The organism is Curtobacterium sp. VKM Ac-1395 (assembly GCF_015350975.1).
Lineage (GTDB): Bacteria > Actinomycetota > Actinomycetes > Actinomycetales > Microbacteriaceae > Curtobacterium.
This window is the reverse complement of sequence record NZ_JADKRX010000004.1, coordinates 55,418-110,642: the sequence shown is the minus strand read 5'-3', so window position 1 is coordinate 110,642 and position 55,225 is coordinate 55,418. Positions and strand designations below refer to the sequence as shown.

The following is a 55,225-nucleotide window of genomic DNA, read 5'->3' as shown; positions in this document are numbered from 1 at the left end:
CCGCGCCGCCGTGGTGCTGACGGACTCGGCGCTGCGGAACGGGGCCACACTGACGGACCTCCGGTGGGCACTCGACACCCATCCGAGTGCACGCGGACGTCGAGTCGCTGAGCTCGTGTTCGACCTGGCCGACGGACGATCTGGGTCCGTGGCGGAGTCGTTCGCTCGGGTCGTCTTCCGCGAGCTCGGCCTGCCGGAGCCGGTCCTGCAGCAGGAGTTCGTCGTGGACGGTCGGCGGATCATCGTCGACTTCTGGTTCCCGGAACAGGGCGTGGTGGTCGAGGTCGACGGCCGGGCGAAGTACACACAGGCGCGGTACCTCGCCGGGCGGTCACCGACCGAGGTCTTCCTCGACGAGAAACGGCGGCAGGAGGCCCTGCTCACGGTGCCCGACGTCCGCCGGGTCGTCCGGACCGAGTGGCGGGACCTCCACGAGCCCGCGTCCCTCGTCCACCGTCTTCGCGCTGCCGGTCTCCCGTGCGCGGTCCGCCCCGGCCCGAGCGCGATCCTGGCTGCGGCCTGAGCCGACACGGCCTAGCGTGGCGGCATGGCAGTCACCGAGATCTGGCTCGTCCGCCACGGGGAGTCCACCGCGAACGTCGCAGCCGGTCGAGCGGAGGCCGCCGGCGCGGACGTCATCGAGGTCGACCACCGTGACGCCGACGTGCCGCTGAGCCCGCTCGGCGAGGAACAGTCGCGGGCCCTCGGGTCCGAACTCGCCGAACGTGGCGTCGACGACGTGCCCGTCGCGCTGTGGGTCTCGCCCTACCGCCGGGCACAGCAGACGATCGGCATCGCGCTCGAGGCCGGCGGCCTGGCGGAACCGACGAAGCGGGTCGACGAACGGCTGCGTGACCGGGAGCTCGGCGTGCTCGACCGCCTCACCCGCACCGGTGCCCAGAACCTGCACCCCGACGAGGAACAGCGTCGCCAGTGGCTGGGGAAGTACTACCATCGGCCGGCCGGCGGGGAGTCCTGGGTCGACGTCATGCTCCGGCTGCGCTCCGTGCTCTCCGACGTCGACCGCATCGACGGAGCCGAGCGGCTCGTGGTCGCTGCACACGACGCCGTCGTCATGCTCGTCGTCGCGGTCTGCCTCGACCTCGACGAGACCGCCCTCATGGACTTCGCGGCGACACACACGGTCGCCAACGCCTCGCTGACCCGACTCCGCCGTGACGCTGTCGGTGGTCCGTGGACGCTCGAGGAGTTCTCGGGCACCGGGCACCTCGAGGAGGACCCGGCGGCAGAGGTCACCGAGCACGAAGGACGGAAGGACGACGTCCATGTCTGATCCCACCCCGGTCACCCCGAACCTGCTCCGCGAGTGGTCGCTGCCCGACACCGGCGGCAGCAAGTACGGCCGCGGCCAGGTGCTCGTCATCGGCGGCGCCGCGAAGACCCCCGGCGCCGCGATGCTCTCCGCCACCGCGGCCCTGCGCGTCGGCGGTGGACGACTGACGCTCGCCGTGGCCCGCAGCGTCGCCCTGCACGTCGCCGTCGCGTTGCCGGAGTCGGGCGTCCAACCACTCGACGAGGACGAGGACGGCCACGTCGCCGTCGGCGCGATCCAGAGCTTGACGGACGACCTCGGCAGCGCGGACGCCGTGCTCGTCGGACCCGGCCTGGACGAGCCCGAGGGCAGCCGCGACCTCGTGGCCGGACTCGCCGCCGCCGTCGGGGACGAGACCGTCGTCGTGCTCGACGCCTTCGCGCTCGGGGTCGCGTCCGACCTCGTCGACGAGCTCGCACCGCTCCGCGGGCGTCTGGTGATGACGCCCAACTCGGGAGAGGCCGAGCGCCTCCTCGGGCACGACACCTCCGACGACCACACCGACGCGGCCGAGATCGCCGAACGCTACGGTGCCGTCGTGTCGCTCGGCGGGGTCGTCGCCGCGCCGGACGGCCGCGCGTGGGCGAAGGGCACCGGGGCCGGCGGACTCGGGACCAGCGGGAGCGGCGACGTCCTCTCCGGCGCCATCACCGGGTTGCTCGCCCGCGGTGCCGACGTCGCACAGGCCACCGTGTGGGCAACTCAGGTGCACGCTGCCGCCGGCGACCGCCTCGCCGTGCAGGTCGGACCCATGGGGTACCTGGCGAGCGAGCTGCTGAACGAGATCCCGCGCGTCCTGGTCGAGTTCGGCGCCTGACCCTCGGGCCCCTCGGTCCTCGACCCGCGGCGCGACGACGGGCGCGCGTTCCTTCCCACGACGTCCGCGATGGGAAGTCCTTCCGTGCGGAGGCGGTCGGAACGAACGACCTCCTCCGCGCGGAACCACTCGCTCCGCGCGAAAGGACCCGCGAAGGCGAGGGGGCGAGGGGGCGAGGGAACGAGGGGGCCAGGACCCGCGCTCCCTACCCCCGGAGCGACTCCACTGCCTTCGCCACCCGGCGCGCACGGGTCTCCGGGGCCTTCGCCTGCGTCACCGGGTCGACCAGCGCGCGCTGCCGCGAGGCCGACAGCGTGTCGAACGCCGCACGGACCCCGGCCTCGGCGAACGCCGCCGACAGGTCCTCGGGCACGTCGACCGACCGCGGCAGGGTGTCGAGCGTGAGGGTCACCACGACGGAGTCCCCGGCGGCGACGCCTGACCCCTCGCGGTGTTCGGCGGACAGGGGCACCAGGAACTGCTCGTTCATCACGCCGACCGTCGAGCGGTAGGTGTAGCCCCCGTCCAGCGTGACCACCACGGCGGGGCGTTTCCCCGACCCCAGCGCCTCGATGACGTCGGACGGCACGGGGAGTCCTGTCGCCGTCTTCCGCGCCTGCAGGACCGTCGTCGTGAACTGCATCCGAGCCTCCAGGCTGGTCCGAGCGCTGCCAGCGCTGCCCGCGCCGGCATGAAGAAGTGGACAGAACCGTACAACCGCACGCGCTGTTCCGCCACCGTTCACCGTCGGAGCAGCCGCCGGAAACCGACCGCGCCCACGATCGTCGACGAACCCGATCCCTCGGGCTCACCCCTGAGCACCCGAAAGGCACCACCGTGCAGTACAAGCGCACCATGGCCGGCCTCGCGCTGGCCGCAGCGGCCGTCGTCACCCTCGCCGGCTGCTCCGCCACGAGTTCCGCATCGACCGGCGGCGCCGGCAGCACGAGTGACACCGACTGGAAGACCGCCACGAGCGCCGAGAGCGCCGGCGGCATGGACGCCCTCGTGAAGGCCGCGAAGGCCGAGGGCAAGCTCAACGTCATCGCCCTCCCGCCGACCTGGGCCAACTACGGCAAGATCATCGACGGCTTCCAGAAGCAGTACGGCATCACGGTCTCCTCGGCCAACCCGAACGGCTCGAGCGCCGACGAGGTCGCCGCGGTGAAGTCGCAGCAGGGCCAGGACACCGCCCCCGACGTTCTCGACCTCGGCAACGCGGTGCTGCAGCAGAACCTCGGTCTGCTGACGGACTACAAGGTGGCGAACTGGGACGACATCCCGACCACGCTGAAGGACGAGAAGGGCGCCTGGACCCGTGACTACACGGGCCTGATGTCGATCGGCTACGACTCGAGCAAGATCACGACGGCGCCGAAGGACCTGGACGACCTGCTCGACCCGCAGTACAAGGGCAAGGTCTCGATCGCGGGCGACCCGACCCAGGCGAACCAGGCCGCGAGCGCGGTCTACCTCGCGGCGCTGGAGAACGGTGGCTCGGCCGACGACGTCACGAAGGGCGTCGACTACTTCGGCAAGCTCAAGTCCGCCGGCAACTGGCAGAACGTGCTGCCGACGCAGGCGACGGTCGCCTCGGGTGAGACGCCCGTCGTCGTGCAGTGGTCGTACAACAACCTCGCCTGGGGCCCGGCTGCCGGTGCCAGCGGGAACAAGAACTGGAAGACGGTCGTGCCGAAGGGCGACGCGCTCGGCTCGTACTACGCGCAGGCCATCAACAAGGACGCCCCGCACCCCGCCGCGGCCCGCCTGTGGCAGGAGTACATCGCCAGCCCGACGGCGCAGAACCTGTACCTGCAGGCCGGTGCGTTCCCCGCCACGCTCGCCGCGATGGAGAAGTCCGGCAAGGTCGACCAGGACGCCCTCGACGCTGCCGGCGGCGCCCCGAAGGACTACGTCGAGCTGAGCGACGACCAGGTGACCGCGGCCGCGAAGGTCCTCGCTGCCAAGTGGTCCGCCACGATGGGGTCCTGACCAGCATGACCACCGCATCGGCACCGGCTGCGCCGCCGGCCCCCGCGTCCACCGGTGCCGATGCGCCCCGCCGCGACACCGGCACGAGCACCCCTACCAGCCCCCGGGGTGCCGTCGGACCCCGTCGTCGTCGGCCCGGCCTCGCCTGGCTCGGCCTCGCCCCGTTCGGCGTCTACGTCGTCCTGTTCCTCGCCGTCCCCGCCCTCATCGCGGTCGGCAGCGGGTTCTTCGACGTAGCCGGACGTCCGACCCTGGCGAACCTCGCCGCGTTCACCGACCCGAGCATCCTCCGCGCCTTCGGGGCATCGGGTGCGCTCTCCGCGGTCTCCGCGGTCATCGGCGCCGTGGTCGGCGCGGTCGTCTGCTGGGCGCTCTCCGCGCTCCGGCCCGACGGCCTGGTCCGGTCGATGATCGACTCGGTCGCCAGCGTTCTCGCACAGTTCGGCGGGGTGATGCTCGCGTTCGCGTTCATCGCCACGATCGGCGCGCAGGGCCTCGTCACGACCTGGCTCATCACGACGTTCCACTGGGACGTCAACGCGAACGGGGCCTTCCTCTACACGGTCCCCGGGCTCGTGATCCCGTACCTCTACTTCCAGGTGCCGCTCATGGTCCTCACCTTCATGCCGGCGTTCGAGGGCGTGAAGACCCAGTGGGGCGAGGCCGCCGCCACCCTCGGTGCCTCCCGGGCCACCTACTGGCGCCGGATCGCGCTCCCCGTGCTCGCCCCGGCGTTCTGGGGATCGCTGCTCCTGCTGTTCGCGAACGGGTTCTCGTCGTTCGCCACGGCCGCGGCGCTCATCTCGCAGGGCGGCATCGTCCCGTTGACGATCCGGCAGCAGCTCACCAGCGAGACGATCATCGGACTGCAGAACGTCGCCGGGGTGCTCGCCCTCGGCATGGTCGTCGTGATGGCCGTCGTGATGAGTGCCTACGCGCTCCTGCAGCGCCGGGCCGCCAGGTGGCAGCGATGAGCGCCGCTGCTCCCTCCGCGCCGGTGGCCGGGTCGACACGGCCAGGAGGCCCGGCTCGCCTCCGCCGCTTCGGCGCCGCCCCGTCACGGGTCACCGCCACGGTCGTCCTGGTGCTCGTCGGCCTCGTCTTCGCGGTGCCGCTCCTGGCCCTGGTGCAGTTCACGTTCCGGCAGGGCACCGACGGCAGCCTGACGGGCGCGCACTACGCCGCGCTCGCCGACCCGGTCAACCGTGCGACGTACCAGCCGGTGTTCGACGGACTCGGGGCGTCGCTCGTCATCGCCGTGATCACCGTGGCGATCATCCTGCTGGTGCTCCTGCCCGCGCAGCTCATCACCGCATTGCGGTACCCACGGCTCCGTCGGCTGCTCGAGTTCGTCTGCATCGTGCCGATCACCGTCCCCGCGGTGGTGCTCGTCGTCGGGTTCGTGCCCGTCTACCAGGTGGTCTCGCGGATCGCCGGGTCGGGCGCGTGGACCCTGGCCTTCGCGATCGGCATCGTCTCACTGCCCTTCGCCTTCCGCCCGATCGCCGCCGCGATCACCGCGACCGACCTGACGACGCTGTCCGAGGCAGCCAGGTCGCTCGGCGCCTCGTGGTGGACCGTCACGTGGCGCGTGCTCCTGCCGAACCTCCGCCGTGGCGTCCTCGCCGCCTGCTTCCTCGCGATCACCGTCGTCCTCGGCGAGTACACCCTCGCCTCCTTCCTCTCCCGCACCACCTTCCAGACCGCACTCGTGCTCGTGCAGCAGACCGACCCCTACGTGGCCGCGATCTTCTCGCTCGGTGCACTGCTGTTCGGCTTCGTGCTGCTCGTCGCCATCGGCCGGATCGGACGGCGCCGCACGCGTGCCGGACGCTCCCGCACCAAGGAGTCCGCATGACCGTCACCGCCCCGGCCGCCCCCGCGTCGCTCGTCGCGACCGGCGCCGCCGTCGAACTGCAGGCCGTCGAGAAGCGCTACGGCACGCACCGTGCCCTCGCCGGACTGTCGCTCCGGGTCGAACCGGGGGAGTTCCTCTCGCTCCTCGGCCCGTCCGGCTGCGGCAAGACCACCGCGCTCCGGGCGCTCGCCGGGCTCGAGGCCGTCGACGCCGGCGCCATCCGCATCGACGGCGTGGACGTCGCGAGCGTCCCCGCGAACAAGCGCGACATGGGGATGGTGTTCCAGCAGTACTCGCTGTTCCCGCACATGACCGTGCGGCAGAACGTGGCGTTCGGCCTCGAGATGCGCAAGGTGCCGTCGTCCGAGCGGCGGTCCCGGGTCGTCGACGCGCTCGACATGGTGCACCTCGCCGACTTCGCCGACCGCTTCCCGCACCAGCTCTCGGGCGGCCAGCAGCAGCGCGTGGCCCTCGCACGTGCCCTCGTCACCCGTCCCCGTGTGCTGCTCCTCGACGAGCCGCTCTCGGCGCTCGACGCGAAGGTGCGGGTGTCCCTCCGCGAGGAGATCCGTCGCATCCAGTCCGACCTCGGCATCACGACCGTCTTCGTCACCCACGACCAGGAGGAGGCGCTCGCCGTCTCCGACCGCATCGCCGTGATGAACGCGGGCGACGTGGAGCAGATCGGCACGCCCGAGGAGCTGTACCGCTCCCCGTCGTCGGCGTTCACGGCGGACTTCGTCGGGCAGTCGAACCGGATGCGCGGCGACCTGCGCGGCGGTGACGTCTTCGTGTACGGGTTCCGCGTGCCGGCCCTCGCCACCCGGGTGGCCGACGGCCCCGTGCTCGCCATCGTCCGACCGGAGGACATCGCCTTCGCGCTCGAGGGCGTCACCGGCACCGTCGTCTCGTCGAGCTTCCTCGGCTCGATCCGGCGCACGACCGTCCGCCTCGACGACGACACCGTCGTCACCGTCCAGCACGAGGTCGGCGACCGCCGGACCGCCGGCCAGGCGGTCGCGGTGCGCCTGCTCGGCGCGCCGGTCGCGGTCGCCCCGCTCGCGTAGCCCAGCGGCCGGCCCGCCGGCCCGCCGGCCCGCCGGGCCGACGGGGCGAGTCTCGGTCTGGTGGACAGATCGCGCGGTCTCGAAGGCGCGCGACGTCCGCCCAGCCGAGTCTCGCCGGACAGGAGGCCCGTGGCGGGGCCGCCACGAGCCTCCCGGCCGGCAGGCGGTGCGGTCAGCGCTGGAAACGCGCCTGCTGTTCGTCGGCCAGACCGGCGTCGACGCGCCGTCGCATGTCCGCTGACATCGGGGGCAGGTCGGTGACGGGAGCCCAGAACGCCTCGGTGTTCTCCCCGTCGGCGGGGGCTGGGTGCCCGGACACCCAGCGGCACGCGAAGACCAGGTCGAGGTACTGCGCCCGGTCGCCGTTCGGGTAGGTCATCTCCGGCAGCGCCTGCACCCAGACCAGGCGTTCGGCCACAGCGACGACGTCGGCTTCCTCGAGCACCTCGCGTTCCGCGGCGACGGCCGGTTCCTCGCCCGGGTCGACGATCCCGGTCACCGGGGTCAGCGCGCCGGTGTCCGCGCGGCGGACGACCAGGAGCTCGCGGGCGTCGCCCTCACCGCGGGTCACGACGGCGGTGACCCCGGTCAGCCAGAGCAGGTCCGTGCCGATCTTCTCGCGGAGGGACAGGACGAAGTCGGGCGTGGGCATGCGGCCACGGTACCCAGGCGTGGTTACGCTCAGGGCATGGCACGCGGCGACAGGGCGCTCGAGGTGCGGTCCGACCACGGTGTCTGGGCCGCGGGGTGGCGACTCGCGGTCGCCGGGGTCGCGCGTGCGGTGACGCCGCGGCGGCGACGTGTGCTGTTCGTGTCGCTCGGCCTCGTCGCCCTCGGGCTCGTCGTGGCGGTCGTCGTCGGGCTCGTGCGCGGGATGACCTCGCCGGTCGTCTCGGTCGTGGTGCTCGTCGGGACCGCGGCGCTCGTGGCGTACCTGGTCGTGGCCGTCGAGCTCGTGCTGTGGACGATGGCTGATCGTCGACGCGTGGCGCCGTCCGAGGTCGACCCGGAGCAGCTGGCCCGTGTCCACCAGACGATCGCCGCCGGGAACGCCGCATCGGTCGATCCCGCGGACCGCCGAGCGCTGGTACGGTTCGCCCGCGTCCAGCAGACCGCTCTGCCGGCGACCGTGCTCGTGCACGCGCTCGGGGTCAGCGTGGGGGTGCTGCTCGGTGCGCTCGAGGCCGTCGCCGGGTCGGCCGGCATCGTCGTCCTGGTGCTCGCGGTGCTCATCGTGGCCGTGTCCGCGTGGTCGCTCCGCGGGGCGCTGCGGGCGCTCGGGTCCACGCCGGAGCTGGTGGCGCTCGACGCGTCCTGAGTCGGTGTCCCGACCTGGTCCCGTGTTGCGCAACACACTGCCGCGGACTGGTCATGACCAGTAGGGTGTGATCCGTGGAGATCATCATCCTGCCCACGCCGGCGGAGGTCGGTCGCGTCGCCGCGGCCAAGATCGCGTCGGTCGTCGCCGAGAAGCCGTCCGCCGTCGTCGGACTCGCCACGGGGTCGAGTCCCCAGGGCATCTACGCCGACCTGCAGCGCCGTGTCGCCGCCGGGGAGGTCTCGTTCGCCCAGGCGCGCGGGTTCGCCCTCGACGAGTACGTCGGCATCCCCCTCGAGCACCCCGAGTCGTACGCGAGCGTCATCGCTCGCGACGTCGTCGGTCCGCTCGGCTTCGACCCGTCGCGGGTCCGCGTGCCCGACGGCCGCGCCGACGACATCGAGTTCGCCGCCAAGGAGTACGACGGTGCGATCCGGGCTGCCGGCGGCATCGACGTGCAGATCCTCGGCATCGGCGCGAACGGCCACATCGGGTTCAACGAGCCGACGTCCTCGTTCGCCTCGCGCACCCGCATCAAGACCCTCGCGCCCTCGACGCGCGAGGCCAACGCCCGCTTCTTCGACTCGCTCGACCAGGTCCCGACGCACTGCATGACGCAGGGCCTCGGCACGATCCTCGAGGCCCGCCAGCTCGTCCTCGTTGCCCAGGGCTCGTCGAAGGCCGACGCCGTGGCCGCCGCGGTCGAGGGGCCCCTGTCGTCCTTCGTGCCCGGGTCGGCGCTGCAGCTGCACGAGCACGCGACCGTCGTCGTCGACGAGGAAGCGGCCGCCGGGCTGCGGCTCGCCGACTACTACCGCTACACGTACGCGAACAAGCCGTCCTGGCAGCGGTTCGAGTAGGGGCCGCCGTCAGCGGGCGCTCGCCAGGCGCGCCAGGCCCTCGCGCAGCGTGTCCTCGGAGCAGCCGAAGTTGAGCCGCGCGTGCCCCACGCCCTGCCGCCCGAAGTCCCGCCCGTTCGACAGCGCCACCTTGGCCTGGTCCACGAGTCGCAGGGCGGGGTCGTCGCCCCACGGCAGCGCGCGCAGGTCGAGCCACGCCAGGTACGACGCCTGCGGCTGCCGGTAGCCCACCCCGGGCAGCACCTCGCCGAGCTCCTCCGCCAGGATCCGTCGGTTCGCGGCGAGCTCGGCCAGCAGCGACGCCAGCCACGGCCCGCCCTCGCTGAACGCGGCGACGCTCGCGGTGTACCCGAGGATCCCGGTGCGCTCGACGACCTCGCCCGGCATCCCGTCGAACCAGCCACGAGCCCGGTCTGACGCGCCGACCATCAGCGCGCACTTGGTGCCCGCCAGGTTCCACGCCTTGCTCGCACTCGTCAGGGCGACGCCGATCGCCGCGGCTTCGGGGCAGGAGTCGAGGAACGGCGTGAACGTGGCGTCGGCGTGGACCAACGGTGCGTGGATCTCGTCGGAGACCACCACGGCGTCCCACTCCGCGGCCAGCCGGGCCAGTGCGGCGAGCGACTCGCGGTCGTGCACGAGCCCGAGCGGGTTGTGCGGGTTGCACAGCAGGACGGTCCTGGCGCCGTCGGCGAACGCCTGCGCGACACCGTCGAGGTCGATCCGCCACCCGGCCGTCGTGTCGAACGGGTCGGCCGGGCCAGCGGGCGCGACGAGCGGCACCTCGGTCGCGGTGCCGCCGGCCTCGGACACGTACTCCCAGAACGGCGCGTACACGGGCGGCATGACGACGACCTGGCCGCCGGGCTCGATGACCCGGCGCAGCGTCTCCACGGCGGCGACCGAGACGTCCGTGGTCGTGCGGACCAGGTCGGGGTCGACGTGCCAGCCCCACCGGCCGGACGCGAACGCGGTGAAGGCCTCGGGGAGCGCCCGACCGTGCCCGACGTACCCGGTGTCGCCCGCGCTGACGGCGGCGGCGAGGGCGTCCCGCACGGGCTCGGCGAGCATGCTGTCCATCTCCGCGACGAACATGGGCAGCACGTCCGGCGGGAAGGCCGTGTACTTCTCGCTGGTGCGGGTGCGGCGTGCATCGAAGAGGGAGACCATGACGCTCATGCGCCTCATCCTCGCAGGGGTCGGAGCCCAGCGAGCAGGATCTCGACGTACCGGTCCGGATCGTCGACCTGGACCCCGCCGGCCGTCGCCGCCTGACGCATCCCACAGACGAGTCGACGGAGGTCGTCGGGCCGCACGTCGGACCGCACGACACCGGCTGCAGCGCCCCGCTCCAGGAGGGCGCCGATCGAGTCGACGAGGTCCCCGGCCAGCGCGGCCGTGTCGGCGCACGAGAACGTCCCGCCCGTCAGCAGGTCGCCGAGCGCCGGGTCGCCCACGAGTCCCCGGAAGGCCTCGGTGACCACGCCGCGGACCGCCGCTTCGACCTCGGGCACCGCGACCGCGTCCCGGACCCGGTCGAGCATGGCCTCGAACGCGTCGATCGCGAGTGCCTCGAGCAGGTGCTGCTGTGTGGGGAAGTGCCGGTAGGCGGTGCCCACCCCCACGCCGGCCTCCCGCGCGACCGTGTTCAGCTGGGCGGGTTCGCCCCGGTCGAGGTGCTCGCGCGCCACGGTGAGCAGCGCTGCACGGTTGCGCAGGGCGTCGGAGCGGAGGGAGTCCGGGCGGGCGAGGTCGACCATACGGACAGTGTATCCGCTTGTGCTACCGTTCCGGATGAATCATCCGATTCGCCTCGACATGCCAAGACAGGAGCACCGATGCCGTCCTTCACATGGGAACCCGACCAGATGCCCGATCAGCACGAACGGACCGTGGTGGTCACCGGGGCCACCGGCGGCCTCGGGCTCGCCGTCGCCACCCGGCTCGCCGCAGCCGGGGCGCACGTCGTCGCCGGCGTCCGCGACCTCGAGAAGGCAGCACGCGTCCTGCCCGCCGGCCTGGAGGCCTGGATCGTCGACACCGCGTCCGTCGCCTCCGTCAGGGCCTTCGCCCGGCGCCTCGCCGAGGACGGCCTCGTGGTGCACGCCCTGGTCAACAACGCGGGGATCAGTGCGCCACGGTTCGCGCTCGGCGTGGACGGTGTCGAACGGACCTGGGCCACCAACGTCGTCGGCCCGGCAGTCCTGGCCGAGGAGATGCTCCCCGTGCTCGGCGGACCGTCCCCGCGGATCGTCCTGGTCGGCTCCAACCTCTCGCAGCGCACCGCCCGCGTGCCGGACCTCGAGGCGATCGACGACCCTCGCGCCCACCGCCAGTTCGCCGCGTACACCGCCTCGAAGACCGCGGCGGCAGCCATCGCGGTCGACCTCGGCGAGCGCCTCCGTGCGTCCGGGTCGGCGGTCCGGTCGGTGATCGCGCACCCGGGCATCGCCGCGACGGGCATGAACGGCCAGGCGGAGACCCTGGTCGCGACGCTCGCGGGGTCGATCGCCCGGCTCGCCGCCCGCACGGTGGAGGACGGTGCCCGTGCCGTCCTCTGGGCAGCGACCGCAGCGGACGTCGAGGAAGGCGTCTTCGTCGGGCCCGCGCTCCGCCGCTCGGACCGTCGTCTGCACGTCGTACAGGTCCGTGGGGCCGCTGCCGACCCGGTGTTCCGAGCCCGGGTCCGCGCCTTCGTGGACCGGACGGCCGAGCACGCCGGTCGCTGACGACGACCGCGCCGACGACGACGACCGCGCCGCTGATGACGACCGCCGCTGACGACGACCGCGGACGGGAACCCGACGTGAACTCCGCGCGACCGATCGGTGACCCGGTGCACGGCCCCCGACCGAGGGGGCTAGCGTCGCGGACGTGACTCGTTCTCGCGTGCAACGCCGCCCGCTCCTCCGTCCGGTCCCGCTCGCCGCGGCGGCCACGATCGCCGCACTGCTCGGCACGGGGGTGGTCGCGGCCCCGGCCACGGCGGCCACCGCGACCGGCACATCGGCGGTGACCACGGCCTCCCGGCCGGTCACCGACCCCGCCGCGTCCGTCGACCCGTTCATCGGGACCAGCCACGACGGCAACACCTGGCCGGGTGCGACCGCGCCGTTCGGGATGATGCAGTGGAGCCCGACCGGCACCGCCGGCGACCAGACCTCGACCCCCGTCGCGAACGGCTACTCGTACGACGTCAACCGGCTCCGTGGCCTGAGCCTGACGCACCTCAACGGCGCCGGCTGTGCACCCGGCGCCGCCGGCGACGTGCCGATCATGCCGGTCACGACGGCCGTGACGACCTCGCCGTCCGCCGACACCACCGACGCGGTGTACGCCGCGGGCTACTCCCACGACCAGGAGTCCGCGAGCCCCGGCCGCTACGGCGTCCAGCTCGACAACGGCGTCCGGACGGACCTCGCGGTCACGACTCGCGCCGGCATCGGCGAGTTCGCCTTCCCCGCCGGGAAGGCCGCCAACCTGCTCTTCCGCACCTCGAACTCGATCAACGGCAGCGAGGACGCCACCACCAGCGTCGACCCCCGCACCCGCACCGTCAGCGGCAGCGTCCTCACCGGCGGCTTCTGCAGCCGCCGCGCCAACGGCGGCGGCGCGACGAACCCCGACCGCCGCAGCTACTACCGTCTGTTCTTCACCGCAACCTTCGACCGGGCGTTCTCGAGCACCGGCACCTGGAAGGACGACACGGTCCAGCCGGGAGGCACGCGCGTCTCCGGTGGGGAGGGCTACCTGACCGGGGCCGACCGTGCCGGACGCGGCTCCGGCGCATGGGTCGGGTTCGACGCGCGTCGCGGTGCGACGGTGCACGCCCGCATCGGCATCTCGTACGTCAGTGCCGCGGGCGCCGTCGCGAACCGCGACGGCGAGGTGCGGAAGCACGCGACGGTGGACAGCGTGGCGGCGGCGACCCGAGCCTCCTGGAACCGTGAACTGTCGCGCATCCGCGTCGGTGGTGGCACGGCGGACCGGACCACGCAGCTGTACACGTCCGTCTACCACGCGCTCATGCAGCCGAACACGCTGAACGACCGCGACGGACGGTACCTCGGGCCGGACATGCGAGTGCACCGCATCGACCGCGGGCACCGCGCCGTCTACGGCACCTACTCCGGGTGGGACCAGTACCGGGCGCAGATCCAGCTGCTGGCGCTGCTGCGGCCGGACGTCGCCGGGGACATGGCCCAGTCGATGCTGCGGTTCGCCCAGCAGAACGGTGGCGTCTGGGACCGGTGGCTGCACCTCGGAGCGCCGACCCACGTGATGACCGGTGACCCCTCCGCGGCGACGCTCGCCACCTGGTACGCCATGGGGGTCCGGAACTTCGACGTCCGTGCGGCGTACCAGTCGCTGCGGCACCAGGCCACGGTGCAGAACGCCGACGCCCTCAGCGACATCGGGTGCCCGGGGCAGTGCCTCGCGCAGCGACCCGGGCTCGACCAGTACCTGCAGCGCCAGTACGCGGCGAACGACGACTGCCACTGCTGGGGCGGGGCCGCCGAGACCCTCGAGGACTCGATCTCCGACAGCGCCCTCGGGTACTGGGCCTCCTCGCTGGGGCTGCGGTCCGACGCGCGGATGTTCTCCGCTCGCGGCGACTACTGGGAGAACACGTTCAACCCGGCCGTCGGGTACCAGGCCGCGCGCCAGGCAGACGGGTCGTGGACGCCGGACTGGGCGCCCTCGACCGGTGTCGGCTTCGCCCAGGGCACCAGCGCGCAGTACACGTGGCTCGTGCCCCAGGACGTCCAGGGGCTGTCGTCCGCCCTGGGCGGTGACGCCGCGGCCGTCGCCCGACTCGACACGTTCTTCCACGACGCGTCCGGTGCGTTCGCGGTGACCGGTGGCGACGCGACGAAGTTCGACCCGACCAACGAGCCCGACATCCACACGCCGTGGATGTACAACGCGCTCGGACAGCCGTGGAAGACGCAGGAGACCGTGCGCCAGGTCGTCGACGACGCGTACGGCACCGGCCCGGGCGGTCTGCCCGGCAACGACGACCTCGGCACGATGAGCGCCTGGTACGTCTTCGCCTCGATCGGCCTGTACCCGCAGACGCCGGGGCGGGCCGAGATGCTCATCGGGAGCCCGACGTTCAGCACGGTCGACATCCGGCGGGCGAGCGGGCAGCGGATCGTCATCCGGTCCTCGGGCACGGACCCCTACGTGCAGGGCGCACGGCTGGGAGGACGGACGCTGACGCAGTCGTGGGTGCCGTCCTCGTTCGTCAACCGCGGCGGGCTGCTCTCGCTCCGGGTCGGCGCGACGCCGGACACGACCTGGGCCACGGCTCCGGAGGACCGGCCGCAGGACCGCTGAGACGCGGGCACGACGACGGCGGGTGGCCCCTCGGGCTGCCCGTCGTCGTCGTCGGCGCTGTGGCCGGTCGCGGTTGCGTCCGCGTCCGCGTCCGCGGGACGCTCAGCCGAGCTGGGCGTAGAGCCGCTCGGGCTCCGCTGCGAGCGAGGCCTTCACCATCGCGCTCCACTCGTCGGCGACGACCTCGGCCGCACCGCGCGCGACGCCGTCGAGCGACGCCCGGGCGATGTCCGCCGGGTCCGCCTTCGGGCCGTCGTAGTCGGCCATCATCTCGGTGTCGGCCGCGCCGAGGTGCAGCCCCTGCACGCTGATGCCCCGGCCGGCCAGCTCCAGTCGGACCGCGTTCGTCATGTTCCACGCGGCGGCCTTCGCGGCGGCGTACCCGCCGTGGCCCGGCGCTGCGAACCACGACAGCGCCGACAGGACGTTCACGATCGCCCCGCCGCCGTTGCCCTCGATGACCGGGGCGAACGCGCGGATCATCGACAGCGTCCCCCAGTGGTTGGTGTCCATCACCCGGTGGGCCTCCTCCAGTGATCCGCTGACCAGCGAGCCCTCCGCCGTGATGCCCGCGTTGTTGACCAGGAGCGTGACGTCCGGCGCGGCGAGGGCCACCGCGTCGACCGAGGACTGGTCCGTGATGTCGAGCGGGAGCACCTCCACGCCGTCGATCTGCACGCTCTCCGGGCGGCGTGCGGTGGCGTAGACCTTCGTGGCGCCGCGTGCCAGCAGCTCCTCGGCGAAGCGGCGGCCGATGCCCCGGTTCGAGCCGGTGACGAGTGCGACGGATCCTGCGATCTCCATGGTGTTCCCTTCCGTGCCCGGGCGACTCCCGACGGCAGCGGACGTACGCTAAGACCTCACGTCGGTGTCAGGGGCAACCCGGATCGGAGAAGTCGTGCGCATCGGGGACCTGGCCGCGCGAGCCAAGGTGAGCGTCCGCTCGCTCCGCTACTACGAAGAGCAGGGGCTGCTCACGGCCGACCGCTCCGTGAACGGGCAGCGTCTCTACCGCGAGGCTGCCGTGGAGCGGGTGCAGCTCGTGCAGCAGCTCTACGCCGCCGGCCTCGCGAGTCGCACCATCGCGCAGCTGCTGCCGAGCGTCGATGCTGGTCACGCCACCCCGGAGGACTTCGCGATCCTCGCGTCCGAGCGGGAGCGGATCACCGCGCAGGTGGCGGAGCTCGAAGCCGCGCGGGAACGACTCGACGAGGTCATCCGCATCTCCGAGCACCCGACGCCCGAGTTCTGTCCGGGCCTGCGCCACGCCGACTTCCCGGTCGCCCAGGCCAGCTAGGCGGTGGACCCCGTGCTCGTCCAGGTCTGCGGGTTGCCCGGCTCCGGCAAGTCGACGTTGTCCTCGGCGCTCGCCGACGCGCTCTCCGCGCCGAGCCTGCGGGTGGACGCCATCGAGGCCGCGATGTGGAAGTACGGCATCCCCCGGTCACAGTCGGGAATCGCGGCCTACTCGGTCATGCACGCGCTCGCCGTCCCCGACCTCCGCCGCGGGTTGTCGGTCGTCGCCGACGCGGTGTCGGGCGTCGAGGCTGCCCGGGCCGGGTGGGTGTCGACGGCCGCGTCTGCCGGTGTGGCGCTCCGCGTGGTCGAGGTCGTGTGCCCGGACCTCGTGGAGCACCGACGACGGGTGGAGGAGCGGGAGAACGACCTGCCCGGGTTCGTGCTGCCGACGTGGGACGAGGTCGAGCGGGTCCGCGCGGAGTACGAGCCGCGGACGGACGACCGGCTCGTGGTCGACAGCACCCGGCCGCTCGAGGAGACAGTCCGTCAGGCGCTGGACTTCGTGCGCGGCGGCGCCTGAGCGGTCAGCCTCGACGCCAACCCGCTCGGTGGGCGATGACGATGGCGCCGGCACGGTCACGGGCGCCGAGCTTCGCGAGGATCGCCGAGACGTGGGACTTCACGGTGCGCTCAGCGGTGTCGAGGGCGGCAGCGACCTCGGCGTTGCTGGCACCGTCGCACACGAGGTCGAGGACGTCGCGTTCGCGCGGTGTGAGTGACGCGAGGGCACGGGCGCTGTCGGCAGAGACCTGCGGCTGCGCGACCGCACGCGCGACGACCCGGGGGAGCACCCGCGGGTCGATCCAGGTGCCGCCGCCGGCGACCACGCGGACTGCGTCGACCAGGGCCTCGGCGGCGCTGTCCTTGAGCACGAAGCCGTTCGCACCGGCGTCCAGCGTCGGCCACAGGACGTCGTCGTCGTCGAAGGTCGTCAGCGCGAGCACGGGTGGTCCCTCGGCCAGATCCCGGATGCGTCGGGTGGCCTCGACGCCGTCGACGCCGGGCATGCGGATGTCGGTGAGGACGAGGTCCGGCACCGACATGGTCACGGCTCGCACGAGCGCGTGACCGTCGGCGCACTCCTCGACGATCTCCAGGTCGGGCTCGGAACGCAGCACGAGCGCCAGCCCGGAGCGGATCATCGCCTGGTCGTCGGCGAGGACGATGCGGATGGTCACGAGGACACCGCCGCGGGGCGAGGAGCGTCGATCGGGAGTCGGCACTCGACCACCCAGCGGTCGCCGACAGGGCCGCTCTCGATCCCGCCACCCGCACCTTCGACCTGCTCGCGGAGGCCGGGGAGCCCGTACCCGCCGGTGCTGGGCGCCTGAGGCGTGCGCGGGCGGTCGTTGGTCACGCGGCCGACGACCACGTCGCGGTCACGCTGGACGACGACGTCGATCGCGCTGCCCGGTGACCGGTACCGAGCGGCGTTTGCCAGGGCCTCCTGGACCACGCGGGCCAGGGTGCTCCTCGCGATGATCGGGAGGGTGTCGAGGTCGGTCCGGAGGTCGAGGTCGATCGGGACGCCGGCGACCCGGTAGGTCTCGACGAGGTGGTCGAGGCTCTGGGGCTGCAGGGCGTCATCGCCGTCGGTCCGGAGCAGTCCGACGACCTCACGGACACCGTCGAGGCTCTCGCGGCAGACGAGCTCCGCCTGGGACAGCGCCGCCTCAGCAGCGTCGCCGTCGGTGCGGAGGATCCGCCGCGCACCGCCGATCTGCAGCACCACGACCGTGAGCGAGTGCGCCACCAGGTCGTGCACGTCGCGAGCGAGACGGGTGCGTTCCTCCTGCGCCCGTGCCACGGCCAGCCGCGCGTCTGCAGCACGGAGGTCCGCGGCGAGCGACCGCGTGTGTGCCAGCAGCACACCGACGACGATCGCGAGGAGGTTGCCGATCGCGAAGTACACGCCACCCACGTTGAAGGACCACCCCGCCAGCACCGGGACGAACGGTGCGACGACGCCGACCACGGCCGTGGCGGCGATGCGCCTCCTGCTGGACCGACGGCCGACGAGCTGCGACAGCGCCGAGGTCACGAGGAACATCGCGGCGTTGAGGTCCACGACGACGGTCGCAGCGACGACCGGTGCGATCGCGAGGACTGCGAACAGCCACTCGGGCAACGGCCGCCGTGCCTGCTCCGCGGCCCACGGCAGGAGTGCGACCATGATCAGGGCGACCGCGAGGGGCGCCCCCCACGACGTGATCACGGCGGCTGCGGCACCGAGCACGACCGGGACGGCCCACAGCCGCTCGAGCTGCCGAGGTCGCTCGGGACGTGCTTCGCTCATCGTCGTCCTCTCCGTGGTGAACGCTAGCAACCGGCAGCCCGCCACCACACCGGTCGTGCGGACGTGCAGCGGGGTGTCCCACAGGACGATGTCGTCGCGCCCGGAAGGACGATGTGCCGACGAGGACACCGCTCGACCATGGGTCCATGACCTCGATCACCAGTCGGCTCCAGGGCCGCATCGACGCACGGCCGCCACGTACTCCCGACCGGGCGGCGTCGGCGCCTGCCAGGACGGTGCTCGGGGTCGCGACCGCAGTCAGCGCCGTGACGCTCCTGGCGAGCATGGTCGCCCTCGCACTCGACGCGCAGGAGATCGGCGGCGAGCCCGCCTGGGTGAAGCCGACGAAGTTCGCGATCGCGATCACGCTCTACCTGCTCACGCTCCGCTGGATGCTCCGTGCCGTCCACGGACACCGGCGGACCCTGACCGTCCTCGCGTCGGTCGTCGTGCTCGCCCTCGCGGTGGAGGTGGTCTGGATCGACGTGCAGGTCGTGCGGGGCACCACCAGCCACTTCAACACCGGCGCACCGTTCGACGCCGCTGCCTACGCCTCCGGTGGGGTGAGCGTCTCTGCGGTCTTCATCGCGACGATCGTCATCGCCGTCCTCGCTCTCCGGACCCGTGGTCTGGACCTCGGCGTCGCTGCCGGGATCCGCTGGGGGCTCGGGCTCTGCGTGGTCGGCATGGTCGAGGCGGTCCCCATGCTCGGCAACGGATTCACCTCGACCACCACCGGCGCACACACGGTCGGAGCGCCGGACGGCGGCGCGGGCATGCCCTTCACCGACTGGAGCCTGCACCACGGGGACCTGCGGATCGCACACTTCGTCGGGCTGCACATGATCCAGGCGCTCCCGGTGCTGGCCTGGGTGCTCCTCCGGTTCACTCGTCTCGACGAGCGCACCCGGCGTGATCTGCTCCGCGTCGCGGGCGGTGCTGCCGTCGCACTCGTGGGGCTGCTGTGGTGGCAGGCCGAGCGGGGACAGGCGCTCCTCGAGCCCGACGCGGTGACGGTCGCCGCAGCGACGGCGCTCGTCACTGCGCTCGGGGTCGGGGCCGCCGTCGTGCTCCGCCGGACTAGCGTGCGCTGACACGTGGCCCGGACCACCTGCGTCAGATCAGGTCGCGCGGACCGCGGAGCTGCCCCCACCCGAAGTCGCTCTCGGAGATGAAGTCCTGCAGGTCGCTCTGGACGCCGCGGACGAGCGTGACCGGATCGTCGTCGGCGTCCAGGCCGCGGGACCATCCGCGCTCCCCGAGGATCTGCCACCGCACGACCGCACGGTGCGAGCGGACGGGATCGTCGTCGCGAAGTTGGTGAGGTCCGTCGAAGTCGTCCATCGGCACGATGCCGAACCGGAGCGACGCGAGTTCGTCGTCGTGCAGCATCTCGCGGAACATCGGCGTCAGCAGCGCGACGACCTCGGCGACGTTCATCGACGCCGGCCCGACCTCGTGTCCTGCCACCGTGACCGGATCCGGCGGCGCACGCGCAGCACGGTGGCCAGTTCCGCCAGCAGACCGACCAGGATCGCGAGGACGGCGAGCCTCGTCGAGGTCGAGTCCGACGCGGGCCAGATCAGCGCGGCCACGCCACCGATCGCCAACACGAACCCGCCCCACACCTGGAGGTGGTCGGTCCAGAGCAGGTTCCGCGGCATGTCGAGCACGCTACGCGCACCGCCCGTCAGTCGAGCGGCCGTCCGGCTCCCCACACCCGCTGGACCTCGAGCGCCGGCGACAGCGCCACCAGGTCGGCGGCGAACCCCGGCGCGAGACGACCCAGCCGGTCGCCGAGCCCGAGCGCACGAGCAGGCACGCTCGTCAGCGCCGCCACGGCCTCGGGCAGGGACCGCCCGGCGAGCGCGACGGCGTTCCGCAGCGCCACGTCCTGGGTGAGCGTCGACCCCGCGATCGTGTCCGTGCCGGCGACGTGCGCGACACCGTCGGTCACGGTGACGTCGAGCGACCCGAGGCGGTACTCGCCGTCGGCGGCTCCGGCAGCACCCATGGCGTCGGTGATCAGCGCCACGCGGCCGGGGGCAGCGCGGAACAGGGTGTCCGCGACGACCGGGTGCACGTGGACGGCGTCGAGGATGAGCTCGAGCGACACGCGGTCGTCGGCCACGGCGGCGCCGATCGGCCCGGGCGCCCGGTGGTGGAGCCCCGGCATGGCGTTGAACGCGTGCGTCAGCATCGTCGCGCCGGCGTCGAACGCGGCACGGGCCTGGTCGTACGTGCCGACGGTGTGACCGACCGCGACGACGACCCCGGCGTCGACGAACCGACGGACGGCGTCGAGCGCGCCGGGCAGCTCGGGCGCGATGGTGATCTGCCGGATGACGCCCTCGCCGGCCGACAGCAGGGCATCGACGTCGGCGGGGGTCGGGTCGATCAGGAACTGCTCGTTGTGGGCGCCCTTGTTGTGCGGGGACAGGAACGGCCCCTCGAGGTGGACGCCGAGCACGAGCGGGTCGGTGGCCATCACCTGGCGGATCCGCCCGAGTGACGCCGCGAGGACGTCGACCGGGTTCGCCACGAGCGACAGGACCGACCGGGTGGTGCCGTGCGCGCGGTGCATCGCGAGTGCGGGGCCGACGGAGGCGTCCTCGTACGCGACGGCCGCCCCGCCGTGCCCGTGCAGGTCGACGAACCCGGGCGTCAGGACCGCGTCGCCGAGGTCGACCACGTCATCGGCTGTCGGAGCATCGGGCCCGGCGCCGATCGCGTGGATCGTGTCCCCGCGGAGGAGCACCCACCCGTCGGCCGTGGACCCGGCCACGTCGACGACCTGAGCAGCACGGACCAGGGTGCTCGGAGCCTCCGGACCGACCGGACCGGAACCGGTCCCGGAGGCAGAGCCGGACCCGCACCCCGCCCCGTCGCTCACCGGGCCTCCCGCCGCGACGCGACCACGCCGGACACCGCGGCCACCACGACGAAGACCAGCCCGACGACCGGATGCCCGATCGAGATCCAGGCGCCCCCGGCGGCCACGATCAACGCGACCTCGACGATGGTCTTGCCGACGACGTCGGTCTCGATCGGGGAGCGTGGCGACCGGAAGAAGTACCAGACCACCGCGGCGAACAGCGGCGCACCGACGATGAACAGCACGGCCGGCATCGGGAACGGCCACGCGATGTAGCCCCAGTACGCCAGCGACAGCAGCCCGAACGCGCAGACCAGCCCGCGCAGCACGCTCCAGCCGTCGACACGGCGAGGACTGCGCGGCGCCGACGGGTCGGGCGTCGCGTCCCAGTCCATCGGGGATCGCGGGACGTTGCTCATGCTGGTGCCTACTTGAAGATGATGGTGCGGGCGCCGTCGAGGAGGACCCGGTCCTCCGCGATCCAGCGCACGGCCTGGGTGAGGGTGCGTGACTCTTCGTCCTGGCCGATCGAGACGAGCTCGGCCGGTTCCTTCGTGTGGTCGACCCGCACGACGTTCTGCTCGATGATCGGGCCTTCGTCGAGGTCGCTCGTGACGAAGTGCGCGGTCGCCCCGATGAGCTTCACGCCCCGGGCGTGCGCCTGCCGGTAGGGGTTGGCGCCCTTGAAGCCGGGCAGGAACGAGTGGTGGATGTTGACCGCCCGACCGCGCAGTGCGGCGCAGAGCTCGGGGGAGAGGATCTGCATGTACCGCGCCAGGACGACGAGTTCGATGTCGTGTTCCTGCACCGCGTCGAGGATTCGCTGCTCCATCGCCGCCTTGCTGTCGGCGTCGGTGACGGGACGGTGCTCGAACGGCACGGAGTAGAACGCGGCCAGTTCGGACAGGTCGGTGTGGTTCGACAGCACGAGGGGCACGTCGATCGCGAGCTGCCCGCCGCGCTGCCGGTAGAGCAGGTCGTTGAGGCAGTGCCCGGCCTTGGAGACGAGCACGAGCGTGCGCATCGGTCGGCCGACGACGTCGAGCTGGACGCGCATGGCGTAGCGCTCGACCACGGGGGCGATGGCCTGCTCGAACGTCGTGCGGTCGACCGGCGCCATCACCTGCAGGCGCATGAAGAACGTGTTGGTGTCGTGGCTCGAGAACTGCTGCGACTCGGTGATGTTGCCATGGGCCTGCACGACGGCCCCGGACACGGCGTGCACGATCCCGGGCTGGTCGTCGCAGACCAGGGTCAGGGTCCAGTGCGTGGGGGTCGCGTCGCTCGGGTCGGTCACCGGTTCAGGCTACCGGCCAGGAGGCTCGCCCCGCCCCGTCACGCAGCCCCTGTGGACAACTGGTCCGGCCCTACGCCTCCGCCCCACGCCGCAGCGCCCGGTCGCCGATCGTCAGCGCGCTCAGCACCACCGCGATGCCGACGATCACCCACCCGAGCACGTGCAGGTCCGGCGTCGTCGGAGCCTGCCCGAACACCCCGCCGATGAGCGAGGACGCCGCGATCGCCCCGATGTACACGCTCGTGCGGGACAGCCCAGCGGCCGTGCCGATCGACTCCGGCGGCACGATCCGGTACAGCGCCGCCTGGTTCGACACGGACGCCAGCGCCTGCGGGATCCCGAACAGCGCCGGCGCGAGGGCCAGCAGCACGATCGACGACCCGGTGTGCAGCCCGAGCAGCAGCAGTCCGCCGAGGGCGGGCACCGTCGCCGCGATGACGAGGGGCCCGCGCACCGTGGTCCGCCGGGCGACGAGGACCGATGCGAGCCCGGCGACCACCGCCGCCGGCAGCTGGAGGGAGCCGGCCTGGTCGCTGGAGTACCCCGCGACGTCCTGCACCCACTGCGAGAACCCGTACGTCATCGTGTACGCGAGCATGTAGACGAGGAACAGTCGCAGGTAGGTGCGGGTCAGGGCCCCGTTCCGCGCGAGCATCCGCACGTCGACGAACGGCCGGGTGGCGCGCAGCTCCCAGAGCACCAGGGCGACGAGCAGCACGACCGCGACGCCGAGCAGCCACCACAGGCCCGCCTGGATGTCGAGCAGGAACACGAGCAGCGCCGACACCGTGCCCGTCATGAGCACCATGCCGAACGGGTCGAGCGCCGTCAGGACCGGCACGTCGGCGTCGTACCGCGGACGCAGTCGGTCCGACGGCAGCCAGAGCCCGGCGACCACGAGCCCGAAGACCGCGAGCGGCACGTTCACCAGGAAGATCGCGTGCCAGCCGAACCCGGCGATGAGCGCGCCGCCGAGCGGAGGGCCGGCCGCCGCGGACACCAGCGACGTGATCGAGAGCGCACCGAGGACCAGCGGCGGCGTCGGCTTCCCGATGCGCGCGGAGTGGTGCCGCAGGGTCGTCAGCGCCGCCGGGTACGCGGACGAGGTCCCGATGCCGATCAGCACGCGGGCGAAGACCGCTCCGCCGAAGCCGGTCAGCACCTCGGGCACGAGTCCCGCGATCCCCACCACGACGAGCCCCGCCATGAACACCTTCTTCGGGCCGAACCGGTCCGCCAGCTTCCCCATCGTCGGCTGCGCCACGGCACTCGCCAGGTACAGCGCCGCGACGAGCCAGATCGCCTGCGACGCTCCGATGCCCAGATCACGGGAGATCGGCGCGAGGGCGACCGACACCATCGTCGTGTTGATCGGGTTCAACAGCGGCCCGACCAGGACCGGGATCAGCAGCTTCGGGCCGAAGCCGCTGCCGGATCCGTGGTCAGCGGACGTCGGGACGGGAGCGGTGGAGGTGGACGTGGTGGCCTGCCTTGGTGCGGTGGCCGGGACGCGACCAGCCAGGAGGCCCGGCGTGCGTCCGCGACGCACCACGGGCCTCCTGGCTGGTCACGACTCGACGAGGGGTCGGAGGATGGCGAACGACCGCGCGAGGACCGCGCGGTCGTCCGGGTCGAGCGCCGCGAGGCGCTCGGCGAGTGTGCGGGTGCGGGCACGGAGGGAGTCCTCACGGGCGGCGCGGCCGGCATCGGTGGCGGTGACGATCGTGCGACGACCGTCGGTGGGGTCCTGCTCGCGGTCGACGAAGCCGAGGTCGACGAGCACCTGGATCGTGGCGCCCATGGACTGTGGGCGGACGCCCTCGGCCCGGGCGAGGTCAGCGGTGGTCGTGGCACCGTCGCGGACCAGGCGACCGAGGGCGGCGGACTGGGAGGCGGTGACCTCGTCGGCCTTGCCCACCAGGGTCGTCCTGCGGATGCGGCCGTGGAGCGCCAGCAGGTCACTGGCGAGGTCGGACGGGTCCGTGGAGGTCATACCGCGACGGTACTACTCCGACAGGTGAACTTGCAAGGCATCCTGTCGATCAGTGGTCGAAGACGATTCGCCGCTTCGTCACGCCGAACCCGGCCCGCTCGAACGCCCGCCACATCGGGGTGTTCGCCGCGTCCGTCGTCCCCACCACCCGGGGTTCGCCTGCCGCGTGGTGCACGCGCAGCGCCTCGGCGAGCAGTGCGTCGACGACCCCGTTCCCGCGGTGCTGCGGGAGGACGCCGATGTAGCTGACGGCGGCGTCGTAGGCCGTCCGGGTGGCCAGGACGAACCCGCGCGTGACACCGTCGGCACCGACCGCGATCCGCCAGTCCTCGCGGCGTCCGGGCAACGAGGCGTAGAACTCGAGGTCGTCCGCCGCGGTGCCCCTGGCGCCGAGCCGGGCGACGGTCGCGCGGGTGTGGTCGTCGAGGCTCCCGACGGTGACCCGGGCGAACAGGTCGAGGAACTCGTCGTCGTCACCGGTCCGGAAGGTCAGGTCCCGGCGGGGCGCTGGCACGTCGGCGTCCGGTGTCCACGCGACGCTGATCCGCTCGGTCGTCCGCGGGAGTCCGGCAGCGCTCGCCGCCGCTGCCCGCCAGGCCACCGACGCCACGGCTGCCGGGTCGTCGCGCCAGTCGACCGCGACGTCGACGATCCACTCGGGGGTCGCACCGAAGGACGCTGCCCCGGCACGGAGGAGCCCCGCGGCGATCGTGACGCGGTCCTGCTCGTCGCGCGCCCCGGGCACGAGCACGTCGTCGAGGGTGGCGGGGACGTGGGCGTCGGCGCCGCCCCACCAGATCGCCCGTCCGACGGGGACGCCGTCGCGCAGCGCGAGCCACGACCACGCCGGGCGGAGGTTGTGCGCCGCCGCCTCGTCCCGGTACCGGTCCGGACCGGTCCACGCGACGGGTTCCGACGTCGTGAAGGCGAGCAGGGCCTCCAGGTCGGCGGTGGTGGACGCGCGGAAGGTGAGCGTCACCGCGGGGCGGTCATCGTCGTGACGAGGTGCTCCTGCAGGTAGCCGAGCCAGTCGTAGACGTCCCGCAGCCCGACACCGTCGACGGCGGTGCTGCTGGCGGCCTCGGTGTCGGCGTCCACGATGCCGAGCCGGTCCGCGATCGTGAGCCGCAGGTCGGTCAGGCAGCGGAGCCAGGACTGCTCGTCCTCGGCGGTCAGGGCACCGTCGCGGCCTCCGGTGAGCCACGCGTGCACGGTGTCGGCGTTCGTCGCCTTGCCGGTGCGGAGGTCGTCGCGGGTGTAGCGCCGGAACTCGGAACTCGCCTGGCGGTCACCGGGGTAGGCGTCCGGGAACATCCGCAGGGTCACGGGGTCGGAGTCGAGGTCCCCGTCGAGGATCTGCTGCAGCTGCTCGACCAGGCTCGTGAGCACCGAACGCTCGCCGGACGCCAGGCCGAGGTGGATGCCGTCGGAGCGGCGCACGAAGGGGATCACTCGCCGGCTGCCCGGTCGACGGTGGCCTGCAGGCCGTAGCCGTGCATCGCCTCGACGTGGAGCTCCATCTGCTCCCGGTTGCCCGTCGCGACGATCGCGCGGCCCTCGGCGTCCACCTGGTGCATGAGCTGCTCCGCCGTGGGACGCGGGAACCCGAAGTAGGTCTGGAAGACGTAGGTCACGTACGACATCAGGTTGACCGGGTCGTCCCACACCACGGTCACCCACGGCACGTCGGGGCGCACGCTGGCGCGGGTGTCGAGGTCGGCGTCGGTGTCGGCGCGCTCGTCGACGGACGGGAACGACAGGGGCATGCAACCAGGGTGACACAGGCCGGGCGGCTCGGTACGATCGTGGTGTCGCGACTGGCGTCGGATGGGTCACCATCAGGGAGCGACACTCGACACGGTGCGTGGCCGTCCGCCTGGGCCACGCCGACCGATCCTCGCCGCCGGCTCGTTCGGCTCGTCACCAAGGAGACCCGTGTCCATCACCGATCTGCCCCCGTTCGTGTCCGAGACGTCCGGCGCCGCGGCGGAACCCGCTGCCTCCGACGCCGCCGCTGCTCGCGCTGCGTTCAACGCCCCGCTCAGCGAGGTCGACCCCGAGATCGCCGCCGTCCTGCAGCAGGAACTCGGCCGCCAGCGCGACACCCTCGAGATGATCGCCTCCGAGAACTTCGTGCCCCGCGCCGTGCTCGAGTCCGTCGGGTCCGTGCTCACGAACAAGTACGCCGAGGGTTACCCGGGCAAGCGCTACTACGGCGGCTGCGAGTACGTCGACATCGCCGAGTCGCTCGCCATCGAGCGCGCCAAGTCCCTGTTCGGCGCCGCCTACGCCAACGTCCAGCCGCACTCCGGCGCCACGGCGAACGCCGCGGTCCTGCACGCCATCGCCTCCGCCGGCGACACCATCCTGGGGCTCGAGCTCGCTCACGGCGGCCACCTGACCCACGGCATGAAGCTCAACTTCTCCGGGCGCATCTACAACGCCGTCTCGTACGGCGTCGACCCCACCACGTTCGAGGTCGACTACGACGACATCCGCGCCAAGGCCGTCGAGCACCAGCCGAAGGTCATCATCGCCGGCTGGTCGGCGTACCCGCGGCAGCTCGACTTCGCGAAGTTCCGGGAGATCGCGGACGAGGTCGGCGCCAAGCTCTGGGTCGACATGGCGCACTTCGCCGGCCTCGTCGCCGCCGGTCTGCACCCGTCGCCCGTCCCGCACGCCCACGTCGTGTCCACGACCGTGCACAAGACCCTCGCCGGTCCGCGCTCGGGCCTGATCCTGTCGAACGACGAGACGCTGTTCAAGAAGCTGAACTCCGCCGTGTTCCCGGGCCAGCAGGGTGGTCCGCTGATGCACGTCATCGCGGCGAAGGCCACCGCGTTCCTGCTCGCCGGCACGCCGGAGTTCAAGGACCGCCAGGAGCGCACCATCCGCGGCGCCCAGGCTCTCGCGTCCCGCCTGACCGCTGACGACGCCAAGGCCGCCGGGGTCGACGTCCTGACCGGTGGCACCGACGTGCACCTGGTGCTCGTCGACCTGCGCGAGTCCGAGGTCGACGGCAAGCAGGCCGAGGACCTCCTGCACGAGGTCGGCATCACCGTGAACCGCAACTCGGTGCCGTTCGACCCGCGCCCGCCGATGGTCACCTCGGGTGTCCGCATCGGCACCTCGGCCCTGGCCACGCGTGGGTTCGGCGACGCCGAGTTCACCGAGGTCGCGGACATCATCGCGCTGACGCTCATGCCGAACCCGGACGTGGCGGCGCTCTCGGCGCGGGTCAAGGCACTGACCGACGCGTTCCCGCTGTACGCGTGAGCGGCACGGCGGCTCCCCAGCCCACCGCGGTGGCTCCCCTGCCCACCGCTCGGTGGGCAGGGGAGGACTCGGCCGTGCGCATCGACGGCACCGCTCTCGCCGCCCGCACGCTCGAGGAGCTCCGCGTCCGCGTCGACCGTCTGCACGAGCGCGGCATCCACCCGGGCCTCGGCACGATCCTGGTCGGTGAGAACGCCGGCTCGCTGTCGTACGTCGCCGGCAAGCACCGTGACTCGGCGCAGATCGGCATCGAGTCGATCCGCCTCGACCTGCCCGCGACCGCCTCGGCCGCCGACATCCGCGCCGCGATCCTGCAGATGAACGACGACCCTCGCGTCACGGCGTTCATCGTGCAGCTCCCGCTGCCGGAGGGCATCGACCCGACGCCCATGCTCGAGCTGATGGACCCGTCGAAGGACGCCGACGGCCTGCACCCGACGAACCTCGGGGAGCTCGTGCTCGCCGTCCCCGGTGGTGCCGGCACGATCGATGCACCCCTGCCGTGCACGCCTCGGGGGATCGTCGAGATGCTCCGCGCGTACGACATCCCGATCCGCGGCAGGCACGTCACGATCATCGGCCAGGGTCTGACGGTCGGGCGCCCGCTCGGCCTGCTGCTCACCCGGCTCGAGGCCACCGCCACCCTCACCCACTCCCTGACCGCCGACGTCGCCGCCGAGTGCCGCCGTGCGGACATCGTCGTCGCTGCCGCCGGGGTCGCCGGACTGGTCAAGCCCGACTGGGTCCAGCCGGGCGCCGCGGTCATCGACGTGGGCATCACCCGCGTCGTGGACGACGAGACGGGGAAGGCCAAGCTGCACGGCGACGTCGACCCCGCGGTCGCGTCCGTCGCCGGCTTCATGTCGCCGGTCCCCGGTGGCGTCGGACCGATGACCCGGGCGATGCTCATGAAGAACGTCGTCGAGGCCGCGGAGCGCCGGCTGAAGTAGTAACCGACGCGTTGGCGTCGCGCCGAGGCGTTGCCGTCACGCCGGCGCGGCGCTACGTTCACCCCATGGGGGAGAACGTGGTCGCCGTGCCGGTGATGGCCGTCGAGGAGCGGCGCTCCAAGCTGCGCGGGTGGATGGTCGTCGTCGCCACGATCGTCAGCCTGTTCGTGCTCGGGGTGCTCGGCACGTGGAGCGCGAGCGCCGGCTACGGCGGGGTCGACGCGGACGGCCACTGGACCGACGCGTCCGGGGTCGTCGTCGCCGCCCCGCCAGCGACGGTCGAGGCCCTCGGCCACCCGTCACCCCTCGCCGTCACGCTCATCGTGCTCGTCGGCGTGCTCGGCGTCGTCGTGCCGCCCACGCTCGCGCGATGGGGTCGCGAGCGCCTCGGCCGCAGGTTCCGGGTCGCCGCCGTCGTCGCGCTCCCGGTGCTCGTCGTCGCCGCGGTCCTGGTCTACGGGGTGTGGGAGAGCCACGTCGTGATGGACCAGATCCAGCACCAGGTGCTGCCGGTCCACGCCTTCCCCCTCAGCGGCACGACGATCACGATGGGCCACATGACGCGCTGAGCGGTCGCTGCGCCGCGCGGCGCTGCGCTGCCGCTCCGCCGAGTCTCACCTCTGCGGACATCGCGCGGCGTCGGCAAGCCGCACGACGTCCGCCCACCCGAGGCTCGGCCTGGAGGCTCGTGCCGACCCCGGCAGGCGGGCCGCGGCGCGGGAGCCGCGGCGCGGACCGGCGCCGCACAACGGAAACCGGCTCGCGCCACGGAAGTTCGTGGCGCGAGCCGGTTTCGGCTGTGCGACGCCAGGCGACGCCGCGTGACGGCAGCGCCGGCTGCAGCGCCGCGGCGCCGGCGCCGCGCGGCGGGCGACGTCGGTGCCGGTCGACGCGCCCGCGTCAGCTGTCGCGCCGCGCGCCCTGCGCCGCGTGCACCGTGAACACGGTCGGCTCGCGGAACCCCGCGTCCGCGAAGGCGGCGGTGACGGCCGTCGCGATCGTCTCACGGGCCTCCCGGTCGACCACCGCGATCGCCGACCCGCCGAACCCGCCACCGGTCATCCGCGCGCCGACGGCCCCGTTCGCCATCGCGGTCGCGACGGCCAGGTCGAGCTCCGGCACGGAGATCTCGAAGTCGTCGCGCATGGACTCGTGCGACGCGACGAGCAGGTCGCCGATCGCTCGGGCGCCCTGCTCGCGGAGGGTGCGGACGGTGTCGAGGACGCGCTGGTCCTCGGTCACGATGTGCCGCACGCGGCGGAAGGTCTCGTCGTCCAGCAGTTCCTGCGCCCGCGGCAGGTCGTCCACCGCGACGTCGCGCAGGGCCTCGACCCCGAGGACCTGCGCCCCCTTCTCGCACGATGCCCGACGTGCGGCGTAGCCACCGGTGGCGTGTGCGTGCTCGACGCGGGTGTCGACCACCAGGACCTCGAGCCCCTCGGCCTGCAGCGCCATGTCGACCACCGCGGTGTCGAGCGTGCGGCAGTCGAGGAACACGACGGCATCCTGCTCGCCGAGCAGCGACGCGGACTGGTCCATGATCCCCGTCGGCGCACCGACCGCGTGGTTCTCGGAGTACTGCCCCACGCGGGCGAGCTGCTTGCGGTCGAGGCCGAGCTCCCACAGGTCGTTGAAGGCCAGCGCGACGCCGCACTCGATCGCGGCGCTCGAGGACAGGCCGGCGCCGACGGGGACGTCCGAGTCGATGTAGATGTCGAGGCCGGTTGCCCGGGAGAGGTCGGCACCCTGTTCCTGCAGTGCCCAGGCGATGCCGAACACGTACGCCGACCAGCCGTCCATCGCGTCGGGCGACAGCTCGTCGAGCGACAGCGACAAGACGGTCTCCGGGTCGAACGCCGAGGCGACCCGCAGCAGGCGGTCCGCACGCGGCGCGATCGACGCCGTGGTGCGGCGGTCGATCGCGAAGGGGAGGACGTAGCCCTCGTTGTAGTCGGTGTGCTCACCGATCAGGTTCACGCGGCCGGGGGCGGAGTACCGCACCGTCGGCTCGTGCCCGAACACCTGCTGGAACGTCATGCTCGTTCGATCCCTCCTCGGATGAACTCGGCCGCCTTCTCGGGGACGAGGTCCCCGATCCATGCGCCCATGGCGGCTTCACTGCCGGCCAGGAACTTCAGCTTGTCCGCCGACCGACGCGGTGACGTGATCTGCAGCATCAGCCGGACGGTGTCACGTCCGGTGTGCACCGGCGCCTGGTGCCAGGCGGCGATGTACGGGGTCGGGTCGCCGTAGAGCGCGTCGAGCCCGCGGGTCAGGCGCAGGTGCATGTGCGCGAGCTCGTCCTTCTCGGCGTCGGTCAGCCCGGCGAAGTCCGGCACGTGGCGGTGCGGCAGCAGGTGGATCTCGATGGGCCAGCGCGCGGCGAACGGCACGAAGGCGGTGAAGTGCTCCCCGGCGAGGACGACCCGCTCGGACGCGCGCTCGTTCGCCAGGTGCTGCTCGAACAGGTCCGGACCGAACCGTTCGATCGATGCCAGCAGCCGTTGCGTGCGCGGGGTGACGTAGGGGTAGGCGTAGATCTGCCCGTGCGGGTGGTGCAGCGTGACGCCGATCGCCTCGCCGCGGTTCTCGAACGGGAACACCTGCTGGATGCCGGGCATCGCGGAGAGTGCGGCGGTGCGGTCCGCCCAGGCCTCGACCACGGTGCGGGCGCGGGACTCGGAGATGGACGCGAACGAGCCGGCGGTCTCGGGGGAGAAGCAGACGACTTCGCACCGGCCGACCGAGCGCAGCTGGCGGTTCAGTCCGACGTCCGACAGGGACGCGAGCGACTCGGGGGCGTCGTCGGCGTCGAGGGCGGGTCCGAACGACGGGGACCGGTTCTCGAACACGGCGACGTCGTACCGACTCGGGACCTCCGACGGGTTCGCCGCGGTCTGCGGAGCGAGCGGGTCCTGGTCGGCCGGGGGCAGGAACACGCGGTTCTGCCGGGCACTCGCGATCGAGACCCACTCGCCGGTGAGGACGTCCTGGCGCATCCGTGCCGTCTCCGGCCGCGGGTCGAGCGTGCGCTCGTCGATGTGCCGTTCGGCGGGCAGCTGCGTGTCCGCATCGTCGAAGTAGATGAGGTCGCGGCCGTCCGCGAGCTTCGTCGCGCGCTTGGTGATCACCCGGACAGCCTAGCGAACGAACGAAGGATTGCGAAAGTGATCGGAAGCAGACGAAACTGTCCCCGTGAGCGACGACGACCTCTTCCTCGCCGGCACGATGCCGGCGCCCCTGCGGCAGGACCGCATCGTCGCCATCGTCGACGGCGCCCCCGGCCTGGTCCGGACCGCGGCGCTCGCCGCAGCGCTCGGCACCAGCGAGGTGACGGTCCGGCAGGACCTCGCCGTCCTCGACCGGGAGGCCCGGGTCAGGCGGGTGCACGGCGGTGCGGTCCGCCCCGGGGTCGGGTCACCGGAGCGGCCGTTCGAGGAGACCGCCGTCGAGCACCGGGCGGCCAAGGCAGCGATCGGCCGCGCCGCCGCGGCGCTCGTGCGGTCCGGGGAGTGCGTGGTGCTCGACGTCGGCACGACACCGGCAGCCGTCGCCGAGGCACTCGTCGCCCGCGAGGACCTGGTCGACGTCACCGTCGTCACGAACTCCCTCACCACGGCCCTGGCCCTCGAGCGCGCGGTGCCGCGGTTCACGGTGGTCGTCACGGGCGGCACGCTCCGTCCCCTGCAGCACTCGCTCGTGGCTCCGTTCAACGGCACGGTCCTGCCGATGATCATCGCCGACGTGGTGTTCCTCGGGGGCACGGGTGTCGACGTCGAGCACGGCCTGACGAACGTGAACCTGCCCGAGACCGAAGCGAAGCGGATGCTCGCCGCGACGGCCCGGCGTACGGTCGTGGTGGTGGACGGCTCGAAGTTCGGCCGTGCGCACCTCGGGGTCGTCCGCGGCCTCGACGACATCGACGTCATCGTGACGGCGGAGGCCCCGTCGGACCTCGTCGAGCACGTACGAGCCGCCGGGGTCCAGGTCGTCGTCGCCGACGACACCGCACCGGGAAGGAACCACAGCGCATGACCGCAGCACCCACCGGAGGCCAGTACCACCTCCGTCACGCCGGCCCGGACGGGGTCGTCGAGGCCGTCGTGACCGAGGTCGCCGCCGGCATCCGCCAGCTCACCGTCGCCGGGTTCGACCTCACCGAGCCGTTCCCGGCGTCCCAGGCGCCCGCCGGTGCGAACGGCATCGTCCTGGTCCCGTGGCCGAACCGCGTCGCGGGCGGCGTCTGGCACCTCGACGGTGCAGCGCAGCAGCTGGACGTCTCCGAGCCGAAGTACGGCAACGCCTCGCACGGGCTGCTCCGGTTCTCGCCGTACCGCGTGGTGGACCAGACCGAGTCGTCCGTCCTGCAGCAGGCCACGATCCACCCGCAGCACGGATGGCCCTTCACCCTCGAGACCCGCGTGCACCACGAGCTCGTCGACGACGGCATCCGCATCACGCACGTGATCACGAACCGCTCCGACGTGCGGGCACCGTTCGCCGTCGGCGCCCACCCGTACCTCCGCGCCGGCGTCACCCCGGCAGAGGACCTCGTCGTCACGCTCGACGCCGCCACCGCGTTCACCGTCGACGACCGCAAGATCCCGAACGGCACGCAGCCCGTCGAGGGCACCGACCAGGACCTCCGCGCCGGCCGTCGTGCCGGGGACTCGGACCTCGACACCGCCTACACCGACGTCACCCCCGGCAGCGACGGCATCCGTCGGACGACGATCCACGGGCCGGAGGGCGACGGCGTCGAGCTGTGGCAGGACGCGTCCTTCCCGTACGTGCAGGTCTTCACCTCCCGCGAGTTCCCCCGGGGCGACGGCAAGGGCCTCGCGGTCGCGGTCGAGCCGATGACCGCGCCTGCCGACGCCCTGAACTCGGGCGAGGGCCTGCGTTGGCTCGAGCCCGACGAGACCTGGACCGGCTCGTGGGGGATCCACCGCGTCTGGTCCTGAGCCCGCCGGTCGGCGCTCTGCTGGACGAACGAAGGCCCCGCCGGTCAGCCGGCGGGGCCTTCGTTCGTGGTCAGTGGAGTCGAGTGTGGCGCGTCAGGCGCGACGCATGCGGAGGGCCTCGACCGCGAGCGACTCAGTGGCGTACCGGCCGATCTCCTGGGCCCACGCGGGGTCGTCCCCGCGCAGGGCGAGGAACTGCTTGCGCTGCCGGCACACGTACCCGAGGACGCTCGAGCCCGTGGCGACCTCGACGAAGTCCGTGCGGATGTGCCGGGTGGTGACCTGTGCCCTGCGGCGGAGGGTGTCCAGCAGGAGCCGGTCGCTCATGGTGGTGTTCGTCGCTGCGGCGAGCTCGACGATGCGGCGCGCTTCCCCGGTGGTGCTGGTGTGCGTGGCGTCGATGTGCTCGATCACGGTGTACCCCGTTCGTTTCGTTCCTGGTGGTGCGGTCGACCCACGAGCAGTGGATCCGGGAACGACACTAACGGCGTGGACCCACCTGCCTGCTGTGGATCGGCCGGTGTGCGCAGTGGGTTCACCATGAGAACGCTGGGGACGGGTTGTACCCCGCGACGATGGCAGGGTCAGTGCGTCACTGTCGCAGCGTCTGGCGGGGGTACTCCCCGAACCGGGTGGCGTAGGTCGAGGAGAACCGACCCATGTGCGCGAACCCCCAGCGCCGGGCGACCTCGGCCACGGACGACGACCGCGGGTCGAGCGACTGCAGCTCCTCGTGCGCGCGACTCAGTCGGACGTCCCGCACGTAGGCCATCGGCGTCGTGTCGAGCGTCCGTTGGAAGGCGTCCTGGGTGCCGCGGACGCTCAGCCCTGCGGCCCGGGCGATGTCGGCGACGGTGAGTGGCTCGTGCACGTGCTCGTGGATGTACTCGACCGCACCGCGGAGTCGTCGGTGGGCGGGGTCGCCGGAGTCGGCGCCGAGGAGATCGGCCTCCAGCGGGTACAGGGCCAGCAGCGCGCGGGCGACGTCGCGTCGGGCTTCGTGCCAGGCGAGCGAGGCCTGGCCGTCCTCGCGGAGCGTGTGCACGGCACCGGACACCGCGGTCCGCCAGCGGGCGACCGCTGCGGGATCCTGCGGCGCGGCACGGTCGAACGACAGCGTGCCGTCGACGAGCCAGCGTTCGGAGGCGACGTCGAGGAGCAGACTGCGGTCGACGTGCACCAGGCGCTGGTCCCAGTCCTCGTACTCCATCTCGAAGCGGCGCTCGACGGGGAACATCGTCGGGACGCCAGGCTGCATCCTGACCTCGTCGCGCCCGACGTCGACCCGCGCCCGCCCACGTTCGAGCCACTGCACGACGACCTCGCCCTCGACGGCCACGTCACCGCGGAGGTACCCGTGCATCTGCGAGCGTCGGATGCTGAGCTGGTCGTCGCCGACACCGACGTAGCGGTACCAGAAGCTCTCGTCGACCGGGCGGGAGTACCAGGCCTTGCCGGCGTACATGCCGGCGAGGGACGTGATCGCCGAGTCGGTGTCCTGCCCGGCGACCGACACCAGGGGCCGCTGTGGCGCGGGGGTGGTCGCTGCGCGGGGGGCGTGCGGCTCGGTGGTCATCGCGGCCTCCTCTCAGAGGACTCGATCCACGCTATGTCGCGTCGAGGCCGAGTTCAACCGTGCCGCGGTCTGCGACCTTTCCGGCACCCCTGGGACACATTGCGCCGAGCCGCCCCGACCCACGTGAGATCGCACTTCGTGTCGCCTCGCTGACCCGGGACGCGACTCGAAGTGCGATCTCATCGGCAGGTGGGCCCCGTGGGGCTCGAACCCACGACCCTCGGATTAAAAGTCCGGTGCTCTACCAACTGAGCTAGAGGCCCTCGTCCACCAGGGTATCGGGCGACGGGATGCCCGTGTCACCGGCGCCGCCTACACTTCCCGGGTGCCTCGCGATCACCACCGTCCAGTCCACTTCACCGACGCCGAGTTCGCTGCCATCAAGGGCGGCGAGGACCCCGCGCTGGTCAACCGCGTCGCGCACGAGACCGCCAACGCGCTGCTCCACCGCGTGCGGCAGGACCCGGACCCCGCCGTGGTCGAGCGCCTCGTGACGTACACCGACGTGCACGGGATCGAAGCCGTCGCCGAGCTCTGGGCACGCGTGGGGCCGCACACCCTGCCGGGCACCCTGTGGCGGATCTACCTCATGCGCACGGTGATCCGGCAGAACCCGGACGAGGTCGCCTACCTCTTCACCCGCGGCACGGAACGCATCCGCACGATCGACCAGGCCGTCGCCGGCGCCGAGGCCCCGACGGGTCCCGCAGAGATCCTCGCGCTCGCGGACAGCATCCTGCACGGGCTCTACACGGGCGACTTCGCGGTGGCACTCGACCGCGGTGCCGCCTTCTGCCGTCTCGCCGCAGCGGGAGCCACGAGCGTCGCGGACGACTCCGACGTCACGGCCGAGGAGCGCGCGAGCGTGTTGACCGTCCGTGCCTTCCGCCTGGCCGAGCTCGCCGAGGACCTGTCGGCGGCAGCGGCACTCTGGCGCCGCGACGCCCTGGACTGAGCACGCGTCAGACCGGACCGACCCGCCGGACAGCAGCCGAGCCTCCAGGCAGGAACGGCAGGTTCGGCGTGCAAGCACGCCGAACGCGACCCGCGAGAGGGCAGAGAAAGACCGGGCCGCAGAAGCGCCTCTCGGCGCGAGGCCGCTCGAAGCGGCGAATTTTGGAGCCCGGGGCTTGCTGCGGCCCGGCGATGTCAATTGTAGGAGACGCAGCCTGTGCGCGCTGCCCTGTTCACTCACGGTGGACAGACCGGTTCCCGGGCGCGCCACGGACGGCTTGCGGGAAACCGCAGCCACCCGGGCCAATCCGACAGGGCGAGGGTGCCGAATCATCAGCGTGACCGACTTCACGGAACGTCACACGGCGAGGTCCTGTGCGACGCGGTCCGGCTCCACCGGCTGGTCAATTCCCTGCGGGTCGTGCAGGCCCTCGTCACAACCTGAACGAAGCAACCTGAACGAAGCAACCTGAACGCCGCACGAACGCACGACACCGGAAGGAGGAAAACCTGCAATGCTTGCCCTCGTGGAACGCGACACGGACAGTTGGAGCTCGGATGAGCCAGCACCCGCGTCGCCGGATCTCCTCCTCCTCCGTGTCGCCCAAGGCGACCAACAGGCCTTCTCCGAGCTCTACGACGAACTCTCGGGTCGCGTCCTCGGCCTGATCACGCGGCTCCTCAAGGACCGCGCCCAGTCCGAGGAAGTGGCACAAGAGGTCTTCCTCGAGGTCTGGCAGCAGGCCGCCAAGTTCGACACCAAGCGCGGCAGTGCCGCCAGCTGGGTGCTGACCATGGCGCACCGCCGCGCCGTCGACCGGGTCCGGGCCGCACAGTCCTCCCGCGACCGCGACACCAAGATCGGCATCCGCGACTTCGAGTCCGGGTTCGACCAGGTGTCGGAATCGGTCGAGATCCGCATCGAACACGAACGCGTCAGCCGTGCCCTCGGCCGCCTGACGGAGTTCCAGCGCCAGGCAGTCCAGCTGGCCTACTACGGCGGCTACTCGCACAGCGAGATGGCCGAACAACTCGGAGTGCCGATCGGCACCGTGAAGACCCGTCTCCGCGACGGGATGATCCGTCTACGCGACGAGATGGGGGTGACGTCATGACCCAACGACACGACGACCCCGCGCTCCTGACCGGCTCCTATGCGCTCGACGCCCTCAGCGACGCGGAGCGCCACGACATCGAAGAGGCCCTCGCGGCCTTCCCCGAACTCCGCGCCGAGGCCGACTCCCTCTCCGAGACCGCCAGGGCACTGGCCTACGCGGTCGAGCCGATCGAGCCGCCGGCGTCCCTCAAGGTATCGCTGATGGCCGCGATCCAGACCACGCCGCAGGCGTCGGCCGGACCGGCTCACGCCCGTGCCGAGGAGCAGGAACCCGTCCAGGAGGCCCCGATCGCCCCCGTCACGGACCTCGCCTCCGCCGGCGGGTCGGCCAGTGCTGCCGCACACCGTCGCTGGTTCCAGCGTCCCGCTGGGTTCCTCACCGCCGCAGCTGCGGTGGGTGTCGTCTTCCTCGGCGTCGGTCTCGGCGCTGGTGGTGTGCTCTTCGACGGTGGCTCGAACCCCGGGCCGACGAGCTCGCAGGCAGCTTCCGGCCTCGACCAGATCTACGCGTCCCCGGACTTCGCTCGGAGCACGTCGTCGGTCAAGGGCGGCGGGACGGCCACGGTCGTCTGGTCCGACCAGCTCGGCAAGTCGGCCGTCATCCTCGACGGCGTGAAGGCCGCGCCGAAGGACAAGACCTACGAGCTCTGGTACATCGGTTCTGCGGAGTCGGGCGGCACCATCGAGTCCGCTGGCCTGATGAACGACGTCGACGGCGGAGTCCGCTCGGCGGTGCTGAGCGGCTCGAAGTCGCAGGGCGCCACCGTGGGCATCACCGTCGAGCCGGCCGGTGGGTCGAAGCAGCCGACGACGACGCCGATCGTCGCGGTCCCGACCACGTCCGCGTAGCCGGCGGAACAACGCGAAGAGGCCCGATGCCGTCCTGTGGGACGTGGACCGGGCCTCTTCTGCGTTGCGTCTCAGGCGACGGACGCGCTGCCGATCAACCGAAGCGGCCGGAGACGTAGTCCTCGGTCGACTTGACGGACGGGTTCGAGAAGATCGTCGCGGTGTCGTCGTACTCGATGAGGTGACCGGGCTTGCCGGTGCCCGCGATGTTGAAGAACGCGGTCTTGTCGCTGACGCGCGAGGCCTGCTGCATGTTGTGGGTCACGATCACGATCGTGAAGTCCTTCTTGAGCTCACCGATCAGGTCCTCGATGGCGAGGGTCGAGATCGGGTCGAGCGCGGAGCACGGCTCGTCCATGAGCAGGACGTCCGGTTGGACGGCGATGGCACGGGCGATGCAGAGACGCTGCTGCTGACCACCGGACAGGCCCATGCCGGGCTTGTCGAGGCGGTCCTTGACCTCGTTCCACAGGTTCGCGCCCTGCAGGGACCGCTCGACGATGTCGTCGGCCTCCGAGCGGCTGACCCGCTTGTTGTTGAGCTTCACGCCGGCCAGCACGTTGTCCTTGATGGACATCGTCGGGAACGGGTTCGGGCGCTGGAACACCATGCCGACCTGGCGTCGGACGATGACCGGGTCCACGCCGGGGGCGTACAGGTCGTCGCCGTCCACCTTGACCGAGCCCTCGACGTAGGCGCCGGGGATGACCTCGTGCATGCGGTTGAGCGTGCGGAGGAACGTGGACTTGCCGCAGCCGGACGGGCCGATGAAGGCGGTGACGGTGCGGGGCTCGATCGTCATGTCGACGCCCTCGACCGCCTTGAACTTCGAGTAGTAGACGTTGAGGCCGTCGACCTCGATGCGCTTGGACACAGTGTGACCTTCCGGGGGGCTAGCGGGAGAGCTTGGGGGCGAAGAGACGCGTGATGAACCGGGCGAGCAGGTTCAGCAGCATCACGATGAGGATCAGGACCAGTGCTGCGGTCCAGGCCCGGTCGACGAACGGCACCGGGTTGGCGCCCTGCTGCGAGTACTGCGTGTACGCGAACACCGGCAGGGTCATCATCGGGTTGCCGAACAGGTCGTAGTTCATGCTCGACGTGTAGCCGGCCGTCACCAGCAGGGGAGCGGTCTCACCGATGACGCGGGCGATGGCGAGCATGACGCCCGTCGTGATGCCGGCGAGCGAGGTGGGGAGCACGACCTTGACGATCGTCAGCCACTTCGGGACACCGAGGGCGTACGAGGCCTCGCGGAGTTCCATCGGCACGATCTTCAGGACCTCTTCGGTGGAGCGCACGATGATCGGGATCATCAGGACCGCGAGGGCGATGGAGCCGACCAGGCCGAACCGTGCGCCCGGGCCGAGGAACAGCGCGAACAGCGAGTAGGCGAACAGGCCGGCGACGATCGAGGGGATGCCCGTCATGACGTCGACGAAGAACGTGATGCCGCGGGCCAGGGCCCCACGGCCGTACTCGACGAGGTAGATCGAGGTGAGCAGGCCGATCGGGACACTGATGACGGCCGCGAACAGGGTGATCTCGAGCGTGCCGATCAGGGCGTGCAGGGCACCGCCACCGACGGAGATGACCCCGCGCATCGAGTACGAGAAGAACGCGACGTCGAACCGGGCCAGGCCGTCCGCGAGGACTGTCCAGAGCAGCGACACCAGCGGGAGCACGGCGATGACGAACGCCGTGATGACGAGCGACGTGACCAGGCGGTCGACTGCCTTGCGGCCCCCCTCGACGATCCGGGAGACGACCACGATGAGGACGTCGAACAGGACCGTGCCGAGGAAGACCGCGGCGACGACGTTGAAGTCCTTGACGGCGCCGCCGGCGTTGAGCAGGGCGAAGACGAGGGCCAGGGCGACCCAGCTGCCGGCGAGGAGCAGCCACGGGACGGAGGTGTGCAGCTTGCCGTTGGCGAAGACGTTGCCGCCGGTCGGACGGATTGCGAGGGACATCGGGGTGCGACCTCTCAGCTGACGCGTCGGCGCACGATGTAGCGCGCGAGCATGTTGATGACCAGGGTGATGACGAACAGGATCAGACCGGACGCGATGAGCGCGTTCAGGGCCGTTCCGGACGCCTCGGCGAACTGCAGGGCGATGTTCGCAGCGATGGTCGACGGGTTGAGGGACGTGAGCAGCTTGAACGAGATGTTCGTCGACACCGACAGCACGAGGGCGATCGCCATCGTCTCGCCGAGCGCACGGCCGAGGCCGAGCATGATCGCGGACACGATCCCGGACTTGGCGAACGGCAGGACCGACAGGCGGATCATCTCCCAGCGCGTGGCGCCGAGGGCGAGCGCGGCCTCTTCGTTGAGGGTCGGCGCCTGCAGGAAGATCTCGCGCATGATCGCCGTCATGATCGGGATCGTCATGACGGCGAGGACGATCGCCGCCGTGAGGATCGTGCGACCGGTGCCGGACACCTGCCCGGAGAACAGCGGGATCCAGCCGAAGTACTCGTTGAGGAACGCGTAGAAGGGCTTGACGAACTGCGACAGCACCACGATGCCCCACAGGCCGTAGACGACCGACGGGACCGCGGCGAGCAGGTCGATGACGTAGCCGAGCAGCGGTGCGATTCGCCGCGGTGCGAAGTGCGAGATGAAGAGCGCGATCCCGAGCGCGAGCGGGACCGCCATGACGAGCGCCAGGAGCGCCGACCAGATGGTGCCGAAGACGAGCGGTCCGACGTAGTCCCAGAAGTTCGCCGCCTGGTTGGGCAGCTCGCCGACCTTGGCGGAGAAGGCGGGGATGCTCTGCCAGACGAGGAAGGCGGCGACCAGCGCGAGCACGACCAGGATGAGGCCGCCGGAGATGACGGAGGCGGCGGAGAAGACACGGTCGCCGACACGGACGACGGACTTGGCCTTCGCCGGGGCGAGGGAAGCGCCTTGCTGGACGGGTGCGGAGGTCATGGGGCGTGGGACTCCTGTCGGGAGACGGGGAAGTGCCCGGGTGCCGGTCCGTGGGAGGACCGGCACCCGGGCTCTCGGTGAGGAGTTGTTACTTGATCGAGGCGACCGCGTCAGCGGCCTTCTTGCCGAGGTCCGACGAGAGGGCGGCCGACTTGGCCTCCGTCGCGGCGGCCTTCTGGGCGTCGTCCGACACGACGTAGGTCAGGTACGACTTGACCAGGTCGGCCTTGTCGGCGTCCTTGTACTCCTGGCACGCTATGGCGTAGGAGACGAGCACGAGCGGCCAGGCGCCCTCGGCGGTGTCCTTGCGGTTGATGTCGATCGCGAGGTCGTTCGTCTCGCGGCCGGAGACCGTCTCGGAGTCCGCGACGACCTTGGCAGCGCCGTCAGCGGAGAGCTCGGTGGCCTTGTCGCCGACCATGAGCTTGGCCTTGTCGAGGTCGCCCGCACCGGAGTCGTCGATGTAGGTGATCGCGTTGGTCGCGCCCTGCATGGCCGAGGCCACACCGGAGCCCTTCGCAGCGCCGTCGCCGACCTGGTACGGGAAGGTCTGGCTGGGCGCCTCGGTCCAGACGTCACCAGCGTTCGCCGACAGGTACTCGGAGAAGTTCTGCGTGGTGCCCGAGTCGTCCGAGCGGTGCACGACGGTGATGTTCGCGCTCGGCAGCTTCGCGTCCTTGTTCAGGTCGGCGATCTGGGAGTCGTCCCACTTCGTGATCTTGCCGGAGAAGATGCCCGCGATGGTCTTGGCGTCGAGCGTCAGGTCCTTGACGCCGTCGACCTTGAAGGCGATGGCGATCGGGGAGATGTAGACCGGGATGTCGATGGCCTTGGAGTCCGCCGCGCAGTTCGCGAAGGTGCCGGCGAGCTCCTCGTCGGAGAGCGCTGCGTCCGAGCCGGCGAAGTCCGCCGCGCCGGAGATGAAGTTCTTGCGGCCGGCGCCGGAGCCGTCCGGCGAGTAGTTGACCGTGACGCCGGAGGCCTGGTCCTGGAAGCCGGTGCCCCAGACGGTCTCGGCGGTCTGCTGCGCGGAGGAGCCCGACGCGGTGAGGGTGCCGGAGAGCTTCGAGTAGTCGACACCCGAGGCGGAAGCCGACGAGGTGCTGCCCGCGCCGCCTTCGTTCGCCGCGCACGAGGAGAGCACGACTGCGCCGGCGATCGCGATTGCTGCGATCGAACCGATTCGCTTGATGTTCACAGGGGTCCCTTCGGGGAATGTGGAGTGCAGGTGGGACCGCTGTTCAGTCCCGTGGGCCGGTGCCGACCCGCGAGCGACTGTAGGGACGCGAAGTGACCGGGATGACGCCCGCCGGTGAACGGGAGGTGAACGAGGGGGTGACGCGGCGCGGAACGCGAGCACGGGGGCGGTTCCGGGGGCAGGATCGGGAACAGCGTGCCCGGCGGCGGACGGGAGGCTGGCGCTGGCTCGGGCGCGCGGTGACACCGGGTGACGGGGCCGGTGCCGGGGTCGGTTCCGGGACCGGGACCGGGACCGGGTCTGGGTCTGGGTCTGGGTCCAAGTCCGGGTCTGGGTCCTGGTCGTGACGCGGGCGCTGCAGCGCAGGTGCGCCCGGGGCGTCGCGCTACGCCGTGACGGTGTTGCGGTGCGTCTCGACGGCGACGAGCGTGTCGTCGGCGATGTGCAGCACGGCGAAGTCGCCGACCGACAGCATCGCGGCACGGCGCAGGTCGAAGCGGTCGGTGTCGTCGGTGGTGTCCGTGGCGATCCGCGCGACGATGTCGGGCAGCACCGGGCCGTGCGAGCAGAACACGGCGGACTTGCCCTTCGCGAGGCGCTTGCGCACGACGCCCTTGACGTCGGCGGAGCCCTGCTCGTGGGCGTCCTGGCTGATGTCGGGCGTGCTCGAGACGCCGAGCTTGACCCGGTCGGAGAGGGGCTCGACGGTCGCCAGGCACCGTGCGGCCGTGCTGCTGATGATCTTCTTCGGGCCGAACGCGGCGATCGGTGCCGCAGCGGCCTTCGCCTGCGCACGACCGACGGCCAGGAGCGGCCGGGAGGCGTCGGGGCCGTGCCAGTCGGAGCCCGGCGTGGTCTTGGCGTGCCGCAGGGCGATGAGCGCGAAGGTGCGGTGCTGGCCGGTGTCGACACGCTCGGCGAAGCGCTCGAGGATCTCGACGTCGCGGGCGTAGGTGAGCCGGGCGCGGGCGTCGTCGATCGTCACCCACTCGATCGCGGCGACCTCGTGGTTCGGACGGAACGTGCCGGCGCGCTCGAGTTCCTTCGAGGACACCCGGGCCGCCCAGTACTGCACGACCTTGTCGCGGCCGTTCGGCAGGACGTACTCCGCGGTGCCGAGCGGGGCGCCGAGGTGGACGCGGTGGCCGGTCTCCTCGAGGACTTCGCGGACGGCGGCCGTGGGGACCGCTTCGCCCGGGTCGACCTTGCCCTTGGGGAAGGAGACGTCCTTGTGGTACTCACGGTGGACCAGGAGCACGAGCGGCTCCCCGTCCTGCTCGCGCCACACCACTGCCCCCGCCGCGAGGACGGGGCCTGCGGAGGTGCCGCTCACCGCGTGGAGCGCTTCCGCGCCGAGATCTTCCGCATGATCACATTCTGCACGTCGTCGAACGGGTGGCCGTCCTGGTCCGTGGAGTGGCGGGTCCACTCGCCGTCGGACTCGAGGTGCCACGAGCTGGTGGTCTCGGCCATCGCCAGGTCGAAGACCTCGGTGACCTCGTTCACGTGGGCCGGGTCGGACAGGCGCACCAGGGCCTCGACGCGGCGGTCGAGGTTGCGGTGCATCATGTCGGCGCTGCCGATGAACACGAACGGGTCGCCGTCGTTGTGGAAGGCGAACGCGCGGGAGTGCTCGAGGTACCGCCCGACGACGCTGCGCACGCGGATCGTCTCGCTGACGCCCTCGAGCCCGGGCTTGAGCGAGCAGATGCCGCGCACCAGGACGTCGATCGGCACGCCGGCCTGGCTGGCCAGGTAGAGGGCGTCGATGATCTGCTCGTCGACCATCGAGTTGACCTTGATCCGGATGCCTGAGGGCAGTCCAGCGCGGGCGTTGTCGGCCTCGACCTGGATGCGCTTGAGCAGGCCCTTCCGCAGGTGCAGCGGAGCGACCAGCAGCCGCTTGAACTTCTTCTCGATCGCGTACCCGGAGAGCTCGTTGAACAGGCGGGTGAGGTCCTTGCCCACGACGTCGTCCGCCGTGAACAGCCCCATGTCCTCGTAGATGCGCGAGGTCTTCGGGTTGTAGTTGCCCGTGCCGATGTGGCTGTAGTGCTTGAGCGTGCCGCCCTCTTGTCGGATGACGAGCACGAGCTTGGAGTGCGTCTTCAGCCCGACCAGGCCGTAGACCACGTGCACGCCGGCCTTCTCGAGCTTGCGGGCCCAGGTGATGTTGTTCTGCTCGTCGAAGCGCGCCTTGATCTCGACCAGCGCGAGCACCTGCTTGCCCGCAGCGGCGGCGTCGATGAGGGCTTCCACGATGGGGGAGTCGCCCGACGTGCGGTACAGCGTCTGCTTGATCGCGAGCACGTTCGGGTCGGCGGCCGCCTGCTCGAGGAAGGCCTGCACGCTCGTGGCGAAGGACTCGTACGGGTGGTGCACGAGGACGTCCCTGGCCGCGATGGCACGGAACAGGTCGGGCTTGGTGTTCGGTTCGCCCGGCTGGAACTGCACGGGGGTGGTCGGCACGTGCTTCGGGTAGTGCAGGTCGGGCCGGTTGATCTTCGAGATCTCGAACAGGCAGCCGAGGTCCAGCGGGGACGGCAGCCGGTAGACCTCTTGTTCCGTGATGTCGAGCTCCCGGACGAGCAGGTCGAGCGTCACCGGGTCCATGTCCTCGGTGATCTCGAGGCGGATGGGCGGACCGAAGCGGCGACGCAGCAGCTCGCGCTCGAGGGCCTGGATGAGGTTCTCGGCTTCGTCCTCCTCGATCTCGACGTCCTCGTTCCTGGTGACGCGGAAGACGTGGTGCTCGAGGACCTCCATCCCCGGGAACAGGTCGCCGAGGTGGTTGGCGATGAGGTCCTCGAGCGGGATGAAGCGCATGCGCCCGGAGTTGTCGTCCGGCAGCTTGATCAGTCGCGAGAAGTTCTGCGGGACCTTGAGCCGCGCGAACTCCTGCCGCTGCGACTTCGGGTTGCGCACGCGCACCGCGAGGTTCAGCGACAGGCCGGAGATGTACGGGAACGGGTGTGCCGGGTCCACCGCGAGGGGCATCAGGACGGGGAAGATCTGCTCGGCGAAGTACTCGCGCATGCGGGCGCGGTCGTCCTCCCCCAGGTCGGACCAGTGCTCGATGTGCAGGCCGGCGGCGTCGAGGTCGGGCTTCAGCGAGCCGATGAAGGCCTGCGCGTGGCGGTCCTGCAGCTCGTGGGCCTTCTTGGCGATGTCCCGGAGGACGTCGCTCGGTGCGCGGCCGACGTTCGTCGGGACGGCGATGCCGGTGTCGATGCGGCGCTTGAGACCGGCGACGCGGACCATGAAGAACTCGTCGAGGTTCGACGCGAAGATCGCCAGGAAGTTGGCGCGCTCGAGCAGCGGGACCGTGCGGTCCTCACCCAGTTCGAGGACCCGCTGGTTGAACCGGAGCCAGCTGATCTCGCGGTCGAAGTAGCGGTCCGACGGCAGGGACTCGTGCTCGACCTCGACGACCTCGTCGAAGTCGTCGAGGTCGTTCGAGACGGAGTCGCCGTCGAGCTGCGGTTCGGTGTCCATGCCCACATCCTGCCACCCGCGTGCTGCGGTCGGAGGGCCGGAGGGCGTGCCTGTGGGAACGCGCGGTGAACGGGGCTGCTGTGGAGGAGGTCAGGCCGGCGCGGCGTACTGCACGTCGATCGCGTGCTGCGTGAACCCGGACCGTCGGTACAGCGCCAGCGCGGGCTCGTTGTCGCCCTCGACGTAGAGCGCCTGGGCGGCGAGTCCCCGTCCGACCAACCGGGCAGACCCCGCGCGCATGAGCACGCCCCCGAGACCCTGTCCCTGCAGGTCCGGGCGCACGGCGACGGCGTAGAACTCGCCGATGCCGTCCTCGACCTTGAGCCAGCACGACCCCGCGAGCCCGCCGGAGGCGTCCCGCAGCAGCACCAGGTCAGCGGGGTCGAACCACGGCTCGGCCTCACGCGCGAGCAGGTCGTCCATCGTCATCGACCCCTGCTCCGGGTGGGACGCGAAGGCCGCGGCGTTCAGCGCGAGCCAGTCCGCCTCGTCGGTGCCCGGCCGGAAGGCGGCCAGGGTGGACCCGGTCGGGAGGCCGAGTTCTGCCCCGGTGGTCGGCACCGGCGCGCGGAGCTGCAGCAGGGTCCTCGTGGGGGCCCAGCCGTACCGGGTGGCGATGGCCCGCGCCGCCGGGCTGTCGCCGTGCGCCCAGGCCAGCCGCGGTGCGGCCCCGCCGCCCAGCGCGAGCGCCCGCTCGACGAGACGAGTCCCGGTGCCATGGCCACGGGCCTCCCGGCGGACGACGAGTTCCAGCTCGCCCTCACGCACGACCGCGACCCCGTCGGGTCCGGCTGCGACCCCGTCGGGTCCGGCTGCGACCCCGTCGGGCTCCTCGAGCACGACGGCACGGCCGGCGCGCACGTCGACCAGGGTCTGGTCGGAGAAGGGCGGCGGCTCGTCGGGGACGACGAAGGCACCAAGGTCGGGCACGACTACTGCCCCATCAGGCGGTCGGCTTCGTCCTCGTACACGTTGAAGCGGTACCCGACGTTGCGGACGGTGCCGATGAGCGACTCGAGGTCGCCGAGCTTGGCGCGCAGGCGACGGACGTGCACGTCGACCGTGCGGGTGCCACCGAAGTAGTCGTAGCCCCAGACCTCGCTGAGGAGCTGTTCGCGCGTGAACACCCGCGACGGGTGCGTGGCGAAGAACCGCAGGAGCTCGAACTCCTTGAAGGTGAGGTCGAGCGGCTTGCCGCGGACCTTGGCCGAGTAGCTGGCCTCGTCGATGACGACCCCGGAGGCCTGGATCTTCGAGCCCGTCTGGTTCTTGGCGGCCCGGCCGGAGCTCAGGCGGATGCGGGCGTCGACCTCGGCGGGGCCGGCGGTCTCGAGCACGACGTCGTCGACGTTCCACTCGCTCGTGACCGCGGTCAGGCCACCCTCGGTCACGACGAGCACGATGGGCGTCGTCGAGCCGGACGTGGCGAGGATCTTGCACAGGGCCTTCGCACTGACCAGATCGGTGCGGGCGTCCACGAACATCAGGTCGCTCTGTGGGGCGTTGACCAGGTGCGAGGCCTCCGCCGGCACGTGGCGGATCCGGTGGCTCAGGAGGCCGAGGGCCGGCAGGACGTCGCCGGGCGCAGCCGAAGTGAGTACCAGGAGCTGTGCCACAGGACCTCCAGAGCGGGAAGACGTCGTGGAGACATCCTAGTGATGCTCGACACGCCGCCCTGACCGCGCCTGTCATGATGGGGACGTGACCGAGCCCGTCCCGCCCGCCGACCAGCGCCGCCTGCAGCTGACGTCGGTGCTGCCCGTCTGGCTGCTGACGATCGTCGGAGCCGTGCTCGTCCTGACGCTGAGCGAGCGGGACTCCTTCGCGTGGCTGCTGCTCGTGTTCGTGGCGTCGGTGATGGTCAGCTTCGTGCTGCAGCTCATCACCGCGACCAAGGACGGCCTGGTCGAGCGGATCAGCATCGCGTCCTCGGGTTCGTTCGTCGTCGTGCTCGTGACCGCCGTGGTGCTCCTGGCACGTTGAGCCTGGCCGCGTAGACTCCTGGCATGGATTCGCTGCTTGCGCTCGAGCTCTTCTACGTGGGCCTCCTCGGCCTGGCGTCGCTCGCGATCGCGTTCATCTCGGTGACCGTCGTCGTGAAGCTGTTCAAGGGTCAGCGTTGATCGAACTGCCGGAGGGCCTGGCCGCTGAACTCGTCCCGCTCTCCTGGCTCGTCGGCGTCTGGGAGGGCACCGGCGTGGTCGAGTACCCGATCGGCGAACCGTCCGGCGACGACGAGGAACCAGAGGTCCGCTCGTACGAGTTCGGCCAGCGCGTGAGCTTCAGCCACGACGGCCTGCCGTACCTCAACTACACGTCCACCACGTGGCTCCTCGACGAGCAGCACACGCCGCTGGCCGCCGAGATGGGCTACTGGCGCCTGGACCGTCCGTCCGAGCCGGGTGACCGCGGCCCGGCGATGCTCATGGGCGAGGGGAACGCGCCGTTCACGACCACGCAGAGCGTCGAGGCGCTCCGCAACGCGAACGACGGCTTCGACGTCGAGGCCATGATCATCCACCCCACCGGCGTCAACGAGCTCTACGTCGGGCAGGTCCGCAAGGGCCGCATCGACCTCGCCACCGACGCCGTGATGCGCTCGGCCAACGCCAAGGAGTACTCCGCGGCCACCCGCCTGTACGGGCTGGTCGAGGGCAAGCTCTTCTGGGCGTGGGACATCGCCGCGCTCGGCCAGGGACTCACCTCGCACGCCTCGGGGCAGCTCGCGAAGGTCGACTGATGGCCGTCTTCGCCGCGCGTGACGGCTTCGTCGCGTCCGCGGAGGGCCCGGCCGCCCACTTCGGCAACCCCCTGGGCGAGCAGCGGCTGCTGGAGCGTGGCACCGCCGTGGTCGAGCTCGGCCTGGGTGTGGTCACCGTCACCGGTCCCGACCGCCTGTCCTGGCTCAACTCGATCACGTCGCAGCTGCTCCTCGGCCTGGCGCCGAGTGTCAGCACCGAGACGCTCGTGCTGGACGCCTCGGGTCGGGTCGAGCACGCCGCCCGCGTCGTGGACGACGGCGAGACCACCTGGCTCCTCACCGAGCCCGCCGACGCCGCCCCGCTCGCTGCGTGGCTGACGTCGATGCGGTTCATGCTCCGGGTCGAGGTCGCCGACCGCAGCGCCGAGTTCGTCACCGTCGGGTCCTTCACCGACACGGGCGCCGTCACCGACGCAGTCGTCGAGTGGGTCGACCCGTGGAGCGTCGTCGCGCCCGGCGGGTGGGGCTACGCCAGCCTGGAGGCCCACCCCGGCTCCGACTGGACGCTGCGGATCGCGGTGCTCACCTCGGACGCCGCTGCCGCCCTGGCCGCGTCCGACCGGCCCGCCGCGGGGCTCCTCGCGGTGGAGGCCCTGCGCATCGCCGCCTGGCGCCCCTCGCTCCGCGACGTCGACGAGCGGACGATCCCGCACGAACTCGACTGGCTCCGCTCCGCCGTGCACCTGAGCAAGGGCTGCTACCGCGGGCAGGAGACCGTCGCCAAGGTCCACAACCTCGGGCACCCGCCGCGTCGGGTCGTGATGCTGCACCTCGACGGCTCGGACGCCGTGCTGCCCGCTCCCGGCACCCCGGTCACGCTCGACGGCACCGAGGTCGGTCGGCTCGCCGCGTCGGCCGTGCACCACGAGCTCGGCCCCGTCGGGCTCGCCATCGTGAAGCGCTCGCTCGACCCGACCGCCGTCCTCACCCTCACCGCGGACGACGTCGTCGTGACGGCAGCGCAGGAGACCATCGTCCCGCCGGGCGCGGGTGCGACGGCGAACGTGCCGCGGCTGCCCCGGCTCGGCGCGGTCAAGCGCTCCTAGCCCCCGCCGCCGCCCCCCGAAACACCGGTGTTCAGCAGTGGCGCCGAGGACGTCCGCGGCGCGGCGCACGAACACCGGTGTCCTGCGGGCCCTGTCGGCCCCGTCGGGCCTGCCCGTCGGGCCCGTCGGGCCTGCCCTCAGGCGGGCGCGACCGCTGACCACGGGACGCTGAGCTCCCCGAGCCGCCACCGCGTCGGGCCGTGCAGCACCGGCCACCCGCGGTCCCGCATGCCGGCGACCGCGGCGAGCCAGCGCTGCCTGGGCCCGTACGTGCCGAGCGGTGCGGCGACGGCCCACGCCAGGTCCAGGTCGCGCAGGAACGCGTGCACGCGCTCCCCGGGGACGTTGCGGTGGATGAGCGCCTTCGGCAGGCGTTCCGCGACGATGCTCGGCACGTCGAGGTCGGCCAGCCGCAGGGACACCGTGAAGGTCCGCGGCTCGTGCTCGTCGAGCGTCACCCAGGACGCCACCCGGCCGACCTCGTTGCAGGTGCCCTCCACGAGCGCCCCGCCCGGCTGCAGACGGTCCTGCATGACCCGCCACGAGGCCACGACCTCGGACTCGTCGTACTGCCGCAGCACGTTGAACGCCCGGATCACCGCGGGCCGCCGACCGTCGGGCGTCGGGGTCTCGAAGCCACCGAGCCGGAACGTCACGCCGTCGCGGGTGCCGGCGTTCGCCAGGGCCACGCGGGACGGCTCGATCTCGATGCCGGTGACCTCGACGTCCGGCCGGACGGACACCAGACGGTCCCGGAGCTCCAGGGTGGTCGTCGGGCTCGCGCCGTAGCCGACGTCCGCGACCAGGGGGTCGGTGCTCCGCCGGAGTGCCGGGAGCGTCGCGATCCACCGGTCGACGCGACGGAGCCGGTTGTACCCGGTCGTGCCGCGCGTGACGTTCCCGATGGGCATGCGACCAGGGTACGGGGACGGCGACGCTCGGTAGGATCGGAGCATGACCTCCACGCTCGTCCTGCTCCGTCACGGCAACAGTGACTGGAACCAGAAGAACCTGTTCACCGGTTGGGTCGACGTCCGGCTCTCCGAGCTGGGCGAGAAGGAGGCGAAGCGCGCCGGCGAGCTCATCGCCGAGTCCGGCATCGTCCCCGACGTCCTGTACACCTCGCTCCTGACCCGGGCGATCCAGACCGCGGACATCGCCCTGCTCGAGGCCGACCTCGCCTGGCTCCCCGTGAAGCGCGACTGGCGTCTCAACGAGCGCCACTACGGCGACCTGCAGGGCAAGGACAAGGCCCAGACGCTCGAGGAGTACGGCGAGGTCAAGTTCATGGAGTGGCGCCGCTCGTTCGACGTCCCGCCGCCCCCCATCGCCGACGACGCCGAGTGGTCCCAGCACGGTGACCGCCGCTACGCCGACCTCGGCGCGGACCTGCCCCGCACCGAGTCGCTGAAGCTCGTGATCGACCGCCTGCTGCCGTACTGGGAGTCGGACATCACGAAGGACCTCGCCGCGGGCAAGACCGTCCTGGTGACCGCGCACGGCAACTCGCTGCGGGCGCTCGTGAAGCACCTCGACGGCATCTCCGACGACGACATCGCCGGGCTGAACATCCCGACGGGCATCCCGCTCGTGTACGAGCTCGACGACGAGCACCGTCCGACCGGGCCCTCGCGCTACCTCGACCCCGAGGCCGCCGCTGCCGGTGCCGCCGCGGTCGCTGCCCAGGGCGCGAAGAAGTAGCCACACGCCGACACGACGACGAACGCCCCGCCTGGGTCAGGCGGGGCGTTCGTTCGTTCGACGGCTCGGTGGTGTGTCAGCCGAAGTGCGCGGCGATCTCCTGCACGAGCTGACCGACGTCGTACGGCTTCGTGGTGTCGACCGTGACGACGGGGAGCAGCCCGGTCGGACCGGCGTCGGCGCCGTGCTCGTCCCAGAACGCCAGGACGTCCGCCAGGTCGCCGTGCACCTCGTGCCGCACCGGCGAACCGGGGTCGTACCGGTCCGCCAGCCGCTCCCTGGCGGTCTCCGCGTCGACGTGGCACCAGACCTCGACGGCGCGCGGCGACCCTGCGGAGGCGAGCCCGGCCTCCAGGAAGGCGCGGTCACGCGACCGCAGCCAGACGGCGTCGACGACGACCCCGTTCTCGACCGCCCCGGCCATCGCCCAGACGGTGTCCATCGCGATGCCGCCGAGCGGGCGCGACGCGATCATCGGGCCGACGACGTCCGCCAGCGGTTCCTTGACCCGGTCCTTCGACAGGAACGGGCAGCCGAGGACCTCGGCGAGTGCCGTGCCGATGGTGCTCTTGCCCGAGGCGGGCATGCCGTTGACGATGATCGCGACCTGGGCCATGTCGTCGATCCTCCCAGACGGGCCCGGCTCCGTCGGACGCAGGAACGGCCGACCCCGCGGGGCCGGCCGTTCCTCGAGGTGCCTCAGACGGTGGTGCTGGAGCTCGCGCCGGCCCAGTCGCCCGTCGCCAGGTACTGCACCTTCTTCGCGATCGAGACGGCGTGGTCGGCGAAGCGCTCGTGGTAGCGGGACGCGAGGGTGGCGTCGACGGTGTCGACCGGGCCGCCCTTCCAGGCCTCGCCGAGCACGAAGTCGAAGACGCTGGCGTGCAGCTCGTCGACGGCGTCGTCCTCGTCGCGGATCTCCTCGGCGAGCTGGATGTCCTCGGTGGCGAGCAGGCGCGTCAGCTTCTGCGCCATCGCGACGTCGTGCTGGCCCATCTTCTTGAAGGTGCCGCGGAGGCCCTTCGGGACGACCTTCTCGGGGAAGCGCTGGCGGGCGAGCTGGGCGATGTGCTCGGCCATGTCGCCCATGCGCTCGAGCGACGAGCTGACCCGGAGGGCGGTCACCACGACGCGGAGGTCGCGGGCGACGGGGGCCTGGCGCGCCAGGATGTCGATGGCGACCTCGTCGAGGTTCTGTGCTGCCTCGTCGATCTTCGCGTCGTCGGCGATCACCTCTTCGGCGAGGGCGACGTCCGACTCGGTGAACGCCTCCGTGGCTCGGGTGATGGCGGACTCGACGAGCCCGGCGATCTCGGTCAGACGCTCTTGGACGTCCTGGAGCTCCTGCTGGAACACTTCGCGCATGGGGGAAGACCTCTCTGATGCGTACCGGTGGAGTGTCGTCAGCCCAGGTGAACGAACGGTGACCTGGGACTGAACGCTTCGCGATCCTGCGCGTGAAGGCCAGCGAACGGCGGTGAACGGTGTCGGAACCGCGCATGACCACTCCTACACTGACGGCATGGACAACGCGTGGCTCGTGCCACTGTCGATGCTCCTCGGCGGGGTGTTCGGCGCGGGAGTCGTCGGACTGATCATCACCGCCGAGCGCACGGCACGGGCAGCCGACGTCGCCGAGCGCACCCTGCCGGACGGCGTCGCGGCGGTCATCGCCACCATGCACAACCCGGCCGTGGTGGTCGACCCGTCGAACACGGTGGTCGCCGCCTCACCGCAGGCACTCACCGTCGGTCTGGTCGTCCGCCGACGACTCGTGCACCGGGAACTCCTCGACCTGGTCGACCGCGTCCGTGCGAGCGGCGAGATGGGCTCGGAGGACATGGAGCTCCCGCGCGGCCGTCGTGGCGAACTGGTCGGCTACCTCAGCTTCCGGGCCGCCCAGCTCGGGAACCGCTACGTGCTCGTGACCGCGGACGACCTCACCGAGTCCCGGCGCATCGACGAGGTCCGTCGGGACTTCGTCGCGAACATCTCGCACGAGCTGAAGACCCCGATCGGCGCGATCGGCCTGCTCTCGGAGACGCTCCTCGCCGCCTCCGACGACCCGGTGCACGTGCGGAAGTTCGCGGGACAGCTCCTCACCGAGGCCGAGCGGCTCGGTGCCCTGACGAAGGACATCATCGAGCTGTCCCGACTGCAGTCCGTGGACACGCTCGAGGCCAGCGAGGAGACCTCCATCGACAAGGTCGTGCAGGCGGCGATCGACGGCAACGAGGTCGTCGCACGGGCCAGGGGCATCGAGCTGGTCCGCGCGAAGAAGTCGAAGCTCCGGGTGATGGGCAGCCCGGCGCTCCTGCAGGTGGCGGTGTCGAACCTCATCGCCAACGCCGTCAAGTACTCCCCGGACAACACCCGCGTGGGCGTCGGTGTCCGGAGCAGCAAGGGGTTCGTCGAGATCGCGGTGACCGACCAGGGCGTCGGCATCCCCGAGGCGGACCTCGACCGGGTGTTCGAACGCTTCTACCGCGTCGACCCCGCACGATCGCGCGCCACCGGAGGCACCGGCCTCGGGCTCGCGATCGTCAAGCACGTCATCGGCAACCACGGTGGTGACGTGCGCGTGTGGTCGCAGCCCGGCAAGGGCTCGACCTTCACGATCCGCCTGCCCGAGGCGGACACCGAACTGACCTCAGCACTCGAAGAGCAACTGGAAGAGCAGCCATCGTGACCAAGATCCTCATCGTCGACGACGAGCCGGCCCTGAGCGAACCCCTGGAGTTCCTGCTCCAGCGCGAGGGGTACGAGACCGCCGTCGCCGCGGACGGCGTGACCGCGCTGTCGAAGTTCGACGCGGAGAACCCCGACCTCGTGCTCCTGGACCTCATGCTGCCGGGCCTGTCCGGCACCGAGGTCTGCCGGCAGATCCGCACCAGGTCGAACGCGCCCATCATCATGCTCACCGCGAAGGACTCGGAGGTGGACATCGTCGTCGGGCTGGAGCTCGGCGCCGACGACTACGTCACGAAGCCGTACTCGACGCGGGAGCTCCTCGCGCGGATGCGGGCGGTCCTCCGTCGTCGCACCGAGGACGACCCGGCCGAGAGCGGCATCCTGCAGGTCGGTGGCATCCGGATGGACGTCGAACGCCACACGGTGTCGGTCGACGGCTCCGAGACCCCGATGCCCCTCAAGGAGTTCGAGCTCCTCGAGCTGCTGCTCCGCAACGCCGGCCGCGTGCTGACCCGCGGGCAGCTCATCGACCGCGTGTGGGGCTCCGACTACTTCGGCGACACGAAGACCCTCGACGTGCACATCAAGCGCATCCGCTCGAAGATCGAGCGGGTGCCGTCGGCCCCCGAGGTCCTGGTGACCGTCCGCGGTCTCGGGTACCGCATCGAGGCCTGAGTCCGCAGGACGACGCAACGCACTGGAGGCCCGGTGCCGGTCCCAGGGACCGGCACCGGGCCTCCAGTGCGTTGCGGTGCGAGCGCGGCGTGCGCCGGACCCGTCAGCGTCAGTTGGTGCCGTTGTCGCCCTCGGACGAGTCGGTCTGCGAGTCGGTCGGCTGCGTGCCGGGGACGGCGGATTCGCCGTCCGACTTCGCGCCGCTGTCGGACGGGGACGTCGAGGTGGCCGACGGGGTCGAGCTGGGGCTGGGGCTCGGCGCGAGGGTCTGGTACTCCTCCTGTGCACTGGTGAGCACGGGGACGCTCGCCGAGACGCCCTCGGTGCCGGGGGAGGAGAAGTAGACCTTCACGAGCGAGCCGGGCGTCGCCTTCGCGTCGGAGAACACGACTTCCCTGGAGTCGACGACCTGCGTGCCCTGGGTGTCCTCGCCCGTCTGGACGCTCGACTCGGACTCATCCGTGCCGGTCGACGACTGGGCGAGGTCGACGCGGCTGTTGGCCGGGACCTCGACGGTCTGGGTGTCGCCGGCGAGCTCCATCGAGACGGTGATGTCGTCCGAGTCGCTGTTGTTGACGAGCGTGCCGACGAAGCGGGCGTCGTCACCGCTGTCCGAGATGAGCAGCGCGTTGCGGACATCGATCTTGCCGGCGGTGACGTTCACCCCGTCGGTGATCTGCTTGATCGTC

General features: G+C 71.7%; 61 protein-coding genes, 1 tRNA gene and 1 riboswitch (2 of these 63 cut by a window edge). Of the genes, 28 read left to right on the top strand and 34 right to left on the bottom strand.

The features are described 5' to 3' along the window. The 3 genes in view from ITJ68_RS12205 to ITJ68_RS12195 are tightly spaced (at most 24 nt apart) and all read left to right on the top strand, a layout consistent with a single transcriptional unit that may run on beyond the window. Window positions 1-523, top strand: the 3' portion of a protein-coding gene (locus tag ITJ68_RS12205; RefSeq protein WP_194661540.1) for a hypothetical protein. 443 nt of this gene lie to the left of the window's left edge; 523 of the gene's 966 nt are visible here — the last part of the coding sequence; its start codon lies off the left edge, out of view; the stop codon is at window positions 521-523. Window positions 524-547: 24 nt separating this feature from the next. Beyond that, complete coding sequence (locus ITJ68_RS12200) at window positions 548-1,294, top strand: histidine phosphatase family protein (RefSeq protein ID WP_194661539.1); 747 nt, start codon at window positions 548-550, stop codon at window positions 1,292-1,294. Beyond that, on the top strand, window positions 1,287-2,150 hold the full coding sequence (locus ITJ68_RS12195; protein WP_194661538.1) for an NAD(P)H-hydrate dehydratase: 864 nt from the start codon (window positions 1,287-1,289) through the stop codon (window positions 2,148-2,150). The genes ITJ68_RS12200 and ITJ68_RS12195 overlap by 8 nt, the downstream gene beginning before the upstream one ends. A 205-nt stretch (window positions 2,151-2,355) precedes the next feature. Here the strand turns inward: ITJ68_RS12195 and ITJ68_RS12190 are convergent, their stop codons facing one another. Continuing rightward, window positions 2,356-2,793 (bottom strand): YdeI/OmpD-associated family protein, encoded by a 438-nt coding sequence (locus ITJ68_RS12190; protein WP_194661537.1) that lies wholly within the window; start codon window positions 2,791-2,793, stop codon window positions 2,356-2,358. Window positions 2,794-2,987: 194 nt separating this feature from the next. Here ITJ68_RS12190 and ITJ68_RS12185 point away from each other — a divergent pair, with 194 nt between their 5' ends. The 4 genes from ITJ68_RS12185 to ITJ68_RS12170 are packed head-to-tail and all read left to right on the top strand — an operon-like array spanning window position 2,988 to window position 7,067. Beyond that, the gene (locus tag ITJ68_RS12185) at window positions 2,988-4,142 is read left to right on the top strand and encodes an ABC transporter substrate-binding protein (protein WP_268095598.1); all 1,155 of its coding nucleotides are present in this window, start codon (window positions 2,988-2,990) and stop codon (window positions 4,140-4,142) included. Window positions 4,143-4,147: 5 nt separating this feature from the next. Continuing rightward, window positions 4,148-5,116, top strand: a complete 969-nt coding sequence (locus ITJ68_RS12180) for an ABC transporter permease (RefSeq protein ID WP_194661536.1) — start codon at window positions 4,148-4,150, stop codon at window positions 5,114-5,116. After that, window positions 5,113-6,000: an ABC transporter permease gene (locus ITJ68_RS12175; protein WP_194661535.1), complete on the top strand. Its 888-nt coding sequence runs from the start codon at window positions 5,113-5,115 to the stop codon at window positions 5,998-6,000. Before ITJ68_RS12180 ends, ITJ68_RS12175 begins: the two co-directional genes overlap by 4 nt. Further along, on the top strand, window positions 5,997-7,067 hold the full coding sequence (locus tag ITJ68_RS12170; RefSeq protein ID WP_194661534.1) for an ABC transporter ATP-binding protein: 1,071 nt from the start codon (window positions 5,997-5,999) through the stop codon (window positions 7,065-7,067). Before ITJ68_RS12175 ends, ITJ68_RS12170 begins: the two co-directional genes overlap by 4 nt. Window positions 7,068-7,239: 172 nt before the next feature. Here ITJ68_RS12170 and ITJ68_RS12165 read toward each other — a convergent pair whose 3' ends face one another. Then, window positions 7,240-7,719 carry an NUDIX hydrolase gene (locus tag ITJ68_RS12165; protein ID WP_194661533.1) on the bottom strand — a complete coding sequence of 160 codons (480 nt, stop codon included), beginning with the start codon at window positions 7,717-7,719 and terminating at the stop codon, window positions 7,240-7,242. Window positions 7,720-7,755: 36 nt separating this feature from the next. Between ITJ68_RS12165 and ITJ68_RS12160 the strand changes: the two genes are divergently transcribed. Together ITJ68_RS12160 and nagB are read left to right on the top strand one after the other, a co-directional pair. Then, window positions 7,756-8,385, top strand: a complete 630-nt coding sequence (locus tag ITJ68_RS12160; RefSeq protein WP_194661532.1) for a hypothetical protein — start codon at window positions 7,756-7,758, stop codon at window positions 8,383-8,385. Between the two features lie 74 nt (window positions 8,386-8,459). Next, the gene (gene nagB, locus ITJ68_RS12155) at window positions 8,460-9,245 is read left to right on the top strand and encodes a glucosamine-6-phosphate deaminase (protein WP_194661531.1); all 786 of its coding nucleotides are present in this window, start codon (window positions 8,460-8,462) and stop codon (window positions 9,243-9,245) included. 9 nt (window positions 9,246-9,254) lie between these two features. Here the strand turns inward: nagB and ITJ68_RS12150 are convergent, their stop codons facing one another. Together ITJ68_RS12150 and ITJ68_RS12145 are read right to left on the bottom strand one after the other, a co-directional pair. Then, a complete protein-coding gene (locus ITJ68_RS12150; protein WP_194661530.1) occupies window positions 9,255-10,424 on the bottom strand; it encodes a MalY/PatB family protein in 1,170 nt (389 codons plus the stop codon). A 5-nt stretch (window positions 10,425-10,429) separates the two neighbouring features. After that, window positions 10,430-11,005: a TetR/AcrR family transcriptional regulator gene (locus tag ITJ68_RS12145; protein ID WP_194661529.1), complete on the bottom strand. Its 576-nt coding sequence runs from the start codon at window positions 11,003-11,005 to the stop codon at window positions 10,430-10,432. Between the two features lie 78 nt (window positions 11,006-11,083). Here ITJ68_RS12145 and ITJ68_RS12140 point away from each other — a divergent pair, with 78 nt between their 5' ends. Together ITJ68_RS12140 and ITJ68_RS12135 are read left to right on the top strand one after the other, a co-directional pair. Continuing rightward, window positions 11,084-11,974 carry an SDR family NAD(P)-dependent oxidoreductase gene (locus ITJ68_RS12140; RefSeq protein ID WP_194661528.1) on the top strand — a complete coding sequence of 297 codons (891 nt, stop codon included), beginning with the start codon at window positions 11,084-11,086 and terminating at the stop codon, window positions 11,972-11,974. Window positions 11,975-12,119: 145 nt separating this feature from the next. Next, window positions 12,120-14,585, top strand: coding sequence for a GH92 family glycosyl hydrolase (locus tag ITJ68_RS12135; protein ID WP_323743307.1), 2,466 nt, complete (start codon window positions 12,120-12,122; stop codon window positions 14,583-14,585). A 102-nt stretch (window positions 14,586-14,687) separates the two neighbouring features. Here ITJ68_RS12135 and ITJ68_RS12130 read toward each other — a convergent pair whose 3' ends face one another. Then, window positions 14,688-15,389, bottom strand: a complete 702-nt coding sequence (locus tag ITJ68_RS12130; protein ID WP_194661527.1) for an SDR family oxidoreductase — start codon at window positions 15,387-15,389, stop codon at window positions 14,688-14,690. A gap of 64 nt (window positions 15,390-15,453) precedes the next feature. Here ITJ68_RS12130 and ITJ68_RS12125 point away from each other — a divergent pair, with 64 nt between their 5' ends. Together ITJ68_RS12125 and ITJ68_RS12120 are read left to right on the top strand one after the other, a co-directional pair. Beyond that, window positions 15,454-15,882 carry a MerR family transcriptional regulator gene (locus ITJ68_RS12125; RefSeq protein ID WP_323743306.1) on the top strand — a complete coding sequence of 143 codons (429 nt, stop codon included), beginning with the start codon at window positions 15,454-15,456 and terminating at the stop codon, window positions 15,880-15,882. 12 nt (window positions 15,883-15,894) lie between these two features. Next, a complete protein-coding gene (locus tag ITJ68_RS12120; protein ID WP_194661526.1) occupies window positions 15,895-16,404 on the top strand; it encodes an AAA family ATPase in 510 nt (169 codons plus the stop codon). 4 nt (window positions 16,405-16,408) lie between these two features. Here ITJ68_RS12120 and ITJ68_RS12115 read toward each other — a convergent pair whose 3' ends face one another. Both ITJ68_RS12115 and ITJ68_RS12110 read right to left on the bottom strand, forming a co-directional pair. After that, complete coding sequence (locus ITJ68_RS12115) at window positions 16,409-17,062, bottom strand: response regulator (RefSeq protein WP_194661525.1); 654 nt, start codon at window positions 17,060-17,062, stop codon at window positions 16,409-16,411. Then, window positions 17,059-18,180, bottom strand: coding sequence for a sensor histidine kinase (locus ITJ68_RS12110; protein ID WP_194661524.1), 1,122 nt, complete (start codon window positions 18,178-18,180; stop codon window positions 17,059-17,061). The genes ITJ68_RS12115 and ITJ68_RS12110 overlap by 4 nt, the downstream gene beginning before the upstream one ends. A gap of 146 nt (window positions 18,181-18,326) precedes the next feature. Here ITJ68_RS12110 and ITJ68_RS12105 point away from each other — a divergent pair, with 146 nt between their 5' ends. Then, a complete protein-coding gene (locus ITJ68_RS12105) occupies window positions 18,327-19,274 on the top strand; it encodes a hypothetical protein (RefSeq protein ID WP_194661523.1) in 948 nt (315 codons plus the stop codon). A 22-nt stretch (window positions 19,275-19,296) separates the two neighbouring features. Here ITJ68_RS12105 and ITJ68_RS12100 read toward each other — a convergent pair whose 3' ends face one another. The 10 genes from ITJ68_RS12100 to clpS form a co-directional block, all read right to left on the bottom strand. Next, a complete protein-coding gene (locus tag ITJ68_RS12100) occupies window positions 19,297-19,650 on the bottom strand; it encodes a hypothetical protein (RefSeq protein WP_194661522.1) in 354 nt (117 codons plus the stop codon). Then, window positions 19,617-19,844: a hypothetical protein gene (locus ITJ68_RS12095; RefSeq protein WP_194661521.1), complete on the bottom strand. Its 228-nt coding sequence runs from the start codon at window positions 19,842-19,844 to the stop codon at window positions 19,617-19,619. Before ITJ68_RS12095 ends, ITJ68_RS12100 begins: the two co-directional genes overlap by 34 nt. A 26-nt stretch (window positions 19,845-19,870) precedes the next feature. After that, on the bottom strand, window positions 19,871-20,965 hold the full coding sequence (gene nagA / locus ITJ68_RS12090; protein WP_323743305.1) for an N-acetylglucosamine-6-phosphate deacetylase: 1,095 nt from the start codon (window positions 20,963-20,965) through the stop codon (window positions 19,871-19,873). A gap of 104 nt (window positions 20,966-21,069) precedes the next feature. Beyond that, window positions 21,070-21,474, bottom strand: a complete 405-nt coding sequence (locus tag ITJ68_RS12085) for a YrdB family protein (RefSeq protein ID WP_194661520.1) — start codon at window positions 21,472-21,474, stop codon at window positions 21,070-21,072. A gap of 8 nt (window positions 21,475-21,482) precedes the next feature. Then, window positions 21,483-22,352, bottom strand: coding sequence for a formyltetrahydrofolate deformylase (gene purU / locus ITJ68_RS12080; RefSeq protein ID WP_194661519.1), 870 nt, complete (start codon window positions 22,350-22,352; stop codon window positions 21,483-21,485). Between the two features lie 70 nt (window positions 22,353-22,422). Beyond that, window positions 22,423-23,901, bottom strand: coding sequence for an MFS transporter (locus tag ITJ68_RS12075; RefSeq protein WP_194661518.1), 1,479 nt, complete (start codon window positions 23,899-23,901; stop codon window positions 22,423-22,425). An 18-nt stretch (window positions 23,902-23,919) separates the two neighbouring features. Continuing rightward, window positions 23,920-24,345, bottom strand: a complete 426-nt coding sequence (locus ITJ68_RS12070; protein WP_194661517.1) for a MarR family winged helix-turn-helix transcriptional regulator — start codon at window positions 24,343-24,345, stop codon at window positions 23,920-23,922. A gap of 49 nt (window positions 24,346-24,394) precedes the next feature. Continuing rightward, window positions 24,395-25,324 carry a GNAT family N-acetyltransferase gene (locus tag ITJ68_RS19590; RefSeq protein WP_194661516.1) on the bottom strand — a complete coding sequence of 310 codons (930 nt, stop codon included), beginning with the start codon at window positions 25,322-25,324 and terminating at the stop codon, window positions 24,395-24,397. Beyond that, complete coding sequence (locus ITJ68_RS12060; protein ID WP_194661515.1) at window positions 25,321-25,785, bottom strand: DUF2017 family protein; 465 nt, start codon at window positions 25,783-25,785, stop codon at window positions 25,321-25,323. Before ITJ68_RS12060 ends, ITJ68_RS19590 begins: the two co-directional genes overlap by 4 nt. 8 nt (window positions 25,786-25,793) lie before the next feature. Beyond that, complete coding sequence (clpS, locus tag ITJ68_RS12055; RefSeq protein WP_194661514.1) at window positions 25,794-26,111, bottom strand: ATP-dependent Clp protease adapter ClpS; 318 nt, start codon at window positions 26,109-26,111, stop codon at window positions 25,794-25,796. A 37-nt stretch (window positions 26,112-26,148) separates the two neighbouring features. Continuing rightward, window positions 26,149-26,234: riboswitch (ZMP/ZTP riboswitch) on the top strand. A 172-nt stretch (window positions 26,235-26,406) separates the two neighbouring features. Here clpS and glyA point away from each other — a divergent pair. The 3 genes from glyA (at window position 26,407) to ITJ68_RS12040 (ending at window position 29,140) form a co-directional block, all read left to right on the top strand. Then, window positions 26,407-27,621: a serine hydroxymethyltransferase gene (glyA, locus tag ITJ68_RS12050; RefSeq protein WP_416354651.1), complete on the top strand. Its 1,215-nt coding sequence runs from the start codon at window positions 26,407-26,409 to the stop codon at window positions 27,619-27,621. Between the two features lie 38 nt (window positions 27,622-27,659). After that, entirely contained in the window at window positions 27,660-28,571 is a 912-nt protein-coding gene (locus ITJ68_RS12045) for a tetrahydrofolate dehydrogenase/cyclohydrolase catalytic domain-containing protein (RefSeq protein WP_194661793.1), read from the top strand. 65 nt (window positions 28,572-28,636) lie between these two features. After that, window positions 28,637-29,140 (top strand): hypothetical protein, encoded by a 504-nt coding sequence (locus ITJ68_RS12040; RefSeq protein ID WP_194661513.1) that lies wholly within the window; start codon window positions 28,637-28,639, stop codon window positions 29,138-29,140. A 331-nt stretch (window positions 29,141-29,471) separates the two neighbouring features. Here the strand turns inward: ITJ68_RS12040 and galK are convergent, their stop codons facing one another. Continuing rightward, a complete protein-coding gene (galK, locus tag ITJ68_RS12035; protein ID WP_194661512.1) occupies window positions 29,472-30,608 on the bottom strand; it encodes a galactokinase in 1,137 nt (378 codons plus the stop codon). Beyond that, a complete protein-coding gene (galT, locus tag ITJ68_RS12030; RefSeq protein WP_194661511.1) occupies window positions 30,605-31,702 on the bottom strand; it encodes a galactose-1-phosphate uridylyltransferase in 1,098 nt (365 codons plus the stop codon). The genes galK and galT overlap by 4 nt, the downstream gene beginning before the upstream one ends. Window positions 31,703-31,766: 64 nt before the next feature. On the opposite strand from galT, the gene ITJ68_RS12025 reads away from it, so the two are divergent. Continuing rightward, on the top strand, window positions 31,767-32,606 hold the full coding sequence (locus ITJ68_RS12025) for a DeoR/GlpR family DNA-binding transcription regulator (protein WP_194661510.1): 840 nt from the start codon (window positions 31,767-31,769) through the stop codon (window positions 32,604-32,606). Next, window positions 32,603-33,535: an aldose 1-epimerase family protein gene (locus ITJ68_RS12020; RefSeq protein ID WP_194661509.1), complete on the top strand. Its 933-nt coding sequence runs from the start codon at window positions 32,603-32,605 to the stop codon at window positions 33,533-33,535. The genes ITJ68_RS12025 and ITJ68_RS12020 overlap by 4 nt, the downstream gene beginning before the upstream one ends. Window positions 33,536-33,628: 93 nt before the next feature. On the opposite strand, the gene ITJ68_RS12015 is transcribed toward ITJ68_RS12020, so the two are convergent. The 3 genes from ITJ68_RS12015 to ITJ68_RS12005 all read right to left on the bottom strand — a co-directional run bounded on the left by ITJ68_RS12015 (window position 33,629) and on the right by ITJ68_RS12005 (window position 35,374). After that, complete coding sequence (locus ITJ68_RS12015; protein WP_194661508.1) at window positions 33,629-33,949, bottom strand: hypothetical protein; 321 nt, start codon at window positions 33,947-33,949, stop codon at window positions 33,629-33,631. A gap of 178 nt (window positions 33,950-34,127) precedes the next feature. Continuing rightward, the gene (locus tag ITJ68_RS12010; protein ID WP_194661507.1) at window positions 34,128-35,111 is read right to left on the bottom strand and encodes a helix-turn-helix transcriptional regulator; all 984 of its coding nucleotides are present in this window, start codon (window positions 35,109-35,111) and stop codon (window positions 34,128-34,130) included. Between the two features lie 190 nt (window positions 35,112-35,301). Then, a tRNA-Lys gene (locus tag ITJ68_RS12005) sits at window positions 35,302-35,374 on the bottom strand. A 62-nt stretch (window positions 35,375-35,436) separates the two neighbouring features. On the opposite strand from ITJ68_RS12005, the gene ITJ68_RS12000 reads away from it, so the two are divergent. The 3 genes from ITJ68_RS12000 (at window position 35,437) to ITJ68_RS11990 (ending at window position 38,031) form a co-directional block, all read left to right on the top strand. Continuing rightward, on the top strand, window positions 35,437-36,066 hold the full coding sequence (locus ITJ68_RS12000) for a DNA-directed RNA polymerase subunit beta (protein ID WP_194661506.1): 630 nt from the start codon (window positions 35,437-35,439) through the stop codon (window positions 36,064-36,066). Between the two features lie 514 nt (window positions 36,067-36,580). Then, entirely contained in the window at window positions 36,581-37,180 is a 600-nt protein-coding gene (locus tag ITJ68_RS11995; RefSeq protein WP_071273485.1) for a sigma-70 family RNA polymerase sigma factor, read from the top strand. Next, window positions 37,177-38,031, top strand: coding sequence for an anti-sigma factor domain-containing protein (locus tag ITJ68_RS11990; protein WP_194661505.1), 855 nt, complete (start codon window positions 37,177-37,179; stop codon window positions 38,029-38,031). The genes ITJ68_RS11995 and ITJ68_RS11990 overlap by 4 nt, the downstream gene beginning before the upstream one ends. Window positions 38,032-38,125: 94 nt before the next feature. On the opposite strand, the gene pstB is transcribed toward ITJ68_RS11990, so the two are convergent. From pstB to ITJ68_RS11950, 8 genes are all read right to left on the bottom strand, one after another. Beyond that, entirely contained in the window at window positions 38,126-38,905 is a 780-nt protein-coding gene (gene pstB, locus ITJ68_RS11985) for a phosphate ABC transporter ATP-binding protein PstB (RefSeq protein ID WP_194661504.1), read from the bottom strand. Window positions 38,906-38,924: 19 nt separating this feature from the next. Continuing rightward, window positions 38,925-40,004 carry a phosphate ABC transporter permease PstA gene (gene pstA, locus ITJ68_RS11980; protein ID WP_194661503.1) on the bottom strand — a complete coding sequence of 360 codons (1,080 nt, stop codon included), beginning with the start codon at window positions 40,002-40,004 and terminating at the stop codon, window positions 38,925-38,927. Between the two features lie 14 nt (window positions 40,005-40,018). Beyond that, entirely contained in the window at window positions 40,019-40,969 is a 951-nt protein-coding gene (gene pstC, locus ITJ68_RS11975) for a phosphate ABC transporter permease subunit PstC (protein ID WP_194661502.1), read from the bottom strand. Between the two features lie 88 nt (window positions 40,970-41,057). Beyond that, window positions 41,058-42,167, bottom strand: coding sequence for a phosphate ABC transporter substrate-binding protein PstS (locus ITJ68_RS11970; RefSeq protein WP_194661501.1), 1,110 nt, complete (start codon window positions 42,165-42,167; stop codon window positions 41,058-41,060). A gap of 385 nt (window positions 42,168-42,552) precedes the next feature. Continuing rightward, window positions 42,553-43,500, bottom strand: coding sequence for an NUDIX hydrolase (locus ITJ68_RS11965; protein ID WP_194661500.1), 948 nt, complete (start codon window positions 43,498-43,500; stop codon window positions 42,553-42,555). Beyond that, window positions 43,497-45,662 (bottom strand): RNA degradosome polyphosphate kinase, encoded by a 2,166-nt coding sequence (locus tag ITJ68_RS11960; protein WP_194661499.1) that lies wholly within the window; start codon window positions 45,660-45,662, stop codon window positions 43,497-43,499. The genes ITJ68_RS11965 and ITJ68_RS11960 overlap by 4 nt, the downstream gene beginning before the upstream one ends. A gap of 90 nt (window positions 45,663-45,752) precedes the next feature. Then, entirely contained in the window at window positions 45,753-46,592 is an 840-nt protein-coding gene (gene mshD, locus ITJ68_RS11955) for a mycothiol synthase (RefSeq protein WP_194661498.1), read from the bottom strand. Window positions 46,593-46,594: 2 nt separating this feature from the next. After that, window positions 46,595-47,278, bottom strand: a complete 684-nt coding sequence (locus tag ITJ68_RS11950; protein WP_194661497.1) for a response regulator transcription factor — start codon at window positions 47,276-47,278, stop codon at window positions 46,595-46,597. Window positions 47,279-47,363: 85 nt separating this feature from the next. Here ITJ68_RS11950 and ITJ68_RS11945 point away from each other — a divergent pair, with 85 nt between their 5' ends. The 3 genes from ITJ68_RS11945 (at window position 47,364) to ITJ68_RS11935 (ending at window position 49,469) form a co-directional block, all read left to right on the top strand. Further along, window positions 47,364-47,645, top strand: a complete 282-nt coding sequence (locus tag ITJ68_RS11945) for a hypothetical protein (protein WP_194661496.1) — start codon at window positions 47,364-47,366, stop codon at window positions 47,643-47,645. Between the two features lie 136 nt (window positions 47,646-47,781). Then, window positions 47,782-48,402, top strand: a complete 621-nt coding sequence (locus ITJ68_RS11940; protein ID WP_194661495.1) for an FABP family protein — start codon at window positions 47,782-47,784, stop codon at window positions 48,400-48,402. Continuing rightward, on the top strand, window positions 48,402-49,469 hold the full coding sequence (locus ITJ68_RS11935) for a YgfZ/GcvT domain-containing protein (RefSeq protein WP_194661494.1): 1,068 nt from the start codon (window positions 48,402-48,404) through the stop codon (window positions 49,467-49,469). Before ITJ68_RS11940 ends, ITJ68_RS11935 begins: the two co-directional genes overlap by 1 nt. Before the next feature lie 137 nt (window positions 49,470-49,606). Here ITJ68_RS11935 and ITJ68_RS11930 read toward each other — a convergent pair whose 3' ends face one another. Then, the gene (locus ITJ68_RS11930) at window positions 49,607-50,380 is read right to left on the bottom strand and encodes a class I SAM-dependent methyltransferase (protein WP_194661493.1); all 774 of its coding nucleotides are present in this window, start codon (window positions 50,378-50,380) and stop codon (window positions 49,607-49,609) included. Between the two features lie 43 nt (window positions 50,381-50,423). Here ITJ68_RS11930 and ITJ68_RS11925 point away from each other — a divergent pair, with 43 nt between their 5' ends. After that, on the top strand, window positions 50,424-51,170 hold the full coding sequence (locus tag ITJ68_RS11925; RefSeq protein WP_194661492.1) for a phosphoglyceromutase: 747 nt from the start codon (window positions 50,424-50,426) through the stop codon (window positions 51,168-51,170). Between the two features lie 76 nt (window positions 51,171-51,246). On the opposite strand, the gene ITJ68_RS11920 is transcribed toward ITJ68_RS11925, so the two are convergent. After that, a complete protein-coding gene (locus ITJ68_RS11920; RefSeq protein ID WP_194661491.1) occupies window positions 51,247-51,786 on the bottom strand; it encodes an AAA family ATPase in 540 nt (179 codons plus the stop codon). Window positions 51,787-51,869: 83 nt separating this feature from the next. Then, a complete protein-coding gene (gene phoU, locus ITJ68_RS11915; protein ID WP_194661490.1) occupies window positions 51,870-52,535 on the bottom strand; it encodes a phosphate signaling complex protein PhoU in 666 nt (221 codons plus the stop codon). A gap of 157 nt (window positions 52,536-52,692) precedes the next feature. On the opposite strand from phoU, the gene ITJ68_RS11910 reads away from it, so the two are divergent. Then, window positions 52,693-53,859: a sensor histidine kinase gene (locus ITJ68_RS11910; RefSeq protein WP_194661489.1), complete on the top strand. Its 1,167-nt coding sequence runs from the start codon at window positions 52,693-52,695 to the stop codon at window positions 53,857-53,859. Beyond that, a complete protein-coding gene (locus ITJ68_RS11905) occupies window positions 53,856-54,536 on the top strand; it encodes a response regulator transcription factor (RefSeq protein ID WP_071273435.1) in 681 nt (226 codons plus the stop codon). The genes ITJ68_RS11910 and ITJ68_RS11905 overlap by 4 nt, the downstream gene beginning before the upstream one ends. A gap of 109 nt (window positions 54,537-54,645) precedes the next feature. Here ITJ68_RS11905 and ITJ68_RS11900 read toward each other — a convergent pair whose 3' ends face one another. Then, window positions 54,646-55,225, bottom strand: the 3' portion of a protein-coding gene (locus ITJ68_RS11900; RefSeq protein WP_194661488.1) for a hypothetical protein. Its footprint extends 74 nt past the window's final position; only the last 580 of its 654 coding nucleotides appear in the window; its start codon lies beyond the right edge, outside the window; its stop codon occupies window positions 54,646-54,648.

Coding starts and splice junctions, on each gene's coding strand:
- ITJ68_RS12145 (WP_194661529.1), bottom strand. CDS start 11,005: ATGGTCGACCTCGCCCGCCCGGACTCCCTCCGCTCCGACGCCCTGCGC.
- pstA (WP_194661503.1), bottom strand. CDS start 40,004: ATGTCCCTCGCAATCCGTCCGACCGGCGGCAACGTCTTCGCCAACGGC.
- clpS (WP_194661514.1), bottom strand. CDS start 26,111: ATGCCCCTGTCGTTCCCGTCCGTCGACGAGCGCGCCGACACCGACGCC.
- ITJ68_RS12160 (WP_194661532.1), top strand. CDS start 7,756: ATGGCACGCGGCGACAGGGCGCTCGAGGTGCGGTCCGACCACGGTGTC.
- ITJ68_RS12165 (WP_194661533.1), bottom strand. CDS start 7,719: ATGCCCACGCCCGACTTCGTCCTGTCCCTCCGCGAGAAGATCGGCACG.
- ITJ68_RS12170 (WP_194661534.1), top strand. CDS start 5,997: ATGACCGTCACCGCCCCGGCCGCCCCCGCGTCGCTCGTCGCGACCGGC.
- ITJ68_RS12095 (WP_194661521.1), bottom strand. CDS start 19,844: ATGCCGCGGAACCTGCTCTGGACCGACCACCTCCAGGTGTGGGGCGGG.
- ITJ68_RS11995 (WP_071273485.1), top strand. CDS start 36,581: ATGCTTGCCCTCGTGGAACGCGACACGGACAGTTGGAGCTCGGATGAG.
- ITJ68_RS12190 (WP_194661537.1), bottom strand. CDS start 2,793: ATGCAGTTCACGACGACGGTCCTGCAGGCGCGGAAGACGGCGACAGGA.
- ITJ68_RS11930 (WP_194661493.1), bottom strand. CDS start 50,380: ATGCCCATCGGGAACGTCACGCGCGGCACGACCGGGTACAACCGGCTC.
- ITJ68_RS11920 (WP_194661491.1), bottom strand. CDS start 51,786: ATGGCCCAGGTCGCGATCATCGTCAACGGCATGCCCGCCTCGGGCAAG.
- ITJ68_RS11910 (WP_194661489.1), top strand. CDS start 52,693: ATGGACAACGCGTGGCTCGTGCCACTGTCGATGCTCCTCGGCGGGGTG.
- ITJ68_RS12070 (WP_194661517.1), bottom strand. CDS start 24,345: ATGACCTCCACGGACCCGTCCGACCTCGCCAGTGACCTGCTGGCGCTC.
- ITJ68_RS12180 (WP_194661536.1), top strand. CDS start 4,148: ATGACCACCGCATCGGCACCGGCTGCGCCGCCGGCCCCCGCGTCCACC.
- ITJ68_RS12175 (WP_194661535.1), top strand. CDS start 5,113: ATGAGCGCCGCTGCTCCCTCCGCGCCGGTGGCCGGGTCGACACGGCCA.
- galK (WP_194661512.1), bottom strand. CDS start 30,608: ATGACGTTCCAGCAGGTGTTCGGGCACGAGCCGACGGTGCGGTACTCC.
- ITJ68_RS12020 (WP_194661509.1), top strand. CDS start 32,603: ATGACCGCAGCACCCACCGGAGGCCAGTACCACCTCCGTCACGCCGGC.
- ITJ68_RS12195 (WP_194661538.1), top strand. CDS start 1,287: ATGTCTGATCCCACCCCGGTCACCCCGAACCTGCTCCGCGAGTGGTCG.
- phoU (WP_194661490.1), bottom strand. CDS start 52,535: ATGCGCGAAGTGTTCCAGCAGGAGCTCCAGGACGTCCAAGAGCGTCTG.
- ITJ68_RS12140 (WP_194661528.1), top strand. CDS start 11,084: ATGCCGTCCTTCACATGGGAACCCGACCAGATGCCCGATCAGCACGAA.
- pstC (WP_194661502.1), bottom strand. CDS start 40,969: ATGACCTCCGCACCCGTCCAGCAAGGCGCTTCCCTCGCCCCGGCGAAG.
- ITJ68_RS11925 (WP_194661492.1), top strand. CDS start 50,424: ATGACCTCCACGCTCGTCCTGCTCCGTCACGGCAACAGTGACTGGAAC.
- ITJ68_RS12105 (WP_194661523.1), top strand. CDS start 18,327: ATGACCTCGATCACCAGTCGGCTCCAGGGCCGCATCGACGCACGGCCG.
- ITJ68_RS12200 (WP_194661539.1), top strand. CDS start 548: ATGGCAGTCACCGAGATCTGGCTCGTCCGCCACGGGGAGTCCACCGCG.
- ITJ68_RS11990 (WP_194661505.1), top strand. CDS start 37,177: ATGACCCAACGACACGACGACCCCGCGCTCCTGACCGGCTCCTATGCG.
- ITJ68_RS12010 (WP_194661507.1), bottom strand. CDS start 35,111: ATGACCACCGAGCCGCACGCCCCCCGCGCAGCGACCACCCCCGCGCCA.
- ITJ68_RS11935 (WP_194661494.1), top strand. CDS start 48,402: ATGGCCGTCTTCGCCGCGCGTGACGGCTTCGTCGCGTCCGCGGAGGGC.
- ITJ68_RS12110 (WP_194661524.1), bottom strand. CDS start 18,180: ATGAGCGAAGCACGTCCCGAGCGACCTCGGCAGCTCGAGCGGCTGTGG.
- ITJ68_RS12130 (WP_194661527.1), bottom strand. CDS start 15,389: ATGGAGATCGCAGGATCCGTCGCACTCGTCACCGGCTCGAACCGGGGC.
- ITJ68_RS12040 (WP_194661513.1), top strand. CDS start 28,637: ATGGGGGAGAACGTGGTCGCCGTGCCGGTGATGGCCGTCGAGGAGCGG.
- ITJ68_RS11960 (WP_194661499.1), bottom strand. CDS start 45,662: ATGGACACCGAACCGCAGCTCGACGGCGACTCCGTCTCGAACGACCTC.
- ITJ68_RS12150 (WP_194661530.1), bottom strand. CDS start 10,424: ATGAGCGTCATGGTCTCCCTCTTCGATGCACGCCGCACCCGCACCAGC.
- ITJ68_RS12085 (WP_194661520.1), bottom strand. CDS start 21,474: ATGAGCAACGTCCCGCGATCCCCGATGGACTGGGACGCGACGCCCGAC.